This window comes from Rhodococcus sp. NPDC055024 (assembly GCF_053608585.1).
The window spans coordinates 1-55,631 of record NZ_JBSGVT010000013.1 but is presented as its reverse complement, the minus strand read 5'-3'; the positions used below and the strand labels follow the sequence as shown (position 1 = coordinate 55,631).

Annotated in this window: 61 protein-coding genes and 1 tRNA gene (1 of these 62 running past the window's edge); 27 read left to right on the top strand and 35 right to left on the bottom strand. The window is 62.3% G+C overall.

Annotated elements, in window-relative coordinates; translation table 11 throughout:
* A protein-coding gene (locus ACWF6P_RS24425; RefSeq protein ID WP_452622810.1) for an isochorismate synthase crosses the window boundary here: on the bottom strand, positions 1-197 show its 5' portion. It extends 961 nt beyond the left edge of the window; the window shows 197 of its 1,158 coding nt (coding positions 1-197); its start codon is at positions 195-197; the stop codon falls past the left edge of the window.
* Positions 198-282: 85 nt separating this feature from the next.
* On the opposite strand from ACWF6P_RS24425, the gene ACWF6P_RS24420 reads away from it, so the two are divergent.
* The 6 genes from ACWF6P_RS24420 (at position 283) to ACWF6P_RS24395 (ending at position 4,487) form a co-directional block, all read left to right on the top strand.
* On the top strand, positions 283-405 hold the full coding sequence (locus tag ACWF6P_RS24420) for a hypothetical protein (RefSeq protein WP_452622809.1): 123 nt from the start codon (positions 283-285) through the stop codon (positions 403-405).
* A gap of 10 nt (positions 406-415) precedes the next feature.
* Positions 416-868 carry a flavodoxin family protein gene (locus ACWF6P_RS24415; protein ID WP_452622808.1) on the top strand — a complete coding sequence of 151 codons (453 nt, stop codon included), beginning with the start codon at positions 416-418 and terminating at the stop codon, positions 866-868.
* 163 nt (positions 869-1,031) lie between these two features.
* Entirely contained in the window at positions 1,032-2,090 is a 1,059-nt protein-coding gene (locus tag ACWF6P_RS24410) for a Fe2+-enterobactin ABC transporter substrate-binding protein (RefSeq protein WP_452622807.1), read from the top strand.
* Positions 2,087-3,388 (top strand): enterobactin transporter EntS, encoded by a 1,302-nt coding sequence (gene entS, locus ACWF6P_RS24405; protein ID WP_452622806.1) that lies wholly within the window; start codon positions 2,087-2,089, stop codon positions 3,386-3,388. The genes ACWF6P_RS24410 and entS overlap by 4 nt, the downstream gene beginning before the upstream one ends.
* Entirely contained in the window at positions 3,385-4,227 is an 843-nt protein-coding gene (locus ACWF6P_RS24400; RefSeq protein WP_452622805.1) for a siderophore-interacting protein, read from the top strand. The genes entS and ACWF6P_RS24400 overlap by 4 nt, the downstream gene beginning before the upstream one ends.
* Before the next feature lie 113 nt (positions 4,228-4,340).
* Complete coding sequence (locus ACWF6P_RS24395; RefSeq protein WP_452622804.1) at positions 4,341-4,487, top strand: hypothetical protein; 147 nt, start codon at positions 4,341-4,343, stop codon at positions 4,485-4,487.
* A gap of 393 nt (positions 4,488-4,880) precedes the next feature.
* Here the strand turns inward: ACWF6P_RS24395 and ACWF6P_RS24390 are convergent, their stop codons facing one another.
* The 25 genes from ACWF6P_RS24390 to ACWF6P_RS24270 form a co-directional block, all read right to left on the bottom strand.
* Complete coding sequence (locus ACWF6P_RS24390; RefSeq protein WP_452622803.1) at positions 4,881-5,096, bottom strand: hypothetical protein; 216 nt, start codon at positions 5,094-5,096, stop codon at positions 4,881-4,883.
* Between the two features lie 228 nt (positions 5,097-5,324).
* Positions 5,325-6,881 carry an ABC transporter permease gene (locus ACWF6P_RS24385; RefSeq protein ID WP_452622802.1) on the bottom strand — a complete coding sequence of 519 codons (1,557 nt, stop codon included), beginning with the start codon at positions 6,879-6,881 and terminating at the stop codon, positions 5,325-5,327.
* 65 nt (positions 6,882-6,946) lie between these two features.
* Positions 6,947-7,738, bottom strand: coding sequence for an ABC transporter ATP-binding protein (locus ACWF6P_RS24380; protein WP_452622801.1), 792 nt, complete (start codon positions 7,736-7,738; stop codon positions 6,947-6,949).
* Between the two features lie 121 nt (positions 7,739-7,859).
* Positions 7,860-7,930 (bottom strand) — tRNA-Cys (locus ACWF6P_RS24375).
* 103 nt (positions 7,931-8,033) lie between these two features.
* On the bottom strand, positions 8,034-8,660 hold the full coding sequence (locus tag ACWF6P_RS24370) for a class I SAM-dependent methyltransferase (protein WP_452622800.1): 627 nt from the start codon (positions 8,658-8,660) through the stop codon (positions 8,034-8,036).
* A gap of 20 nt (positions 8,661-8,680) precedes the next feature.
* Entirely contained in the window at positions 8,681-9,403 is a 723-nt protein-coding gene (locus ACWF6P_RS24365) for a hypothetical protein (RefSeq protein WP_452622799.1), read from the bottom strand.
* Positions 9,400-9,984 (bottom strand): RNA polymerase sigma factor, encoded by a 585-nt coding sequence (locus ACWF6P_RS24360; protein ID WP_452622798.1) that lies wholly within the window; start codon positions 9,982-9,984, stop codon positions 9,400-9,402. The genes ACWF6P_RS24365 and ACWF6P_RS24360 overlap by 4 nt, the downstream gene beginning before the upstream one ends.
* Before the next feature lie 30 nt (positions 9,985-10,014).
* Positions 10,015-10,698, bottom strand: coding sequence for a lysoplasmalogenase family protein (locus tag ACWF6P_RS24355; protein WP_452622797.1), 684 nt, complete (start codon positions 10,696-10,698; stop codon positions 10,015-10,017).
* Positions 10,699-10,702: 4 nt separating this feature from the next.
* Complete coding sequence (gene nuoN, locus ACWF6P_RS24350; protein WP_452622796.1) at positions 10,703-12,298, bottom strand: NADH-quinone oxidoreductase subunit NuoN; 1,596 nt, start codon at positions 12,296-12,298, stop codon at positions 10,703-10,705.
* Positions 12,295-13,899 (bottom strand): NADH-quinone oxidoreductase subunit M, encoded by a 1,605-nt coding sequence (locus ACWF6P_RS24345; protein ID WP_378545561.1) that lies wholly within the window; start codon positions 13,897-13,899, stop codon positions 12,295-12,297. Before ACWF6P_RS24345 ends, nuoN begins: the two co-directional genes overlap by 4 nt.
* Positions 13,893-15,785, bottom strand: coding sequence for an NADH-quinone oxidoreductase subunit L (nuoL, locus tag ACWF6P_RS24340; protein WP_452622795.1), 1,893 nt, complete (start codon positions 15,783-15,785; stop codon positions 13,893-13,895). Before nuoL ends, ACWF6P_RS24345 begins: the two co-directional genes overlap by 7 nt.
* Before the next feature lies 1 nt (position 15,786).
* Complete coding sequence (gene nuoK / locus ACWF6P_RS24335; protein ID WP_452622794.1) at positions 15,787-16,086, bottom strand: NADH-quinone oxidoreductase subunit NuoK; 300 nt, start codon at positions 16,084-16,086, stop codon at positions 15,787-15,789.
* Positions 16,083-16,880, bottom strand: coding sequence for an NADH-quinone oxidoreductase subunit J (locus ACWF6P_RS24330; protein ID WP_378449820.1), 798 nt, complete (start codon positions 16,878-16,880; stop codon positions 16,083-16,085). Before ACWF6P_RS24330 ends, nuoK begins: the two co-directional genes overlap by 4 nt.
* Positions 16,877-17,449 carry an NADH-quinone oxidoreductase subunit NuoI gene (gene nuoI, locus ACWF6P_RS24325; RefSeq protein WP_378449819.1) on the bottom strand — a complete coding sequence of 191 codons (573 nt, stop codon included), beginning with the start codon at positions 17,447-17,449 and terminating at the stop codon, positions 16,877-16,879. The genes ACWF6P_RS24330 and nuoI overlap by 4 nt, the downstream gene beginning before the upstream one ends.
* Positions 17,442-18,809 carry an NADH-quinone oxidoreductase subunit NuoH gene (nuoH, locus tag ACWF6P_RS24320; RefSeq protein ID WP_452622793.1) on the bottom strand — a complete coding sequence of 456 codons (1,368 nt, stop codon included), beginning with the start codon at positions 18,807-18,809 and terminating at the stop codon, positions 17,442-17,444. The genes nuoI and nuoH overlap by 8 nt, the downstream gene beginning before the upstream one ends.
* Complete coding sequence (locus tag ACWF6P_RS24315; RefSeq protein WP_452622792.1) at positions 18,806-21,220, bottom strand: NADH-quinone oxidoreductase subunit G; 2,415 nt, start codon at positions 21,218-21,220, stop codon at positions 18,806-18,808. Before ACWF6P_RS24315 ends, nuoH begins: the two co-directional genes overlap by 4 nt.
* Positions 21,217-22,536: an NADH-quinone oxidoreductase subunit NuoF gene (gene nuoF / locus ACWF6P_RS24310; protein WP_378449816.1), complete on the bottom strand. Its 1,320-nt coding sequence runs from the start codon at positions 22,534-22,536 to the stop codon at positions 21,217-21,219. The genes ACWF6P_RS24315 and nuoF overlap by 4 nt, the downstream gene beginning before the upstream one ends.
* A gap of 1 nt (position 22,537) precedes the next feature.
* Positions 22,538-23,362: an NADH-quinone oxidoreductase subunit NuoE gene (gene nuoE / locus ACWF6P_RS24305; RefSeq protein ID WP_452622791.1), complete on the bottom strand. Its 825-nt coding sequence runs from the start codon at positions 23,360-23,362 to the stop codon at positions 22,538-22,540.
* Positions 23,359-24,690 carry an NADH dehydrogenase (quinone) subunit D gene (nuoD, locus tag ACWF6P_RS24300; RefSeq protein WP_378533479.1) on the bottom strand — a complete coding sequence of 444 codons (1,332 nt, stop codon included), beginning with the start codon at positions 24,688-24,690 and terminating at the stop codon, positions 23,359-23,361. The genes nuoE and nuoD overlap by 4 nt, the downstream gene beginning before the upstream one ends.
* Positions 24,690-25,352 (bottom strand): NADH-quinone oxidoreductase subunit C, encoded by a 663-nt coding sequence (locus ACWF6P_RS24295; RefSeq protein WP_378449813.1) that lies wholly within the window; start codon positions 25,350-25,352, stop codon positions 24,690-24,692. The genes nuoD and ACWF6P_RS24295 overlap by 1 nt, the downstream gene beginning before the upstream one ends.
* Positions 25,349-25,903: a NuoB/complex I 20 kDa subunit family protein gene (locus ACWF6P_RS24290; protein ID WP_095970587.1), complete on the bottom strand. Its 555-nt coding sequence runs from the start codon at positions 25,901-25,903 to the stop codon at positions 25,349-25,351. The genes ACWF6P_RS24295 and ACWF6P_RS24290 overlap by 4 nt, the downstream gene beginning before the upstream one ends.
* 80 nt (positions 25,904-25,983) lie before the next feature.
* Positions 25,984-26,343 carry an NADH-quinone oxidoreductase subunit A gene (locus tag ACWF6P_RS24285; protein WP_452622790.1) on the bottom strand — a complete coding sequence of 120 codons (360 nt, stop codon included), beginning with the start codon at positions 26,341-26,343 and terminating at the stop codon, positions 25,984-25,986.
* Positions 26,344-26,571: 228 nt separating this feature from the next.
* Positions 26,572-26,964, bottom strand: coding sequence for an Rv3143 family two-component system response regulator (locus ACWF6P_RS24280; protein ID WP_230817164.1), 393 nt, complete (start codon positions 26,962-26,964; stop codon positions 26,572-26,574).
* Positions 26,965-27,144: 180 nt separating this feature from the next.
* The gene (locus ACWF6P_RS24275) at positions 27,145-27,579 is read right to left on the bottom strand and encodes an SRPBCC family protein (protein ID WP_378449811.1); all 435 of its coding nucleotides are present in this window, start codon (positions 27,577-27,579) and stop codon (positions 27,145-27,147) included.
* Between the two features lie 87 nt (positions 27,580-27,666).
* Positions 27,667-28,149: a toxin-antitoxin system HicB family antitoxin gene (locus ACWF6P_RS24270; RefSeq protein ID WP_452622789.1), complete on the bottom strand. Its 483-nt coding sequence runs from the start codon at positions 28,147-28,149 to the stop codon at positions 27,667-27,669.
* A gap of 155 nt (positions 28,150-28,304) precedes the next feature.
* Between ACWF6P_RS24270 and thyX the strand changes: the two genes are divergently transcribed.
* The 6 genes from thyX (at position 28,305) to ACWF6P_RS24240 (ending at position 36,635) form a co-directional block, all read left to right on the top strand.
* Positions 28,305-29,057, top strand: a complete 753-nt coding sequence (gene thyX, locus ACWF6P_RS24265; protein WP_452622788.1) for an FAD-dependent thymidylate synthase — start codon at positions 28,305-28,307, stop codon at positions 29,055-29,057.
* A 43-nt stretch (positions 29,058-29,100) separates the two neighbouring features.
* Positions 29,101-30,006, top strand: coding sequence for a 4-hydroxy-tetrahydrodipicolinate synthase (dapA, locus tag ACWF6P_RS24260; RefSeq protein WP_003942142.1), 906 nt, complete (start codon positions 29,101-29,103; stop codon positions 30,004-30,006).
* Positions 30,007-32,031 carry a ribonuclease J gene (locus ACWF6P_RS24255; RefSeq protein WP_452622787.1) on the top strand — a complete coding sequence of 675 codons (2,025 nt, stop codon included), beginning with the start codon at positions 30,007-30,009 and terminating at the stop codon, positions 32,029-32,031.
* A 58-nt stretch (positions 32,032-32,089) separates the two neighbouring features.
* Positions 32,090-32,713 carry a TIGR03085 family metal-binding protein gene (locus ACWF6P_RS24250; RefSeq protein WP_283303926.1) on the top strand — a complete coding sequence of 208 codons (624 nt, stop codon included), beginning with the start codon at positions 32,090-32,092 and terminating at the stop codon, positions 32,711-32,713.
* 124 nt (positions 32,714-32,837) lie between these two features.
* The gene (locus ACWF6P_RS24245) at positions 32,838-35,609 is read left to right on the top strand and encodes a DNA translocase FtsK (RefSeq protein WP_452622786.1); all 2,772 of its coding nucleotides are present in this window, start codon (positions 32,838-32,840) and stop codon (positions 35,607-35,609) included.
* 45 nt (positions 35,610-35,654) lie between these two features.
* Positions 35,655-36,635 (top strand): TerC family protein, encoded by a 981-nt coding sequence (locus tag ACWF6P_RS24240; RefSeq protein WP_019748181.1) that lies wholly within the window; start codon positions 35,655-35,657, stop codon positions 36,633-36,635.
* An 18-nt stretch (positions 36,636-36,653) separates the two neighbouring features.
* On the opposite strand, the gene ACWF6P_RS24235 is transcribed toward ACWF6P_RS24240, so the two are convergent.
* Both ACWF6P_RS24235 and ACWF6P_RS24230 read right to left on the bottom strand, forming a co-directional pair.
* Complete coding sequence (locus tag ACWF6P_RS24235; RefSeq protein WP_230817127.1) at positions 36,654-36,938, bottom strand: YciI family protein; 285 nt, start codon at positions 36,936-36,938, stop codon at positions 36,654-36,656.
* A 57-nt stretch (positions 36,939-36,995) separates the two neighbouring features.
* The gene (locus ACWF6P_RS24230; RefSeq protein WP_019748183.1) at positions 36,996-37,520 is read right to left on the bottom strand and encodes an amino-acid N-acetyltransferase; all 525 of its coding nucleotides are present in this window, start codon (positions 37,518-37,520) and stop codon (positions 36,996-36,998) included.
* 120 nt (positions 37,521-37,640) lie between these two features.
* Between ACWF6P_RS24230 and pgsA the strand changes: the two genes are divergently transcribed.
* From pgsA to pspM, 5 genes are all read left to right on the top strand, one after another.
* Positions 37,641-38,282 carry a CDP-diacylglycerol--glycerol-3-phosphate 3-phosphatidyltransferase gene (gene pgsA / locus ACWF6P_RS24225; protein WP_003942125.1) on the top strand — a complete coding sequence of 214 codons (642 nt, stop codon included), beginning with the start codon at positions 37,641-37,643 and terminating at the stop codon, positions 38,280-38,282.
* Complete coding sequence (locus ACWF6P_RS24220; protein WP_452622785.1) at positions 38,279-38,776, top strand: CinA family protein; 498 nt, start codon at positions 38,279-38,281, stop codon at positions 38,774-38,776. Before pgsA ends, ACWF6P_RS24220 begins: the two co-directional genes overlap by 4 nt.
* Positions 38,777-38,866: 90 nt before the next feature.
* Complete coding sequence (locus tag ACWF6P_RS24215) at positions 38,867-39,247, top strand: helix-turn-helix domain-containing protein (RefSeq protein WP_230817130.1); 381 nt, start codon at positions 38,867-38,869, stop codon at positions 39,245-39,247.
* A gap of 156 nt (positions 39,248-39,403) precedes the next feature.
* A complete protein-coding gene (gene pspA / locus ACWF6P_RS24210; RefSeq protein WP_003942098.1) occupies positions 39,404-40,216 on the top strand; it encodes a phage shock protein PspA in 813 nt (270 codons plus the stop codon).
* Positions 40,217-40,247: 31 nt separating this feature from the next.
* Positions 40,248-41,093: a phage shock envelope stress response protein PspM gene (pspM, locus tag ACWF6P_RS24205; protein WP_452622784.1), complete on the top strand. Its 846-nt coding sequence runs from the start codon at positions 40,248-40,250 to the stop codon at positions 41,091-41,093.
* A 21-nt stretch (positions 41,094-41,114) separates the two neighbouring features.
* Here pspM and ACWF6P_RS24200 read toward each other — a convergent pair whose 3' ends face one another.
* The 3 genes from ACWF6P_RS24200 to ACWF6P_RS24190 are packed head-to-tail and all read right to left on the bottom strand — an operon-like array spanning position 41,115 to position 43,000.
* Complete coding sequence (locus ACWF6P_RS24200; RefSeq protein WP_452622783.1) at positions 41,115-41,720, bottom strand: energy-coupling factor transporter transmembrane component T family protein; 606 nt, start codon at positions 41,718-41,720, stop codon at positions 41,115-41,117.
* Positions 41,717-42,397 (bottom strand): energy-coupling factor ABC transporter ATP-binding protein, encoded by a 681-nt coding sequence (locus tag ACWF6P_RS24195; protein WP_452622782.1) that lies wholly within the window; start codon positions 42,395-42,397, stop codon positions 41,717-41,719. The genes ACWF6P_RS24200 and ACWF6P_RS24195 overlap by 4 nt, the downstream gene beginning before the upstream one ends.
* 6 nt (positions 42,398-42,403) lie before the next feature.
* Entirely contained in the window at positions 42,404-43,000 is a 597-nt protein-coding gene (locus ACWF6P_RS24190) for a biotin transporter BioY (protein ID WP_378533464.1), read from the bottom strand.
* A 225-nt stretch (positions 43,001-43,225) separates the two neighbouring features.
* Between ACWF6P_RS24190 and ACWF6P_RS24185 the strand changes: the two genes are divergently transcribed.
* The 8 genes from ACWF6P_RS24185 to recX all read left to right on the top strand — a co-directional run bounded on the left by ACWF6P_RS24185 (position 43,226) and on the right by recX (position 49,743).
* The gene (locus ACWF6P_RS24185; RefSeq protein ID WP_019748190.1) at positions 43,226-43,414 is read left to right on the top strand and encodes a hypothetical protein; all 189 of its coding nucleotides are present in this window, start codon (positions 43,226-43,228) and stop codon (positions 43,412-43,414) included.
* Positions 43,415-43,431: 17 nt separating this feature from the next.
* Positions 43,432-44,145 carry a PIG-L deacetylase family protein gene (locus tag ACWF6P_RS24180; protein ID WP_452622781.1) on the top strand — a complete coding sequence of 238 codons (714 nt, stop codon included), beginning with the start codon at positions 43,432-43,434 and terminating at the stop codon, positions 44,143-44,145.
* Positions 44,146-44,218: 73 nt separating this feature from the next.
* Entirely contained in the window at positions 44,219-44,857 is a 639-nt protein-coding gene (locus ACWF6P_RS24175) for a TetR/AcrR family transcriptional regulator (RefSeq protein ID WP_378450060.1), read from the top strand.
* 2 nt (positions 44,858-44,859) lie between these two features.
* Positions 44,860-46,410 (top strand): glycerol-3-phosphate dehydrogenase/oxidase, encoded by a 1,551-nt coding sequence (locus tag ACWF6P_RS24170; RefSeq protein WP_452622780.1) that lies wholly within the window; start codon positions 44,860-44,862, stop codon positions 46,408-46,410.
* A gap of 12 nt (positions 46,411-46,422) precedes the next feature.
* Entirely contained in the window at positions 46,423-47,586 is a 1,164-nt protein-coding gene (locus tag ACWF6P_RS24165) for a glycosyltransferase (protein ID WP_452622779.1), read from the top strand.
* Between the two features lie 52 nt (positions 47,587-47,638).
* Complete coding sequence (locus tag ACWF6P_RS24160; RefSeq protein ID WP_003942185.1) at positions 47,639-47,833, top strand: DUF3046 domain-containing protein; 195 nt, start codon at positions 47,639-47,641, stop codon at positions 47,831-47,833.
* Between the two features lie 288 nt (positions 47,834-48,121).
* Positions 48,122-49,159, top strand: coding sequence for a recombinase RecA (gene recA / locus ACWF6P_RS24155; protein WP_007735170.1), 1,038 nt, complete (start codon positions 48,122-48,124; stop codon positions 49,157-49,159).
* An 8-nt stretch (positions 49,160-49,167) separates the two neighbouring features.
* A complete protein-coding gene (gene recX / locus ACWF6P_RS24150; protein WP_230817141.1) occupies positions 49,168-49,743 on the top strand; it encodes a recombination regulator RecX in 576 nt (191 codons plus the stop codon).
* A 101-nt stretch (positions 49,744-49,844) separates the two neighbouring features.
* On the opposite strand, the gene ACWF6P_RS24145 is transcribed toward recX, so the two are convergent.
* From ACWF6P_RS24145 to gluA, 4 genes are all read right to left on the bottom strand, one after another.
* Positions 49,845-50,741, bottom strand: coding sequence for an amino acid ABC transporter permease (locus ACWF6P_RS24145; protein ID WP_452622778.1), 897 nt, complete (start codon positions 50,739-50,741; stop codon positions 49,845-49,847).
* Positions 50,738-51,418 carry an amino acid ABC transporter permease gene (locus ACWF6P_RS24140; RefSeq protein ID WP_030535554.1) on the bottom strand — a complete coding sequence of 227 codons (681 nt, stop codon included), beginning with the start codon at positions 51,416-51,418 and terminating at the stop codon, positions 50,738-50,740. Before ACWF6P_RS24140 ends, ACWF6P_RS24145 begins: the two co-directional genes overlap by 4 nt.
* Positions 51,419-51,518: 100 nt before the next feature.
* A complete protein-coding gene (locus ACWF6P_RS24135) occupies positions 51,519-52,355 on the bottom strand; it encodes a glutamate ABC transporter substrate-binding protein (RefSeq protein ID WP_452622777.1) in 837 nt (278 codons plus the stop codon).
* 126 nt (positions 52,356-52,481) lie between these two features.
* Positions 52,482-53,210, bottom strand: coding sequence for a glutamate ABC transporter ATP-binding protein GluA (gluA, locus tag ACWF6P_RS24130; RefSeq protein WP_452622911.1), 729 nt, complete (start codon positions 53,208-53,210; stop codon positions 52,482-52,484).
* Between the two features lie 231 nt (positions 53,211-53,441).
* Here gluA and miaB point away from each other — a divergent pair, with 231 nt between their 5' ends.
* Entirely contained in the window at positions 53,442-54,989 is a 1,548-nt protein-coding gene (miaB, locus tag ACWF6P_RS24125) for a tRNA (N6-isopentenyl adenosine(37)-C2)-methylthiotransferase MiaB (protein ID WP_452622910.1), read from the top strand.
* Entirely contained in the window at positions 54,986-55,576 is a 591-nt protein-coding gene (locus ACWF6P_RS24120) for an Rv2732c family membrane protein (RefSeq protein ID WP_020907525.1), read from the top strand. Before miaB ends, ACWF6P_RS24120 begins: the two co-directional genes overlap by 4 nt.
* Positions 55,577-55,631: the final 55 nt, after the last annotated feature.

Sequence of the window (55,631 nt, the reverse complement as noted above, 5' to 3'; positions counted from 1 at the left end):
GGAAGGGCGCCGACGACCGAGTCGATACGCCCCGTTTTGAGAGCTTCAGCGGCGTCGAAAGCCGAGTCGAATTCTTCGATTACTCCCGAAGTGCGGATCGACGTTTGCCTACGTGAGAGCAGGAAAACGGAGTCCGATTCATCGTCAGTCCGGTTGTTGCGCAACGGGAATTCGGATACTTCGGCGAGTGCTGACATGGACACCCTTCCAGTTCGATCGGAACATCTGCTATGTTGAGGCTAGCCTAAGTTGGCACGGTGTACGTCGCCACGATTTCTGTCGATGAGGGCAGAAATCGCGGGTGGCGGACGCGTGCGTGTGCTCGAGTTTGTCCGCGACTTCGAGGCAACGGTCGTCGCTACCTACGGTGCGGTTTTGCGGCACGTTCGCATCGAATCGTCGTAGTGTCGGACTGGTGAAGACGCTCTTGGTGGTTCACCACTCACCCTCGCCTGGAACGCATGAACTTCTCGATGCTGTTGTGGCCGGTGCCCGCGATCCTGATATCGAAGATGTCGAAGTCAAGGTGATTCCGGCATTGGCTGCAACCGTGCCCGACGTATTAGGTGCAGACGGCTATATCTTTGGGACATCTGCGAACTTCGGATACATGTCCGGCGCCTTGAAGTATTTTTTCGACACCACCTACTATCAATGCCTTGGTGCGGTAGACGGCAGGCCGTACGGGTTGTGGGTTCACGGCAACAACGACACCGCTGGTGCGGTCGCTTCCGTGGACAAGATCGTGAAAGGACTCGGTTTGAATCGCGTAGCCGACATTCTCGAAAGTGCTGGCAGTGTCGACAGATCGGTCCGAGAGCGATGCTATGAATTGGGGGCAACGGTCGCTGCTGTCATGACTATCTGATCGATTGTGTGATTCTTCGCCGGTGGATTTCGCAAGAGAAATTTCCGGTCGTCGAGCTTCTTAGTTTAGGCTACCCATATTCAGTGAGTGCTGCTCCCAGCAGCCTCTAGTGGAACGCGCCGGTATTCGTGTGCCGGGTCACGTCACAAACTGAAGAATCCACATGGGAGACGGCTCAGTGCGAAAGAAGAGTGTAGGAGAAAGTAGGACAACCTCCACGCCACCGTTGGCGATACGGAGTTGGCGACGATTCGTGGCCATCGCAGGGTTGCTGATTGTCGCTCTCGTGGCGATGATCGGTTGCAGTAGCGATTCAAACGACGAACCGACCAAGGCTGCAGAGCCCACGACCCGCGTGATCGAAACCGAGAAGGGTTCGGTCACCGTGCCCGCGTCGGCGGAGCGCATCGTGGTTCTGAGCGGCGGACTCGCCGGATACCTGTACGCCCTGGACGCACCGGTAGTGGCCACCGATACTCGCGTCCTCGGTGTCACCAACTTCGAGGGCGGATTCCCGCCGGCATGGTCGGATGCCGCAAAGGCGCAGGGCACCAAGGAATTGCCTGCCGGCGAGCAGCTCAACATCGAAGCCGTCGCGGCAGCTGAACCCGACCTGATCATCGGCGGTGGACAGGGCATCACCTCGGTTCAGGCCGAGGAACTCTACGATCAGCTCACTGCCATCGCACCCACCGTCTTGGTCCCCAAGACGGTCGCCGCGTGGGACAAGCAGCTCGAAATCGTCGCCGACGCGGCGGGCCGTTCCGACCAGGTTCCGGCACTGATGAGCGCATACGAGGACAAGGTCAAAGAGGTCAAGGGCAAGATCAAGGTTCCCGAGGGCAACGTCGTCTACTTCCTCTCGGTCTCGAGTAACAAGCCGTACCTCGTTCCGCCGACGGCCGCGCTGCCCGCGATGCTCGCCGAGCTCGGCTTCAAGGCCGACGACGTCATGGCCAAGGCCGGCAACCCGCAGCTCTTCGGCTCAGGTGACTCGTTCGAGGTCAGCCCGGAACTGCTCTCGCAGGTCGCCGATGCGCCTGTCGCCTTTGTCATTCCGGTGTCCGGTCGCCCGATGGCCGAGCTTGCCACGGATCCGCTCTACTCGCAGTTGCCGTCCTTCAAGGCAGGCACGACGTTCGAGCTCCCCGCCAGCAGCTACCGTCCTGACTACGACGGCGCAATGGCTACTCTCGACCTGATCGGCCAGACCTTCGCATGACCCGATTCGGTGGGCTGGTGATCGATGTTTCACCCTTGCGGACCAGCCGTCCCTTCAGGTACGCCTTTTCCGCGCGATTGATCTCGCTGCTCGGGATCGGACTGCTTGTCGTAGCCGTTCCCGCGCAGACGTACCAGCTCACCGGGTCGACTTTGCAGGTTGCCGGAGTGTCCACGGCGATGGCCATCGCCATGTTCTTCGGCAGCCTGTTCGGCGGCGTGCTCGCTGATCGTTACGACCGGCGACGCACAATCCAATTGGCCCGCAGTGCTGCGGGTCTCGGCTTTGTCATTCTCGGGTGTAACGCGCTCTTGCCGCACCCGTCGATGTGGGTCATCTACGTCGCGGCCGCTGTCGACGGCTTGGCGGGCGGTGTCAGCAGCTCGGCCCTGATGGCTTTGATGCCGACGCTGTTGCCGCGCAACAAGATGGCAGCGGCCGGCGCGTTGGTTGCGCTGACCACGGACATCGGGACGATGATCTCGCCGGCAATCGCCGGTGTGATCATCGCCTCCGGCGGCATCCCCGCGACATATTTTGTTGCCGCCGTGGCCACCGCGGCAACCGTCACGTTGTTCCAAGCCATAGGCCCGTCGCCTGCACCGGGTACGAATCACGAAAGCCCGATGCGCGCGCTCGTGACCGGCGTGAAATTCGCCGGCACGCACACCGTCATTCGCGGCATCCTGATCAGCGGTCTGTTGGTCATGTTCGTCAGCGGGCCGATGGTGTTGCTGCCTGCCTTCGTCGACCAGGTCCTCGGCGGCGGACCCACCATGCTCGGTCTGCTCTACGGCGCACCGGCCGTCGGCGCCGTGATCGGTTCGCTCACCAGCGGCTGGACCGGACGAGTACGCCGCAACGGTGCCGCGATGCTGATCTCGGTAGCGTTGATGCCGCTCGGCCTCGTGGTTCTGGGTGCGTCGGGAGCAGCTATCGTCGCGTTCCTCGGTCTCGCCGGATTCGGCCTCGGACGCGCCCTCAACGACATTTTGAGATTTGCCGTCCTTCAACAGAACACGCCGGACGAATTGCGCGGACGCGTATCGAGTCTGTGGATGGTGCAGGCGGTGACGGGCACGGCGATCGGTTCGATGGCAGCCGGGTTCCTCGGGCAGTGGCTCGAGCCTGGCGCCGCGCTGCTGGCCTTGGGTCTCGCCGGTCTGACACTGGGCCTGGTGCTCCTGGCAACCTTGGGTTCGGTGCGCCGGGTAACTTCGGAGATCACCGAAGTAGATCACTCCGACATCACTGTGCCGGTGGGGAATGCTCCGCCGGAAAAGGAAGGTAGTTCATGAACCGAGGAGACCACCTCGCGACCATCGCCGAAGTGCTGGCGGGCAACACCGGTGCAAAAGTGCCGTACCCCATCGGTATTCGCGAACTCGAAGTTGTTCGCAGCGAAATGGTCGGATCAGGACTGCTGCGTCTGACCTTGGGTGGACCCGAGTTGCCGGGCTTCGAATCGCACGCACCCGACGAGCATGTCCGCCTCGTCTACCCGGATGCCGACGGCACTTTGCGACTGCCCGAACGAGACGGATTCAGCCTGAAGTGGCCTCGTCCGCTGCCGATCTCGCGTGAGTACACCGTCCGTCGCTACGACGCCGAAGCAGGAGAGTTGGACCTCGACTTCGCGCTCCACGAAGGTGGGTACGCCTCTGACTGGGCTCAGGCCGCAACGATCGGCACTCGGGTGCACGTGGCCGGGCCGCCCGGCGGCGTCGTGGTTCCGTGGACGTACGACCGCTATCTGCTCGCCGGCGACATCACCGCCCTTCCTGCCATTGCTCGTTGGCTCGAGATGATGCCCGCTGCTGCAGCAGGATGGGTGTTCGTCGAGATCACCGACCCTTCGCAGGAAATCGAACTCACCGTTCCGGAAGGCGTCGAGGTGCGATGGCTGCACCGCGGCGACGTCCCAGCCGGTCACTCGGATCTGCTCGAGCAGGCAGTGCGGACGGTCACCGTCCCCGAGGGCGAACGCGTCTACGCCTGGATCTCCGGTGAGGCCACCAGCCTCAAGCCGATTCGCAGATTCGTGCGCGACGAACTCGGATTGAGCTCGGGCGATCACCTGATCACCGGTTACTGGAAGCGCGGAGTCGCGGACTTCGACGAGGACGACGACAACTGAAAATCGGTAGCGTCAGCCTCAGCCCCAGCGCCAGTCCCAGCCTTCGACATCGTCACCGCGACAACGAGTCCGACAATCGCAGGCGATTGCCGCTACACCGAAAGTCATGGCGAATGCCGAGCGCCGGGGACGATCTGGCGATAGTGATGATTGCCGTGGTGACACCCACCCGGTCTGCCGCCGCGCGGGAGCGTGATCGCGAGCAACGTGGGACCGGCGCCGTACACGTCGCCACTCACCCCGACGTCTCGCTGCACTAGGGGGGTCCGGAAGAGTTGCGGCACTGCGTATATCGGATGGTTCAGTACCTCGAGAGGAGGGCTGGCAGTTACCGTCGGTCCGTACTAGGTGATGTGACGGTCGGGCCTATTTCTCGTCGATCATGACGCTGGTCACCAAAGAGTCTCTGCGAGCTGGGAGTTCATCTGCCGGACACATCCACGGTCCCCGTTTGAATGCCGGGTTTGTTAGCTTTCTGCCTGTGACGCGACGTCACGGAAAGTTCACGAATTACGGAGGATCACCATGGGTTCCATTTCGACGATCATCGGCATCTTCGAGCTCTACAAGCTTCTCGAGCCGCTGCTGAGCTCGCTGAGCTGATTCAGGTGTGAGATCCGCTGTCGAGCCGGGGCGCCGAGGGACTCGGCTCGTCAGCGGACCTCGACGATTCGGCCGCGATCAGGATCCGTGGAACGGATGTCGGCACCGGCAGAATTCCATCGCTCCGGTGTAGTGGTCCATTGCCAGTAATTCTGCGCACCGAGCGGGCTGCGGTGCGAACCTGAGGCAGCGCTCGATCCACCCGCGCTCCAGCGACGGTGCGGGATGTGTGCAGTTCGTGCATCGACCGGGACGTTCTGCGACACGAACGGAACCATGGTGCTCCGGGGGCATGCAAGCATCTTGGTGGTGTGAGGTCTCAACGACAATGGTTCCGCTCGAGCGGAAGCGATGTCACGAAAGCGCCGGCGGCGACGTGCGAGGACCGAGAATGGCTTGCCTGCGCTCCTGGCTACCTGACGATCCGAATGCACACTGCGTTCTTCGGTGTCAGCTGGGAATACTGCGCCGACACTCGGTCTTTCAAGCGTCGATCATGTGGTGGTAACCGCGAACAGAATCCGATCCGGCTCGCGTTGCATGCGGGTGATCGCGACGCGGCCGCCGACCCATGCACCAAGGGCGCCAATCGCAATAGCAACAGGGACGGCGCAATAGTTCACCGGGGTCGGCAGCAGCGCTCCGAGTAGCACCCCGGGCGCCGTTGTCGCGGCGAAGATGACGACGGCGAGGATGATCAGTCCAAAGGACGAGCCGTTGAAGGACCCGCGGGTATTGAGGGAGAACGTCTTCTTCATGTCCGGAACCGGGTACGGGGCCTTGGCGGATATCGCTACTGCCAGTCCTGCGCCGACTCCGATCATCGAAATGCCGACGGCGATCGGCACGGCCAGTCGGTCTGTCCCGAGGTCTCCGAAGACGCGCACGGCGGTCGTCGCGACGACCGCGAAGGGTGTCATCACGATTGCCCAGGCGATTTGTCGGCCCCGGACGTCGGCGGCAGCGGCTTCGGGGATCATCACCAGGTGCCACATCGATGCGCCGTCGAATCCGTACAGATTCGATCCCGCCGCCATCGCCAGGTAGATCACGAACCACGCACCCCATGCGGCGGAGAACGGAATCGACGACGAGACCAGCGGCCCGAAGCCGGAAAGCAGCGTCATGATGGCGACGGACAGCAGTTGCGTTCGTCGGCGCATATCTCCGCGCCAGAGCGAAAGCTCGCGGGAGATCACGGTGCCCAGTCGGGATGCGCGCCAACCGGTTCGAATGTCACGCCCCTCGTTCTTCAATTGCACGGAGGTGGCGCCCGCTGATTCTGCGACCTTCCCGTTGAAGTAGCGAACGACCAGGCGTTGCCATGACCACAGCAGTGCGAGATCGACCAGCACCAGGGCGAGTACCGCTCCGGTGGCGAGGAGCCAGGCACCACCCGCTGCTGCGTCGACACTAGTGATTCCCCACGCGAACGGTATCGAATGCGCGACCGTGAGCGGCCACGTGACATCGCCGTCCACGACCGTGGCGAGTCGACTCTGCAGCGGAAACTGCAGCAGATACAGTCCGCCGAAGAACGCACTGAAGGCCAACAGTGCCAGTTCGCGACTGCGCCGACTCCGTAAGAGCTGCGACATCGTCAGCGTCGCGACACGTGAGGTTCCGACCATGAGCAGGACCGTTGCGGGCCACGCCACAATGGCCAAGGGCAGTGCGGCAGAGTGGTGCGTCGCTGCATAGATCGGTATCGCTGCGGCAGCCAACGCGGTAATCGGCACTGGTATACCGATCAGCGAAGTTGCGAACAGTGCTCGGGCGAGTCGGGCAGGTTCCAGGGGGAGTAGTTGGAAATGGCGTGGGTGCAGATTGTCGTCCGAGAGACCGGACATGATCGGCATCAAGATCCACATCACGCCGATAGCTGACAGTGCGAGACTGGTTGTGCCACCAACGAGTTCGGGAGCATCGCCGCTCGTTCCCGAGGCTCGCAGGCACAGTAGCGTTGCCCCCAGAACCCCGAACAGCGCTGCAATGACCTTGAGTACAGCTCTTCCGCCGGTGAATTGGCGTTTGTAGAGGGTCATGCGCATTCGTAGGACTGTGCGCCACACAGAGGGCGACGTGTTCCGGTGTGTCGGTGAAAAGCTGGTGGTGGTCATGCGCGCATCCAGGACAGTCCGTCCGGATTGGGACTGCGGCTACCGACAAGACGAACGAATGCCTCGTCGAGTGTGTTGTCGCCCCGCACCTCGTCGACCGTTCCTGAGGCTACTACGCGACCGTCTGCGATGACTCCGATGTGAGTACACAGTTGTTCGACAAGGGCCATAACGTGACTGGAAAGAATGACGGAGCCACCTGAGTGGACGAAGGAGAGCAGAATGCTCCGAATTCCGGCCGAAGAAATGGGGTCGACAGCTTCGAACGGCTCATCCAGTACCAGTAGGCGAGGACCGTGCAACAACGCCGAGGCCAACCCGATCTTCTTCGTCATGCCCGCTGAATAGTCGGCGATGACCGTTCCACCTGCATCGGCAAGATCGAGAGCGGCCAACAATTCATCTCGGCGCGACGCGATGACGTCCTCGGGCATGCCGCGCAGGCGTCCGAAATAGGTGAGCAGTTCATTACCGGTGAACTGGGCGGGCAGCGCCAAACCGTCGGGCAGAACCCCAAGCAGACTTTTCGCTGCCACGGGGTCGTTCCACACGTCGTAGCCGTACACCAGGCTGCGACCGTAGTGCGGGCGGAGCAATCCGACAGCCATCGACAGGGTGGTCGTCTTTCCCGCACCATTCGGCCCCACCAGACCGAACAACGAACCCGAGGGCACCGCGAGCGAAAGGTCGTTTACAGCAACTTTCGCGCCGAACGCCATGCAGAGGTGTTCCACCTGCAAAGCCATCGGTCCGGGAGGTAACTGTCCTGTCTCGGGGAGAGGGTGCATCGATCGAGGGTAACTGTCCGGATTTCTGTCCACGGAGACGGAGCGGAGCGATGCAGGCTGCGTGCACCGAATGTCATTCGTAGGTGGCCGGTTGCGTCGTGAGGCGCTGGTTCGCAAGGGGAGCGGATGGCAGGACTCGAACCTGCGTGGACGGTTTTGCAGACCGCTGCCTTGCCGCTCGGCCACACCCGCACTGATCCAATTGTGTTCGTAGTGAACAACAATCGCCATGATTGTGATCAGGGTGAGTTGATCGCAGTGTGACGGGTTGCAGGGGCGGAAGGCAATTGCCGGGCTAGGGGCGCGAGAACACCGCGACGAGAAATTCGGAATTGTCCTTGAACGGGCGCAGATCCCACGTGGAGAGCAGCAGATCGGCCTCGAGGCCACTCGCGGTCGCGTCGGCGAGGAACTCGAGGAACTCGTAGCCGCGACCGGCGCCGAACCCGATGACCACTCGGCCGGTCGGAGCAAGATGACGAGCGAATCCGGCCAGTACTGCTTGCCTGGTGGACGGGGCAAGAAATGCCATCACGTTGCCTGCCGACGCGATGACGTCGAAATCTGCCTCGACACCGCGGGCCGGCAGATCGAGTTCGGCGAGATCGCCGACAAGCCACGTCGGGCCGGGATGGTCCTCCTCCGCGGCAGCGATGAGAACCGGGTCGACATCGACTCCGACAACCACGTGACCGACGTCGTGCAGGTAACCGCCGAGTCGGCCCGGCCCGCACCCTGCATCGAGAACCCGGCCACCGCGTCCGAGCATCGCGTCGATCAAACGTGCTTCCCCGACGATGTCCTTGCCGTCCGCCCTCATGGAACGGAAACGCTCGACATATCGTGTGGAATGCGTCGAGTCGGCTGCAGTGATCTCTTCCCACTGGCTGGGGATGCGCTCGTTCGGGGCGTGTGCAGTCATGTTTCGAGGGTACCGACAGCTCACCTGGTGCCGACGACCGTCCCGTCTGCGGCATATCCGACGAGGGTTGGTCGCGGGAAGGTGAGCGTCAATGGAATCCAACCGTAGAAGCGGTCTTCGGCAAGAACAGTCGGATAGATCTTGCCGTCAGCGGTGTGGAGTTCGGCTCGGACAGCACCTCCCGCCCCTGCGTCGTAGGTTGCCTCGTGCGGACCGGCAACCATGATGCCGGCTCCGCCTCCGAATGAATCTGCGCCGTAAAAGTCATCGCTAGATCTGCAGCCGTGTCCGAGGCTGATGAATTTCGACGGTCCAACCTTGTCGACGTCGGCTGACGCCTCGAAAACCGGGGCGACGCACCTCCATCCGTCCGCGCCGTGGGCAACGAAGACGCTGAACAGAGATCCGTCAGGTCCGGGAATGGACCCGACCCGCTCGGCGGTGGACGGATCGATTCCGCCGTTGGTTCCCGGCATGGTCTGCCAACCCGAGTACATGTCGGTGAACGGTTTCGGCATCATCACCGTGGCAGCAGTGCAGCCCGCCACTCCCGCAGCGCAGATCGCTGCGACGAGAACGATGACACTGACTCGGCGGCGCGGAGCTGTGGTTGCCCCAATGTTGTTTTCGGTAGCCATGATTCGGGTGCGGGCGGCATTTTGGACGTTCGCGGGCCAGAGTTCGACGGATACCGAATCGCTCGGCCGCAGCTTCTCGAGCGTGGTCAGCAGATCTTTGCTCATGGGGTACTCCCGTGTTCGGCGGCAGCGCAAGGTCGGGCGGTGTTCATCGGGATTACGGTGACGGATTCTGATGTCAACCCGGCGCGCAATCGACGCCGAGCGCGAAAGAGACGAACATGCATGGCCGGAACCGAACACCCGGAGACCCGCGCGGCTTCGGTGGCGGTCAACCCGTCCCAGGCAGTTAGGAGCAGGGCTTCACGTTCGGTGACGGTGAGTGTTGCCAGTGCTTCGAGCAGTTCCGTGCGTTCGGTGACAGTGACGTCGGCGCCCGGCGTCGATGCCGCAATCTGCTCGATGCGTCCCATCTTCTCGGTGAGCGCGTCAAGGCGCCGAACGCTGCGACGGTTGTTGTTCACGGTGTTTCGAGCCACCACCAACAGCCAGGGCAGTGCCTGGTCGGGAACTTCGTCCAAGCGTCGCCAGGCTACGAGGAAAGTCTCGGCGACAACTTCCTGCGCGCTGTGATGATCGACGTGGCGGTAGGTGTACGCGAACACACGGTCGGCATAGGCGTCCCACAGGGCGGTGAACCGCTCTTCGTCTCTCGGCGGCGGCTGTTCCTCGGATTTCGGGGTCATATGAAGAGATGTCCAGCTGGTTGCTGATCCTTACAGTCTTTGAGCTAATGGACGGTTTGTCGTATTACTCCGGCCGAGAACTCCGACTGTCAGAAGCAACAGAGCGAGGATGTACAGCGTCATGATCCAGATGCCCGCAGCGGCGGGCTGCCACTTGTTCGCCTGACCGAGCAGGATCAAGGCGTCGGAGACGAGGAAGAGAGCGCTGCCGATACCGGTGATCGTGTTGTACGCCAGTGCGGTTGATGCAGTTCCCACCAGGATTGCGGCGTACACGGGGACGGCAATTCGAAGTTCAGGTTCGAGACCGGTCCAGGTGTACGACACAAGAGCGATTCCAGCGACGGTGTAAGCGCACAGAAACCATGGCCGCCTTCGTATCTCCCGAAGAGCGCCGTGTGAGAGAAAGAATCGGATGAAGCAGAGGTGACCGATCGCGAAGGCTGCCATCCCGATGACAAACGTGGTCTCCCAGATCAGGAACAAATCTCCGAAAGCACAGGCAATCAGTGCCGCAGCCACAATTCGAGGTCCGCGTCGGGCGACAACCCAGGCAGCCAGAATCGGAGCGAGCATGACCTTGGTGATCCCGTCCCAGGGCGCAGCATCAGCGGCATTGAGGATCAGATGGACAATCGCTACCGCTGAAAACCCCACGAACCATGGCGACCGGATGGTGCTCGGCAGTCCGGCGTCGCAATCAGATTCACGCATCGGCTCAGTGTAGGAAGTCCGCTGCACGCTCGGCGAGGTCGAGCGCCGGCTGGGGGAGTATGCCGAGGATGAGCGTGACACCGGCGCCGAGGCCGATCACACTGCTGGTCAGTGCACTCGGCACCACGACGGTCGGAGCGTCTGCGGCCGATTCGGTGAAGAACATCAACACGATCACTCGCACGTAGAAGTACGCGGCGATCGCGCTGCACAGGACGCCGACGATCACGAGAGGTGCGGCGCCACCCTCGGCGGCCGCGCTGAACACGGCGAACTTTCCGATGAACCCACTGGTCAACGGGATCCCGGCGAAAGCCAACAGGAACAGTGCAAACACAACCCCGACCAGTGGTGAGCGCCGGCCCAATCCGGCCCAGCGCGAGAGCGTCGCGACCTCACCGTCTGCGTCCCGAACCAGGCTCACGACGGCGAACGCGCCCACGGTGCTGAATCCGTAAGCCAGAAGGTAGAACATCGCCGAGGCCAGGCCGGCGTCCGAATCCGCAACCACAGCGGTCAGAATGAATCCGGTGTGCGCGATGGCCGAATACGCGAGCATCCGCTTCATGTCGGTTTGCGTCACAGCGACGATCGATCCGACAACCATCGTGAGTATCGCGACCGCCCACATCAGTGGACGCCAGTTCACGTATTCGTTGGGCAGAGCCACATAGAAGACACGAAGGATGGCACCGAAGGCGGCGATCTTGGTCGCAGTCGCCATGAAACTGGTGATCGGCGTCGGTGCCCCTTGATAGACGTCGGGAATCCACGAATGGAACGGCACCGCACCGACTTTGAACAGTAGTCCCACGGCCACGAGTGCTGTCCCGAGCCACAGGAAGGCGTCGGTACCCGACCCGATGCGTGCTGCGTCGGCGATACCGGAGAGTGTGACCGTCCCGGCATAGCCGTACAGCAACGCGATTCCGAAAACGAAGAACGCCGACGAAAATGCCCCGAGGAGAAAGTACTTGAGCGCGGCTTCTTGGGAGAGCAGACGACGTCGACGTGCCAGACCGCACAGGAGATACAGAGGCAGTGAGAAAACCTCGAGCGCAACGAACATCGTCAGTAGATCGTTTGAAGCGGGAAAGAGGAGCATGCCGCCGACCGCGAAGAGCGTGAGCGGAAAGACCTCGGTCTGGGCGATACCGACCTTGACCGCTTCTTGTTCCGCAACACTTCCCGGGACGCTCGACGCTTGAGGGGTGAAACTGCCGAGCGCGTCGTGTTGCGCGATCACCTCGGCGGTGTTGCCCGAGCCTCGCTCGGCGATCAGCAGTACTGCGGGGATCGACACGAGAAGGATCGTGGCCTGCAGGAAAAGGGTCGGACCGTCGACCGCTACAGAACCCATCATCGCCGTCGACCGCGTGCCGGCGAGCAGAAGCACTGCCACGAATGCGGCCGCCAAGCCTGCGACACCGAGGACGAGTTGCACGGGGTATCGAAAACGCTGGGGTGCAAATGCCTCGATGAGTACGCCCACAATCGCAACACCGAACACGATCAACATCGGCGAGAGCAGGCTGTATTCGACACTGGGTGACGCCGTGCCGGCTGAGCCGAGGATGGTCACGTCGTTGAAGGAACTCATTTGTGGGCACCTCCTTCGTGGTCGGCGACGAGCGGGGTCGGCGCCTCGTCGACCGCTGTGTGACTCACTGCAGGAGTGATGACGTCCAAGGCAGGCTTGGGGTAGATGCCCAGTAGCAGCAGGAGAGCGATCAGAGGGGCGACCACCACGAGTTCGCGTCGAGCGAGGTCGCGGATCGTTCCCTGCCCTTCCTTCACGGGTCCGCCCATCATGCGCTGATAGAGCCAGAGGATGTAGATCGCGGACAGCACGAGCGCGGCGGTGGCTGCGATAGCGGCCACGTGGTAGCGCGAGTACGTTCCGATCAGCACCAGGAACTCACTGATGAACGGAGCCAGACCCGGCAGCGACAGCGTTGCCAACCCCGCAACGAGGAATGTGCCTGCCAGGACGGGTGCGACTTTCTGGACGCCGCCGTACGCTGCGATCGATCGAGTACCTCGCTGTGAGACGAGGAATCCCGCGATCAAGAACAGTGCCGCAGTGGAGACTCCGTGATTGACCATGTACAGCGCGGAACCCGCCTGGCTCTGGCTGGTCATCGCGAAGATTCCGAGAATGATGAAGCCGAAGTGTGAGATCGACGTGTAGGCGATCAGTCTCATCACGTCTGTTTGCGCGATCGCCAGTATCGCCCCGTAGACGATCCCGATCACGGCGAGCGTGATGATCCACGGTGCAAAAGTCGACGACGATTCCGGGAACAGTTGAAGGCAGTACCGAATCATCGCGAAGGTGCCCACCTTGTCCACGACCGCCATCATCAACACCGCTGTCGACGGAGTCGACTCCACCGCAGAGTCGGGCAACCAACTGTGCAACGGCCAGAGAGGTGCTTTCACCGCGAACGCGAACATGAATCCGAGGAACAAGGCGTTGAGCACCCCGGGGCCCACGCCGAGTTCACCGCTGCTTGCCGCTGAGGCGATCGCCCGGAAGTCGAAAGTACCGCTGGTGAAGGGACTCTCGTCGCGAGTGGTGACCACGTACAGACCGATGACGGCAGCGAGCATGACCAGGCCACCGAGGAGGTTGTAGAGCAGAAACTTCACGGCGGCGCGCGATCTACCAACTCCACCGAACCCGCCGATGAGGAAATACATCGGTATCAGCATCGCCTCGAAGAAAATGTAGAACAAGAGAATGTCCAAGGCGCTGAACGAAATCATCACCATGGACTCGACAACAAGGATCAGGGCGAAGTAGGTGTGCGGCATTCTCTTGGGTGATGCCGGGTCTGCCGGGACGTCATTCCAGCCCGCGATCAGAAGTAATGGAACCAGCACGGCGGTGAGAAGAACCAGAACGAGAGCGATCCCGTCGAGTCCAAGTGTGTAGCTGGTACCGAAAGCCGGTATCCAGCTGTGGCTTTCGACAAACTGAAATTGTTCGCCGCCGCGGTCGAACGCAACTCCGAGAACGGCGGCGACCACCAGGACCGCCACGGACACAGTCAACGCGAGAGACTTGGCAAATTGGTACGACCGTGCCGGTAAGGCGAGGACTACACCCGCTCCGATGAGCGGAAGCAGCCAGAGCACCGTCAGCGCAGGGAAGCCGGCATTTGTCACAGAGTCGCTCACCGCCGCTTCGATCACCACAGTGTCACCGCCATCATTGTCGCGACCACGAGTGTTGCTCCGACAAACATCACCAGCGCGTACGAGCGAACAAACCCGGTCTGCAGCTTCCGCGTGAGCGCAGATAACCCGGTGACTACCACCGCAAAGCTGCCCACCACGCCGCCTATTCCCTTGGTGTCGATCACTTCCAACGACTTGGTGAGTTGTCGACCGGGCTTCATGAACACCGCCTCGTTGAAGGCATCGCCGTAGAGATCGTGGCGAGCCGCAACGGTCAACGGGGAGGCCGGAGTCGGCGGCGCCAGTGGAATCTCACGGGTGGCGTACTCGTGGTAAGCAATCGCGACGCCCGCGGCAACTGCGAGCAGCGCCAGCGCGGTGATGGACCATGCTGGTATGGGCGGTTCGACGTGATGGGAGCCGACTACTGGTTCGAGCCAGTTCTGCAAGCTGGACCCGATGGTCAGGAGCATGCCGGCCCCGACGGACCCCACCGCCAAGATGATCATCGGAGATGTCATCACCGCGGGAGATTCGTGAGGTTTCTGGTCTTCCCAGCGGGCCTTCCCGAAGAAGGTCATCAGCATCACACGGCTCATGTAGAAGGCAGTGAGCGCTGCGCCCAACAGGGTGACAAGGCCCAGCACGACACCCTTCACGCCGCCCTCGCCGATCGCAACTTCGATGATCTTGTCCTTGGAGAAGAACCCTGCGAACGGCGGAACACCGATGATGGCAAGGTAACCGAGTCCGAAGGTGACAAAAGTCAGTGGCATGAACGCTCGGAGTCCGCCGTAACGCCGCATGTCGGTCTCGTCGTTCATCGCGTGCATCACCGAACCTGCGCCGAGGAACAGACCCGCCTTGAAGAATCCGTGGGTGATGAGGTGCAAAATCGCGAAGGCATACCCGGCCGGACCGAGACCCGCGGCCAGGACCATGTATCCGATCTGGCTCATGGTCGATGCGGCGAGGGCTTTCTTGATGTCGTCTTTCGCGCAGCCGATGATCGCACCGAACAAGAGCGTCACTGCACCGACGATGACAACCACGAGCTGAGCGTCGGGTGCGAGATCGAAGATCGGATTCGAGCGCACGATCAGGTACACACCGGCAGTGACCATCGTGGCGGCGTGGATCAGTGCCGATACAGGGGTGGGGCCCTCCATCGCGTCGCCGAGCCACGACTGCAGCGGCACCTGCGCCGACTTCGCGCACGCAGCGAGGAGGAGCATCAGACCGATCGCCGTCAGGACACCTTCGCTTGCGCCGGACGCGTCGCCGAAGACGTTGCTGAACGAGAGCGATCCGAATGTGCTGAACATCAACATCATTGCGATCATCAAGCCGATGTCGCCGACACGATTGACGACAAATGCTTTCTTCGCCGCGGTCGCCGCCGATGGCTTGTGCTGCCAGAATCCGATGAGCAGGTACGACGCCAGACCGACGCCTTCCCAGCCGACGTAGAGTCCGAGGAAATTGTCGGCGAGCACCAGGAGCAGCATCGCTGCCAGGAATAGATTGAGGTACGCGAAGAACTTACGACGCTCGGGGTCGTGCGCCATGTAGCCGACGGAGTAGATGTGGATCAGCGAACCCACACCCGTGATGAGCAGGACGAAACACATCGACAGTTGGTCCAGCTGTAGTCCGAACTCGACTTGAAGACTGTCGACCGGGACCCAACTGAACAGGTGCTCGGTAACGGTGCGGTCGGCGGTGTCGCGGCCGAGCATCGCGATGAAAAATACTACTGCCACGACGAACGACGCGAGAGCCATGACGCAGGCGAGCAGGTGACCCCACACGTTCGTGCGGCGACCGGCCAGCAAAAGAACAGCGGCGCCGCACAGCGGCAGGGCGGGGAGCAACCAGATGGCGGACGTGATTCCTCCTGACATGTCAGTACTTCAGCAGGTCTGCGTCGTCGACGGATACAGAACGCCGAGATCGGAAGATGATCATGATGATTGCCAGGCCGACGACAACTTCGGCTGCAGCGACCACCATCGTGAAGAAGGCGAAAATCTGGCCGTCGAGATTGCCGTGCATACGCGCGAAAGTCACGAACGCCAGATTGGCGGCGTTGAGCATCAACTCGATGCACATGAACACCACGATGGCGTTGCGTCGCAGGAGGACTCCCGCAGCCCCGATGGTGAACATCAGGACCGACAGATACAGGTAGTTCTCTGGATTCATCGCGCAGACTCCTCACCGGTACTCGGATCCGGGGATCGCGGAGTGAGCGCGCTGCTGACGGAGAGTGTCGAGTACGATCCGTCCGGCAACAAAGCCGGCATGTCCACCGCGTTGTGTCGTGCGTACACACCGGGGCTCGGGAGTGGAGTGGCCGAGCCTTTTTCGGGATTGTTCTCATCGCTACCCAGGTACGCGAACCGCTGCTGAGAGAGTTCGCGTTGGCTGAGTGTGGCTCCGATCTTCTCCCGATGCGCGAGCATCATGGCGCCGAGTGTCGCCGTGATCAGTAGTGCGCCCGTCAGTTCGAAGGCCCAGACGTAGCGGATGAAAATGAGATCGGCGAGTTCGTCGATGTTGCCCTGCTCGAGTCCGGTGAAGCCGGTGAAGCCCGAGATCGACGCATTACCGAGGCCACCGATGAGCAGCAGCCCGAATCCGACGCCGATCACGATCGCGCTGACCCGTTGTCCCCGTAGAGTTTCGATCAAGGAATCCGAAGAATCCACGCCCACCAGCATCAAGACGAACAAGAACAACATCATCACTGCGCCGGTGTAGACGACGATCTGGACGACGCCCAGGAACAGTGCGCCCTGCACGATGTAGAACACGGCCAGGATGATCATCGTCATTGCAAGGAAGAGTGCAGAATAGACGGCTTTGGGAGCGGCGACGACACCCAAAGCGCTGATCACCGCCAAGGTTCCGAGGATCCAGAACTGAACCGCTTCGCCGGTGGAGGTCGAAGTCATCGTTCCCTCCGCCAGGATCGTGGTCGTGACCGCCGCGATCATTTCTCGGTCTCCTGGCTCGGCTCCGGTTCGGGTGCTGCTTGCTCGGGTGCTGCTTGCTCGGCAGCTGCTGCGATGTCGCCGCGGTAGTAGTCGTCTTGAGTTGTGCCGGGACGCAGCGCGTGTGGTGGTGCTGTCATGTCGGGCTTCAATGGTGCGAGGAGGCGGTCCTTCTCGTAGATCAACCCGGCTCGGTTGTCGTCGGTCATCTCGTACTCGTTGGTCATCGTGAGGGCCCGAGTGGGGCAAGCCTCGACGCAGAGGCCACAGCCGATGCACCGCAGGTAGTTGATCTGATACACCCGCCCGTAACGCTCACCTGGGGAGAACCGTTCTTCTTCGGTGTTGTCAGCACCTTCGACGTAGATTGCGTCGGCGGGGCAGGCCCACGCGCACAGTTCGCACCCGATGCACTTCTCGAGTCCGTCCGCATACCGGTTGAGTTGGTGGCGACCGTGATATCCGGGCGCGGTGGGGCGCTTCTCCTCCGGATAGAACTCTGTCTCGGGCTTCTTGAACATTGTCGAGAGCGTCACTCCGAAACCCGCGATAGGTCCGAGGAAATCAGGCATGGGAGTCCTCCGATGTGTCGGAAACATCTGTCCGCCGCGGCGGTGGCACGTTCTGACCCGGTAGTTTTCGGTCCGGCACCGTTTGATTAGACAGCGTTTGACCAGGTAGGGGTGGAACCGGGAAGCCGCCCGACATCGCATCGAAAGGCCGGGTCCCCGAATCGGGCACCAACGCCGCGGTTCGGCGACGGCCCCGGTAGGTTCCGGCCAACACCATGAGCAGCGCAGCTCCGAGAACCAGTGCGACGCAGAGCAGTACGAGCCACGTGTTGTAACCCTCGTTGCGGAAGGCGCGAACAGTCGCGATCACCATCACCCACACCAAGGCTGCGGGGATGAGAATCTTCCAGCCGAGATTCATGAACTGGTCGTAGCGCAACCTCGGAAGGGTGCTGCGCAACCAGATGAATACGAAGAGGAAGCCCCACACCTTGGCGACAAACCACAGCACGGGCCACCAACCGGAATTGGCTCCGTCCCACAGGTTGAATGGGAACGGTGCATGCCACCCGCCCAGAAACAGCGTCGTGGCCAGAGCGGACACCGTCACCATGTTCACGTACTCGGCGAGCATGAACATCGCGAACTTGAGTGAGGAGTACTCGGTGTGGAACCCACCTACCAGTTCGCCCTCGGCCTCCGGAAGGTCGAAGGGCGCTCTGTTGGTTTCGCCGACCATCGCTGTCACGTAGATCAGGAAAGACGGCAGGAGGAGAAAGACGTACCAGGCACCTTGTTGGGCACTGACGATTCCGGACGTGGACATCGTTCCGGCGTAGAGGAAGACTGCGGCGAAGGACAGTCCCATCGCTACCTCGTAGGAGATGACCTGCGCGGTCGATCGAAGTGCTCCCAGTAGTGGATATGTCGATCCCGAGGACCAGCCGGCAAGCACGATGCCGTACACACCGATCGAGGTCACTGCGAGGATGTAGAGAACTCCGACCGGCAGATCGGTCAGTTGCAGGGGTGAAAGGGTTCCGAAGATCGACACCTGCGGACCGAACGGAATGACGGCAAAAGCCATGAACGCGGGCACGACTGCGATGACGGGCGCGAGGAGGTAAATCGGTTTGTCGGCTCCGGTAGGAGTGATGCCTTCCTTGAGGGCGAGTTTGATTCCGTCGGCGAGACTCTGGAGCATTCCGCGGGGGCCGACGCGGTTCGGTCCGACACGCATCTGCATACGCGCCATGACTTTTCGTTCCGCGTAGATCGCCACCAGCGGAGTGAGTACGAGGAACACGAAGATGGCGAGAGCCTTGCCGATCACCAACCACCACGGGTCGTGCCCGAACGCCGACAGGTCGACCGGAGCGGCGACGGTATCGGCGTTCGCGAAGTACTCGTAGCCAGTCATTGCGCCGTCACCTTCGCGATCCTCACCACGGACCCCACGGAGGCGCAGAGCGTTTCGTAGACGGTGCTACCCGGTGAATTGAGCGGCAACCAGACTGTTCGAGGCGGTAGCTCGGTGATCTCCAACGGCAATGTGACGACGCCGGATTCAGTCGATACGGCAACCTGATCGCCGCTCACGGCGTCGATCTCGGCCGCGGTTTCGGCCGACAAACGCACGAGCGGGGACCGTGCAGTACCGGCCAGGTTGGGCTCGCCGTCCTGCAAACGGCCGTTGTCGAGCAACATCCGCCAACTCGACAACACCGCCTCGCCTGGCGCCGGTGTGGGCACGGTGGCTGCGGGTACCTGAGGTGAAGTGGGGCGCAATCCGGACCATGGTCCGAGGCGGCGTATCTCTGCGCGCGCGGAAGCTGCGTCGGGCAAGCCCAGGTCGGTACCCATCTCGGCTGCGATCGCGTGAAGGACGCGCTGATCTGGCATTACTCCTGTCGTTCTCAATGCGGTGTCGAACACGCGCTCGCGGCCTTCCCAGTCGAGGAAGGTTCCGGGCTTCTCGGCGACCGGCGCCACGGGGAAGACGACGTCGGCGAGTTCGGTGATTTCGCTGTGACGGATCTCCAAACTCACCACGAACCCTGCGGCTTCGATCGCGGCTCGTGCCTTTACCGGGTTCGGGAGATCACCCAACTCCACGCCGCCGACAAGTAGCGCCGCGGTCGACCGTCCTGAACCCAGGAGGCTCGCGACATCGCGACCGTCGGAGGCCGGGACGGAGGCGTCCCACACCGATTCCACCTCTTGACGTGCCACCGGGTCGGCAATGGGGCGTCCACCGGGAAGCAATCCCGGCAACGCGCCGGCTTCGACGGCGCCGCGATCACCAGCGCGGCGTGGGACCCAAGCCAGGGAAGCTCCCGTCGCTTCGGCGAGACGTACCGCCGCCGAGAAGCCGCCCGCCACCTCACTGAGTCGTTCGCCCAGCAGGATCACTGCGCCGGGTTGTCGGAGGAGCTGACCCTCCACACTTCCAGGGCCTGCCAACGAATCCATCAGAGCTGCTTCACTTCCGGGTACGGTCCGAAGCAGACCGCCGCCCATCTTCTGCAGGCCTCGCGTAGCGAACGGCGCGCTGGCGAGCACTGTTGTCTTGCCGAAACGAGCGGCTTTGCGTAGCCGCAGGAAAATGATCGGTGACTCCTCCTCCGGCTCGAGAGCGACCAGCAACGCGGCCGGAGCTGATTCGAGATCTTGGTACGTCACCGACTCTTCGAGTGTGCGCCCCGCGACGTGAGCTGAGAGAAAGCTGGTCTCCTCGGCTGAGTGAGCGCGGATCCGGAAGTCGATGTTGTTGGTAGCGAGAGCAACTCGCGCGAACTTGCTGTAGGCGTACGCGTCCTCCCAGGTCGAGCGTCCACCGACGAGTACGCCCGCGTCGCCGTGGGCCTGTGCGAAGGTTCGCGCAACGAGGTCGAGTGCCATGGGCCACGACGCCGGAATCAATTCGCCGTCAGCGTTGCGGATGAGGGGGGTGGTGATCCGATCGCCTTGGGTCGTGTACGTGAAAGCGAAACGTCCCTTGTCGCAATTCCACTCCTCGTTGACGTCGGGGTCGTCCCCGGCGAGACGACGAAGAACCTTGCCGCGACGGTGGTCCGTGCGCTGGGCACATCCGTCCGCGCAGTGCTCGCACACGCTGGGGCTGGAGACCAGATCGAACGGTCGCGCCCGGAATCGGTATGCCGTGCTGGTGAGTGCACCGACCGGACAAACCTGAATGGTGTTGCCCGAGAAGTAGGACTCGAAAGGCTCGTTGGCGTAGATCCCGACCTGTTGAAGTGCACCGCGCTCGAGGAGATCGATGAACGGGTCGCCGGCAATCTGGCCCGAAAACCTTGTGCACCTGGCACAGAGGACACAACGCTCGCGGTCGAGGAGGATCTCGGACGAGAGTGGGATGGGTTTGGGGTAGGTCCGTTTCTCCTCACCGAACCGCGATTCCGTGCGACCGGTCGACATCGCCTGGTTCTGGAGCGGGCACTCGCCGCCCTTGTCGCACACGGGGCAGTCCAACGGGTGGTTGATGAGCAGGAGTTCCATCACCCCCCGCTGCGCCTTCTCGGCCACCGGCGACGTGAGTTGCGTGGTGACGACCATGCCGTCCGCAACCGGTGTCGTGCAGGACGCCACCGGTTTGCGTTGACCTTCGACCTCCACGATGCATTGGCGGCACGCCCCGACCGGATCCAGAAGGGGATGATCGCAGAACCGCGGAATCTGGGTGCCGATCATCTCTGCAGCGCGAATGATCAACGTGCCCTTGGGAACCTGAAGTTCTCGGCCGTCGATAGTGAGGGTGACCAGATCAGTAGGCGGTGCCGTGTCGGCCTTGGTAGCGTCGGCTGCAGTCATGAGACGAACGCTCCTGTCGCGAGAACGGACCGGCGAGGATCGAACGGGCATCCGTTGCCGTCGAAATGCGCGACGTATTCCTCGCGGAAGTACTTCAGTGAGGACATGATCGGGCTGGTCGCTCCATCACCTAACGCGCAGAAGGACTTTCCGAGGATCGTGTCGGAGATGTCGAGAAGTTTGGTGAGATCGGCTTCGGTTCCTGTTCCGCCTTCGAGTCGCCGCAGGATCTGCACCAGCCAGTACGTGCCTTCCCGGCACGGCGTGCACTTACCGCAGGATTCGTGGGCGTAGAACTCGGTCCATCGCAACACCGCGCGCACGATGCAGGTTGTGTCGTCGAATATCTGCAGTGCCTTGGTGCCCAGCATCGATCCCGCGGCGCCGACGCCCTCGTAGTCGAGTGGGACATCGAGGTGTTCCTCGGTGAAGATCGGTGTCGAGGATCCGCCGGGAGTCCAGAACTTGAGGGTGTGGCCGGCCCGAACGCCACCTGCGTAGTCGAGAAGCTCTCGCAAGGTGATGCCGAGCGGCGCCTCGTACTGGCCGGGCGTGGTGACATGACCCGAGAGCGAGTACAGCGTGAATCCCGGTGACTTCTCACTTCCCATCGACCGGAACCACTCCGGGCCGCCGAGGACGATCGACGGAACACTCGCGATGGACTCGACATTGTTGACGACGGTCGGGCAGGCGTAGAGGCCGGCGACAGCGGGGAACGGCGGCCGCAAGCGAGGCTGACCGCGCCGCCCCTCCAGGGAATCGAGAAGGGCTGTCTCCTCCCCACAGATATACGCGCCTGCTCCGGCGTGAACGACGAGATCCAGATCGAATCCCGAACCGAGGATGTTTCGGCCCAGATATCCGGCCGCGTAGGCCTCGGCCACAGCAGTCTGTAGGCGTCGCAGGACAGGGACTACCTCGCCCCTGACGTAGATGAACGCCTTGGCTGCTCGAATTGCGTACGCCGCGATGATCACTCCCTCCACCAACGTGTGGGGAGTCGCCATCATCAACGGCATGTCCTTGCATGTGCCAGGCTCGGACTCGTCGGCATTGACGACGAGGTAATGAGGTTTGCCGTCTCCGGGCGTGTCTTCGGAGACCTGCGGGATGAAGCTCCACTTGAGGCCCGTCGGGAAGCCGGCGCCACCGCGCCCGCGAAGGCCCGCGTCCTTGACCGTCTCGATCACGGCATCGGGGGAGCCGTCGAGTGCTGTGCGTAGGGCCTGGTAGCCGTCGTGACGAAGGTAGCTGTCGAGGGTCCACGAGTTCGGTTGATCCCAGTGACGACTCAGAACGGGGGCGAGTGTCATGTCACTTCCCTTCGCCGGGAGCGTCGACCGCGGAAGCCGGGCCTGATCGGTTGTCGTCGAGAGATCGGCTGACACGCAGTCCGGCAAGAGTTGCCCCGCCGACGGTCTGCGCTTCGGCCGCTTCGATTCGCGTATCCGGGAAGCCGGCCAGGGTGCGCGCGGTCTGTCGGAACGAACACAGCGTCGCACCGCGACTGGGCGTCACGCGCTCTCCGGCGCGTAACGCATCGACAAGTGAGCGCGCCGATTCCGGAGTCTGATTGTCGAAGAACTCCCAGTTGATCATCACGACGGGCGCGTAGTCGCACGCCGCATTGCACTCGATGTGTTCGAGGGTGATCTTGCCGTCGGACGTCGAGATGGTGTGTCCGCCTTCGTCCCTGGAGCCTGCCGAGCCCAGATGCTCTTCGAGCGCTGCGAGGATGTCGTCACCGCCCATGATCGCGCACAGCGTGTTGGTGCAGACTCCGACCAGATACTCTCCCGTCGGACCACGGCGATACATGGAGTAGAAAGTGGAAACGGCGGCGACCTCAGCGCCCGTCAAACCTAGCTTGGCACTGCAGAAATCGATCCCGGCCGGCGTGATGTACCCGTCCTCCGATTGCACGAGATGAAGGAGCGGCAGGAGGGCCGATCGACTGGTTATCGCAGCGGCGTCAGGCTCGCGATAACGAGCGATGACGGTGTCGGCATCGGCGTCGAGTCGGGCGAGTACGTCGGGGGGATAGCTCGACCGTGCGCCTGGGCGTACCAATTGAGTGGGTTCCTCCGGTCGCGGTCCGAGTTCGACGAACACCCGTGACGAACCGTTCGGGCCGGTCATCGGTCCACTCCGCCCATGACGGGATCGATACTGGCGACCGAAGCGATCACGTCGGACACCATGCCTCCCTCACACATCGCCGCTACCGCTTGAAGGTTTGTGAACGACGGATCCCGGAAATGGACGCGGTAGGGCCGGGTTCCCCCGTCGCTGACCATGTGCACCCCCAGTTCGCCACGCGGAGATTCCACGGCGACGTACACCTGACCGGGCGGCACGCGGATGCCTTCGGTGACCAGTTTGAAATGGTGAATCAGACCCTCCATGGACGACTCCATGATCTTGGCGATGTGCTTCTGCGAGTTGCCGAGGCCATCAGGTCCGACGGCGAGATCGGCAGGCCAGGCGATCTTCTTGTCGTCCACCATGACCGGCCCCGGTTGCAGCTTGTCGAGACACTGCTCGACGATCTTGAGGGACTCCTTCATCTCCTCGACGCGGATGACGTACCTTCCGTAGCAATCGGATCCGTCGTGCGTGACGACATCGAACTCGTAATTCTCGTAGCCGCAGTAGGGCTGCGCTCGACGCTGATCGTGGGGGAGACCTGTGGCGCGCAGGACCGGTCCCGTCACTCCGAGCGCCATGCAACCGGTGAGATCGAGATATCCGATTCCCTGGGTGCGGGCCTTCCAGATGGAGTTGTCGCTGAGCATCAGTTCGACGTCGCGCAACCGCTTCGGAAGGACTTTCAACAGTTGTCGGACCTTCGCCACCGAGCCGTCGGGTAGATCTTGCGCGAGACCGCCGGGCCTGATGTACGCGTGATTCATCCGCAGTCCGGTGATCGTCTCGAACACGTCCAGAATCAGTTCGCGTTCGCGGAATCCGAACAGCATCGCCGTCACGGCGCCCAGTTCCATTCCGCCGGTCGCCAGGGCGACAAGATGTGAAGAGATCCGATTGAGCTCCATCATCATCACGCGAATGACGGTGGCTCGCTCGGGAATGTCGTCGGTGATGTCGAGAAGTTTCTCGACCCCGAGGCAGTAGGCGGTCTCGTTGAAGAACGGTGACAGGTAGTCCATCCGAGTAACGAAAGTGACGCCCTGCGTCCAGTTCCGGTATTCGAGATTCTTTTCGATTCCGGTGTGCAGGTAGCCGATTCCACACCGTGCTTCCACGACGGTCTCACCCTCGATTTCGAGAATGAGGCGCAAGACGCCGTGCGTGGACGGATGCTGCGGGCCCATGTTGACCACGATCCGTTCAGCCTCGCCGGTTCGCTGCCGGGCGGCCGCGGTGACGATGTCGTCCCAGTCCTGACCGGACGCCGTCACGATGGTTTCCGTCGTAGCGCCGGCGCTGCTTCCTGTCGTGTTGTTCATCAGTTGTACGACCTACGCTCGTCGGGTGGCGGAGTCTGGGCGCCCTTGTACTCGACCGGGATACCGCCGAGCGGATAGTCCTTCCGCTGCGGGTGGCCTTTCCAGTCGTCGGGCATCTCGATGCGGGTCAGTGCCGGGTGACCGTCGAAGACGATTCCGAAGAAGTCGTAGGTCTCACGTTCGTGCCAGTCGTTGGTCGGGTAGATCCCGACGATCGACGGGATGTGCGGATCGGAATCCGGCACAGACACTTCCAGCCTGATCCGGCGATTGTGCGTAATGGAGGCGAGTGGATACACGGCGTGGAGTTCGCGACCGGTGTCCTGCGGGTAGTGCACTCCGTCGACACCCAGGCAGAGTTCGAAGCGAAGATCCGGTTCGTCGCGCAGTCTGCGCGCGACCTGCGGGAGGTGAGACCGTTCGACGTGCAGCGTCATCTCGTCTCGAAAAACTGTTACTCGCTCGATTGCGTCAGTGAAAGTGTCACCCGCGCTGCGCAATGTGGCGTCCAAGGAGTCTGCAACCTCGTCGAAGTATCCGCCGAACGGTCGAGAAGCCTTGTCTTCTACAGAGATCGGAGGGGCAAGACGGCTGTAGCCCGAGGTGTCGCCACTGCCGCGGACCCCGAACATCCCTCTCGCGCCGGTGTTGCCCGAGGTCATCGCAGCAACCCCTTCATGTCGATGGTGGGGGTGGATGCCAGTGCGGCGCGCTCGGCTGCCGCGCGAGCCTCTTCGCGGTTGACGCCGAGGGGCATCTCCTGAATCTTCCGGTGCAGCTCGATGATCGCGTTGAGGAGCATCTCCGGCCGCGGCGGACAGCCGGGCAAGTAGATGTCGACCGGAACGATGTGGTCGACGCCCTGTACCACTGCGTAGTTGTTGAACATTCCGCCGGAAGACGCGCACACACCCATGGCCAGAACCCATTTCGGCTCGGCCATCTGGTCGTAGACCTGACGAAGCACCGGGCCCATCTTTTGACTGACCCTCCCGGCCACGATCAGAAGGTCTGCCTGGCGCGGCGACGCACGGAAGGCCTCCATGCCGAACCGTGCCAGGTCGAAGCGGCCGGAGGTGGTTGCCATCATCTCGATGGCGCAGCACGCGAGCCCGAAGGTGGCAGGCCACAGTGATCCTTTGCGGACGTACCCGGCAAGGCCTTCGACCGTTGTCAGTAGAAATCCGCTGGGGAGCTTTTCTTCGAGACCCATATCCGACTCTTTTCAGTCGTAACAGCTTCGGTATGACCGGTTTTGTCTGATTTCTTTGTGTTGATCGTGTCTTCGTCCAGCTAGTCCCAACCGAGACCGCCTCGTCGCCATTCGTATACGTATGCCACCGAGACGTTGACTATGAAAAGGCCCATGGCCGCGAGACCGAACAAGCCGAGCGAATCGAAGTGCACGGCCCACGGATAGAGGAAGACGATCTCGATGTCGAAGATGATGAACAGCATCGCCGTCAGATAGAACTTGACGGGAAACCGGCCGCCACCAGAGGCGCGGGGTGCCGGTTCGATTCCGCATTCGTAGGCTTCGAGCTTTGCCCTGTTGTACCGTTTCGGGCCGACCACGGACGCGAGAACAACCGACACCACGGCGAAGGCCATCGCGATGACCCCGAGAACGAGAATGGGGATGTAAGCGTTCATGTCACCCGAACTCCTCTCTGCTGTGCGGATGTCCGCCTAGCCCGAAGGTGCCGTTAACCCGAAGGTGCCGTTCGATTTCGATACTGCCAGCAATTCGATACTTATGTGACCTGCGACACCCACACTAGGGGAGGCCTCCGACATTGGGTTGATTTTCGGGGTGCCGAGTTTCGCTCTCGAAAGTCCGAAGTAGTCGGCGCCGCAACGAATCACCGCTGCAACGGGTGCTCACCGGCTCAGTTGCCGACGGAGAAGCGCGATGACGGTGGAAGCGAGTTCGATCGGATCTATCGGCTGCGGCACTGAGGCTTCCGCTCTCGACCACGACGCCAGCCATGCATCGTCGGGTCGACCGGTCAGTACGAGGATCGGTGGACAGTCGGCGATCTCGTCCTTGAGTTGTTTCGCCACGCCCATGCCGCCGGCCGGACTGGCCTCGCCGTCGAGGATGGCGAGATCGATTCCGCCGGCATCGAGCTTGTCGACGACGATCGGCGCCGTCGCGACCTCGACGTAATCGATGGTGGGCATCGAGGGATGTGGACGCTCACCGAGAGCGAGCCGGACTTGCTCGCGCGTGTGCGCGTCGTCGCTGTAGACGAGGATGCGCACGGGTGCCATGGAGTTGGGCTCTGCGGTCTCGGCGGACACGCGGCCGACGTTACTCCGGGCAGTCCCCGGCTACCGGCGAATCTTCAACATCGGCAAGAACTTCCGCGAAATCGCAGCTCGGCTTCACAGCAAACGGCCCCTACCCGGCGATGAACGCCGAAGTAAGGGCCGCCTGAATTGCGTGTGCGCTCAGAAGTTTTCGACGAACTTCGTCAGGCCCTTGCTTGCCGTTTCCAGGGCCGTCTTCTGTGCCTTCTTCACCAGGAAACCCGGCAGCGGGATCTTGGGATCGATGGTCAATTCGAAGGTGACTTTGGTTCCACCGTCGGTGGGCGTCAAGATGTACGAGCCGTCCTGCTGGTTCTGCTGGCCGCTCTCGACGAGGGTCCAGGTCACCTTCTCGTCGCCCTCGAAGGTGTAGTCGACTACCTGCTCGTCGTTGATTCCGAGAATGGACACGGCCATGCGAACGCGATGGGGGCGACCGTCGTCGTGGGTGCTCTCGATGGTGATCTTCTTGTGCGCAGACGACCACTCCGGCAGTCGATCGACCGCGGCGACGGCCTGCATCACCGTTGCCGGATCAGCCTTGATCTCGAATTCCTTGACGCCCGAAACGGCCATGAACGTGCTCCTTCTCGCCTTGCGGCAACGGTTCGTGATTACTGCAGTTGCGCAATTAGATCATTCGGCGATCGGGGTGGCGTCGAACTAGTCCATGCCGTTCTTGCGCATCTGGTCCCGTAGTGCGCCCTGTACGGCCTGTGAAACCCACGAGTTGAGGGAGACTCCGTTCTGATTGGCTGCCTCCTCGGCGCGGGCCTTGATCTGCTCCATCATCCTCAACGTCACTCGGCTGATATCCCCGCTGACGTCGTCGAACGAGTAGGTGGAGTCCATCTTCTCGTCGTCTGCCTTCTCGTTGTCTGCAGCCTCGCCGCCAGTCGAACCGGGCGGGCGAACGACATCGACCAGCAACTCGCTGCCGTCGAGATTGACCTTGACCTCTCGATCGCCGAGCTTCGCCCCGATCTCCTTGGCCAGCTCAGTCGCCGCGGCCAGCAAGACCAGGCGGACCGAGGGTTCGATGGCGGCGGACAGCGACGCCGCGATCCGGCGCGTGTGATCGTCGCCGAGTTCGGCTGCGGTGACGAGGTCGTTCTGCAGCTTTGCGGTGTACTCCGAAATGTCCATGACACCAGAGTGGCGTCAAAAGTGACGTCAGTCAAGGATGCTTGTGACGTCACTCGATCTGGAGGGCGGTCGACCGCTATAGAGTTGCCCCGCACCTGAGGCGAACAGCGTCCGGGTTTCGTGCTGGTTGTTTCGTGCTTGTCGAGGAGTGGGTTGTGCCGAACACGGTGTCGCTGAAAGTGCAGTTGGTGGCGAAGTCCGAGTTCTTCCCGCCCGAGGACATTCCGTGGGAGACGGACGCCGACGGCGGCGAAGCACTTGTCGAGTTCTCCGGTCGAGCCTGCTATCAGAGTTGGTCCAAGCCGAACCCGCGCACGGCAACCAACGCCGGCTACCTGAGGCATCTGCTCGAGGTCGGACACGTTTCAGTGCTCGAGCATGCAACCGTGAGCTTCTACATCACCGGTATCTCGCGCTCGTGCACTCATGAATTGATTCGTCACCGGCACTTCTCGTACTCGCAACTCTCGCAGCGATTCGTCCGCGAGAACGATGCGAACGTCGTCGTACCTCCGGCTGTCGAAGGCGATCCCGAACTCGAAGCACTGTTTCTGTCGGCCACCGACGAAACCCGTCGCGCTTACGGTGAACTGCTCACCGCCCTCGAAGGGAAACTGCAATCAGTGCCCGGCGCCCCGATGCGAGGGAAGCAAGCCAGGCAAGCTGCGCGCTCGGTGCTGCCCAACGCCACCGAGACTCGCTTGGTCGTGACCGGGAACTATCGGGCCTGGCGGCACTTCGTCGAGATGCGTGCCACCGAACATGCGGATGTCGAGATCCGGCGAGTCGCGGTCGAGTGCCTGCGTCAGCTTCGCGACGTCGCGCCAAATGTGTTCGGGGACTACGAGATTCTCCGCGGAAGCGACGGATCGGAAATCGCCGTCAGTGCATTTGCGGCCGAGTCGTGACTCGTGTGCAGAAGTAAGAGCTGAACCGGGTAACCTTCTGACCATGACCTACGGTGATTCCGCTTCTCTTGTCGAGCGTCCGTTCGGCACCATTTCCGTTGCGATGGTGACCCCGTTCACTGCCGACGGGAAGTTGGACGTCGACGCGGGAGTGCGCCTCGCAGCCCATCTCGTCGACAACGGCTGCGACGGCCTTGTCCTTGCCGGTACCACCGGTGAATCTCCCACCACCACCGAGTCCGAGAAGCTCGACCTGCTCCGCGCGGTGATCGACGCCGTCGGCAACCGCGCGAAGATCGTCGCAGGCGCCGGCAGCAACGACACCGCCCACAGTGTCGAACTCGCCCGTGACGCGGCTCGCGCCGGAGCGCACGGTCTGCTCGTCGTCACCCCGTACTACTCGCGTCCGCCCCAGGCCGGACTTTTTGCACACTTCACCGCCGTCGCCAACGCGACCGACCTGCCCGTCATGTTGTACGACATTCCGCCCCGCTCCGTCGTCCCCATCGAGACCGAGACGATCCGCCGACTCGCCGAGCACCCGCGGATCAAGGCTGTCAAGGACGCCAAGGGCGACCTCAACGCCGGCGCAGAGTTGATCGGCACCACCGAACTTCAGTTCTTCTCCGGTGACGACCCGCTGAACCTGCCGTGGCTCGCTGTCGGTGCTACCGGCTTCGTCAGCGTCATCGGCCATCTTGTTCCGGGTCGCCTCCGCGACCTTCACACCGCGTTCGTGTCCGGCGACATCGCCCGCGCCCGCGAGATAAACCTCAGTTTGATCCCTGTGATTCGTTCCGTTGCCCGCCTCGGCGGTGTCAGCGCTTCGAAGGCGGGTCTGCGACTCATCGGAATCGATGTCGGAGAACCACGCCTTCCGCAGGTTGCACCCACTAAAGAGCAGATCGACGGTCTTGCCGCCGATCTGCATGCGGCAGGAGTTTTGTAAATGACCCGTCCCCCCCGACGTCGTAGTGCCAGTCGTCAAGCCGGTCCGCCTTCGCCTCCGGCTCCCGAAACGGTCGCGAAGGCCGCACCGGTAGAGGCACCAGCTGCGCCGGCGGCAGAAGCGGCCCCCGCCGCAGCCGCCCCGCCCAAGAAGGCCGCAGCAACCAAATCCGCAGCGACGAAGTCTGCAGCGACCAAGTCCGCTGCCACCAAATCTGCTGCACCCAAGAAGTCGACCGAAGACAGGTCGCCGCGCAAATCTTCCGGCGGCAACCGTCCGGCAGCGTCGAAGGCGGGCAACGGGCGCGGAAACAAGCGCCCCGAGAACCGTCCGGCCGTCGATCCCACGGGCCGACTCGGAACACCCCCGAAGGCGCCGGCATCAGGTCTGCGCATCGTCGCTCTCGGCGGCATCGGTGAAATCGGTCGCAACATGACGGTGTTCGAGCACCGCGGCAAGCTGCTGATCGTCGACTGCGGTGTGCTGTTTCCCGAGGACCAGCAGCCTGGCGTCGACCTGATCCTCCCGGACTTCCGCTACATCGAAGACCGTATGGACGACGTCGAAGCCGTCATCTTGACTCACGGACACGAGGACCACATCGGTGCTCTGCCGTTCTTGCTGCGCCTGCGCGCGGACATTCCGGTCATCGGCGCCAGGTTCACTCTCGCCCTCGTTGCCGCCAAGTGCCGCGAGCATCGCCTGCGACCGAACCTCGTCGAGGTCGTCGAAGGAAACACCACCACCCACGGCCCGTTCGACTGCGAGTACTTCGCCGTCAACCACTCGATTCCCGACGCGCTCGCGATCGCGATTCGCACCGACGCCGGCGTCGTACTGCACACCGGTGACATCAAGCTCGATCAGCTGCCTCTCGACGGCCGCCTGACCGACCTCGCCGGTTTCTCCCGCCTGGGCGACGAGGGTGTCGACTTGTTCCTCGTGGACTCGACCAACGCCGAGGTCCCGGGATTCGTCACGCCCGAGCGTGAAATCGGGGGAGTGCTCGACAACGTCATCGGCAAGGCGAAGCAGCGCGTCATCGTCGCATCGTTCGCCAGTCACGTGCACCGCATCCAGCAAGTCGTCGACGTTGCCGCTCGGTATAACCGCCGCATCGTCTTCGTCGGCCGCTCGATGGTCCGCAACATGCAGATCGCACAGGATCTCGGCTACCTCACGGTGCCCGACGGCCTGGTCGTCGACATCGACACTGCCGCGACGCTTCCCGACGATCGTCTGGTTCTGATCTCCACGGGTTCGCAGGGTGAGCCGTTGGCAGCGCTCTCGCGGATGGCACGAGGCGAACACCGCCAGATCAACATTCGCGCCAACGACCTGGTCGTTCTCGCGTCCTCGCTGATCCCGGGCAACGAGAACTCCGTTTTCGCCGTGGTCAACGGTTTGGCCAAGCGCGGTGCCACCGTCGTGACGCAGCAGAGCGCCAAGGTTCACGTCTCGGGCCACGCGTCCGCCGGTGAGTTGCTCTACCTCTACAACGCGGTTCGGCCCACCAATGCCATGCCTGTTCACGGTGAATGGCGCCATCTGCGTGCCAACGCTGCACTTGCCAAGGCCACCGGCGTTCCGGAAGAGCGCATCGTACTGGCCGAGGACGGCGTCGTGGTCGACATGGTCGACGGACTCGCCGAGATCGTCGGACGTGTACCGGTCGGACACGTCTACGTCGACGGTCTGTCCGTCGGTGACGTCGGTGAGCCGACGCTTTCCGATCGCCTGGTGCTCGGTGAGGGCGGCTTCATCGCCATCACCATCGTCATCAACGAGTCGACGGGTCGCGCGGTCAGCACTCCCGAGGTGTCCGGTCGCGGTTTCTCCGACGATCCGACAGCCCTCAAGGCCGCCGCGGATCTCGTGGAATCGGACCTGGCACGGTTGGCGAGCGAAGGCGTCATCGACGCTCATCGCATCGCGCAGTCCGTGCGCCGCGTCGTCGGACGCTGGGTCGCGGACAAGTACCGCCGCCGTCCGATGATCATTCCGACGGTCATCGCGGTTCCGTAGATCGGCACAGCAGGTCGCTTGCGCTCGAACCCGGTCCGGTTCGAGTACTTTGGCGAAGGTGACCTTCGCTCATGACGAACGACTCGCCCTGGTGGACAGCATGGTCGAATTCGGCCCCGATGCTCCGACGCTGTGTGGGGAGTGGACCAATCGTGACCTGGCAGCACATCTGATCGTCCGGGAGCGGCGTCTCGACGCCGCTCCCGGAATCATGTTCAGCCCTCTGGCCGGTCACACCGAGAGCGTGCGAAAGGCCGCAGCGGCGCGTCCGTGGGAGGACATCCTCGACGACGTTCGCAGCGGGCCGCCTCGGTGGTCGCCGATGTACTGGCTCGACGCGCAGGTCAACACCACGGAAATGTTCGTCCACCACGAAGATGTACGACGCGCACACCTGAATTGGGCGCCGCGTCCGTTGTCGGAGGGACGGCAGGCTCAACTGTGGAAGTACGCGCGGCAGATCGGCAAGATGGGCTACCGCAAAGCCGCTGTCGAGGTGATTTTCGAACTTCCGTCCGGAGAGAGCGCGGTCGTCCACAAATCCGGCTCTCGAAGTGTTGTCTTGCAGGGTGAACCTGCCGAGTTGCTTCTTCACGCTTTCGGTCGCAACGAAGTACAGATCGAAGCTAAAGGCGAACTTGGCGACGTTCAATCGGTGATGGCGCTCGATCGCAGTTTCTGATGGCCTCCTTCCACCGGAGTAGAACTCGACAGACGGGTTGTGAAGATCACGTTTCGCACTCGCGACCGGTGTTGCTGGTGTTGCGGATGGTCCAGATGGGGTCGCACAGACTAGCCTGAACTCCATGGCAGGTAAGTCGAGCGCCCGGGGATCCAGTACAAGCACGTCCACGTCCAGGGCATCGACCAGGTCGTCAGCGTCTGCGCCGAGCGCGCGGGCGACCGCAAAACCCCGCACATCGCGCACCACGCGGACCGTCTCGACTCCTCGAAATGTCACGACGTCGGCCAAAGCCGGTGGCCGCCCCGCTTCGGGGAAAGGCTCCAAGCCGGCGCCGAAGAAGTCGTCCGGTACGTCTTCGGCTTCGCGCCGACCCGTATCGAAAACGTCTCAGCGGGCCAGCCCGTTGGCGGCGGTCGGCAAGGGGATCGGCGCCGGGTGGTCCCTGGCTGCCCGCGGTGTCGGCGCCACCACGCGCACGGTCAGCAAGGTCGGCGAGATCGAAGCCGGCCATCGCCGCGACGGAATAGCGCTCGGCCTGATCGCATTCAGCGTCGTCATCGCCGGGGGAGTCTGGTTCAAGGCCGGAGGTCCGATCGGCGGTGGCATCGACACTCTCGTGCGGGCGATCTTCGGCGCGGCTTCGGCTGTGCTCCCCATCGTCGGCGTCGGCCTCGCGATCCTGTTGATGCGCACCGAACCCAAACCTGAGATCCGACCTCGACTGATCATGGGATCGCTGCTGGTCGGTCTGCCTGCGCTCGGCCTGTGGCACATCATCTCCGGATCGCCGACAGACGCCACCGGCCGCTCCAACGGCGCAGGGTTCGTCGGATACGTCGTGGGAGGCCCGCTGACCAACGGACTCACCGTCTGGCTGTCGGCGCCGCTGTTGGTCATCGCCGCCGGATTCGGAATCCTGCTTCTGACCGGAACGACTCTGCGTGAGGTCCCGAGCAAGTTCCAGTCCTTCTTCGGTGCCTCGTATCCCTCGGATGAATACGGCGACTACGGATCCGAATTCGAAGAAGACGGCGAGCACCACTACGGCGAATCTGCTTACGATCCTTCGCTGTTCGACGCCGACGGCTACCCGGTCGACACCTATGCCGAGCCGCCGCTCAAGCCCGCCAAGCGGACCAGCCGACGCGCACCGATCGACAACTACCCGACGGACGAGTTCGAATCCGGCGACAAGAAAACCGAAGTACTCGGTCTGTGGAACGCTGACGAAACCGCAGAGCCCGACGAGCCCGTCGTGGCTGCGGCAGCGCCCGTCGTGGAGACGCCGGCGCCGCGGCCCAAGGTGCCGGCACGTTCGGTCCCCATCGCCAAGCCCGTGCCGAAACCCGAACCCGAGCCGGAGGAGAAGGAACACTTCGTCACCGATCGGGTCACCGACGGCGACTACAACCTCCCGCCGACGACGTTGCTGATCGAGGGCGATCCGCCCAAGCTCCGCAGTTCTGCGAACGACGCGATGATCGAAGCGATCAGCGAGGTCCTCGAACAGTTCAAGATCGACGCCGCCGTTACGGGATTCACCCGCGGACCGACAGTGACGCGCTACGAGGTCGAACTCGGCCCCGGCGTGAAGGTCGAGAAGATCACTGCGCTCGCCCGCAACATCGCCTACGCGGTGGCAACCGACAACGTCCGCCTCCTCGCCCCCATTCCGGGTAAGTCCGCGGTGGGTATCGAGGTACCGAACTCCGACCGTGAAATGGTTCGCCTCGCCGACGTGCTGAACGCGCCGAGCACCCGACGCGATCACCATCCACTGGTGATCGGTCTGGGTAAGGACATCGAAGGTGACTTCGTCAGTGCGAACCTCGCGAAGATGCCCCACCTGCTGGTGGCAGGTTCGACCGGCTCGGGTAAGTCGAGCTTCGTGAACTCGATGCTCGTCTCGCTGCTGACCCGCGCGACGCCGGAAGAAGTACGGATGATCCTCATCGACCCCAAGATGGTCGAGCTCACGCCGTACGAAGGTATCCCGCACCTGATCACGCCGATCATTACTCAGCCCAAGAAGGCAGCGGCAGCGCTGGCCTGGTTGGTCGAGGAGATGGAACAGCGCTACCAGGACATGCAGGCTAACCGAGTGCGTCACATCGACGACTTCAACTCCAAGGTCAAGTCCGGGGAAATCACCGCGCCGCTGGGCAGCGAGCGCGTCTACCGCCCGTACCCGTACATCCTGGCGATCGTGGACGAGTTGGCCGACCTCATGATGACCGCTCCGCGCGACGTCGAAGAAGCAATCGTCCGCATCACCCAGAAGGCCCGTGCGGCCGGTATCCACTTGGTGCTGGCAACGCAGCGCCCGTCCGTCGACGTCGTCACCGGCCTGATCAAGACCAACGTGCCTTCGCGTCTGGCGTTCGCGACGTCCTCGCTCACGGACTCGCGAGTCATCCTCGATCAGCCCGGCGCCGAGAAGCTCATCGGTATGGGTGACGGCTTGTTCCTGCCCATGGGCGCCGGCAAGCCGACCCGTATGCAAGGCGCGTTCATCACCGACGAGGAAATCTCTGCGGTTGTCGACTTCGCGAAGAACCAGGCCGAGCCCGAGTACACCGAAGGTGTCACCGCACAGAAGGCCGGGGAGAAGAAGGACGTCGACCCCGACATCGGCGACGACATGGACGTCCTCTTGCAGGCCGTGGAATTGGTTATCACGAGTCAATTCGGTTCGACGTCGATGCTGCAGCGCAAGCTGCGCGTCGGGTTCGCCAAGGCCGGCCGACTCATGGATCTCATGGAAAATCGTGGCGTCGTCGGCCCCAGCGAGGGCTCCAAGGCACGCGAGGTTTTGATGAAGCCTGAGGAACTCGACGGTCTGCTGTGGTCGATTCGCGGTGGCGACCCGGACGAGGCACCCGCAGACGAGTAGCGACACGTCGGCGGACAAGCCGTCGACAGACGACCGGAGGAACCCGTGCATGTGACGCCGTTGGCTTGGGGAATCACGATCGTGGTGATCCTCGGCCTGTTCGTCTTCGACTTCTTCGCCCACGTCCGCACTCCACATGCGCCGACGTTCCGGGAGTCGGCATTCTGGTCGACGGTCTACATTTCGATAGCCATCGTTTTCGGCCTGGTGGTGATGTGGATCTGGGGTACGACGTACGGCGGTGAGTACTTCGCCGGCTACGTCACGGAAAAGGCGCTCTCGGTAGACAATCTGTTCGTCTTCGTGATCATCATGTCGACGTTCGCCGTCCCGCGAGAGTTCCAGCAGAAAGTGCTGCTGATCGGCATCGTCCTCGCGCTGGTGATGCGCGGAATCTTCATCGGCGTCGGCGCGGCCGCCATCAATGCGTACAGCTGGGTGTTCTACCTTTTCGGTGCATTTCTGATCTACACCGCGTACACCCTGATCCGCGATCACGGCCACGAGAAGGAAGCGGAGGAGAAGCGCGACAGTCGCATCATCTCGCTCGTGAAGCGGGTGCTGCCCACCACCGAGGAATACGACGGGGACAAACTGATCACCCGTATCGACGGCAAGCGCGTCGTGACACCGTTGTTGTTGGCGCTCATCGCGATCGGGTTTGCCGACGTGCTCTTCGCGCTCGATTCGATTCCGGCGATCTACGGTCTGACGCAGGAACCGTACCTGGTGTTCACCGCCAACGCCTTCGCGCTGATGGGCCTACGGCAGCTGTACTTCCTGATCGGCGGGTTGCTCGAACGACTCGTCTACCTCTCGTACGGGCTCTCGATAATTCTGGCGTTCATCGGCGTGAAACTGGTACTGCACGCGTTGCACGAGAACACGCTCTCGTTCGTCAACGGCGGTGAACACGTCTCGGTGCCGGAAATCTCGACGGCACTCTCACTCGGAGTGATCATCGGAGTGCTGGCGGTGACAACGGTCGCGAGCCTGTTGAAGACTCGCGACCGGGCCGGGGAGTAAAGCCGGGGCCTGTGTCCGTCAGGCGCTGAACTGGCCTAGAACCGGCACCCACTCGGTGATCCGGACGTTTTCGATCAGGTCGGCGATCGCGAAGGGATCGTGGGTGAAGAGAAGCGAAACGGTATCGGTGTCAGCGGCGTCGACGATGATCAGCGCGCCGTTTCCATCTGCAAACGGACCTGACGACAACACGATCGAGCGGGAAACCAGATCGGCGAGCCACGCGCGGTGATCGCTGCGGAGTTCGTCGCGCTGAGGATTCTTCTCGGGCGCATAGGTGTATTCGACGAGGAACAACGACATCGTGAACCGCTTTCGGGACGGGGATCGAGACAGGGATGTGTGAAGAGTCTGAACGGTTCAGAGAGTCAGGAGCATGCGAGTATTGCCGAGTGTGTTGGGTTTCACATAGCTCAGATCGAGGAACTCGGCGACGCCGGCGTCGTAGGAACGACACATTTCGGCATAGACCTCGGCGGTGACGGGAGTGCCGTCGATCTCCGCGAATCCGTGACGGTGGAAGAATTCGGTCTCGAACGTCAAAACGAACAGTCGTTCCAACTCCAATTCCTTGGCGACCTCGATGAGTTTGTCGACGACGTGGAAACCCGCACCCTGCCCCTTGGCCGTCGGATCGACTGCGACGGTGCGGATCTCACCCAGGTCTGCCCACAGCACATGCAGTGCGCCGCAAGCGATTACCTGGTCACCCCGCTCAGCGACCCAGAACTCCTGGACAGCCTCGTACAGCGTCACGAGATTCTTCTCGAGCAGGATCTTGCCGGCGTAGATGTCGATCAGGCGCTTGATTTCGGGGATGTCCGACGTTCGCGCGCGACGCACGATCAACTGGCTCTCGGTATAGGTCGGCGCGGTCGAAGTCATGTGGTGCACATTAGTCAATGGCCCTACCGATATTCTAAGTCGCGTGCCTGTCCGCCCCACGCAATTCCCGCGCCGCTCGGCTGTATCCCGGGTTCGGCTCACCGCCCGTGCGGTGATCCGATGAGTACCCCGCGCGATCAGACCGACGCCCATCGCGCCGCCGTCGGTCCGTCCGACGGCACACCTGTCGCGGACAACCCGGTTCCGTTGCTGAACATCGCGAACATTCTCACGATGGTGCGAATGGTTCTCGTTCCGGTGTTTCTCGTTGTTCTGTTCGTCGACGGCGGACACTCGACGTGGTGGCGTCTCGGAGCGATGGGCGTGTTCATCGTCGCCGCGATCACGGATCGGATCGACGGCCAATTGGCTCGGAAGTACGGTCTGGTCACCGATTTCGGGAAACTCATGGACCCGATCGCGGACAAGGCCTTGATCGGAGCCGCGCTCATCGGGCTCTCGGTTCTCGGCGATCTGTCGTGGTGGGTGACCGGAGTGATCATCGCCCGAGAACTCGGAATCACGCTGTTGCGGTTCGCGGTCTTGCGGCACGCGGTCATCCCGGCAGGCAAGGGCGGCAAGCTCAAGACACTCGTCCAGGCCGTCGCGATCGGCTTCTACCTCTGCCCGCTGCCGAGCAGTTGGGACATCGTCAGCGGACTGCTGATGGCTGCTGCCGTCGTACTGACGGTGGCGACGGGAATCGAATACATCGTGCAGGCGATCAGGCTTCGCGCCGGAGTCCGCGCAGTCGAGTCATGACCGACCCGCTGCTCGGACTCGGAGTGGTCGAACTCGTCGACGCTCTCGCCGCCGCGAGGCAGACGGTCGCCGCCGCTGAATCTTTGACGGCCGGATTGTTCACGGCTGCGGTCGCGTCCGTGCCGGGGTCGAGCGCGGTGCTGCGTGGGGGCCTGGTCGTGTATGCGACCGACCTGAAAGCAACGCTGGCGGGCGTGGATCCCGAGCGCCTGGCGTCAGACGGTCCCGTGTCCGAGAGCACCGCCGTGGCCTTGGCGCTCGGCGCCCGGACGAGGTGCGGTGCCGACTGGGGTATCGGACTGACCGGAGTTGCCGGTCCGAGCGAGCAGGACGGACACCCGGTCGGAACGGTGTTTCTCGGTATCGCCGGCCCGGACGGAACCGAATGCGTACCGCTCGCGCTCGGCGGCGAACGGTGGGAGATTCGGACAACGGCAGTCGCGACGGCCGTGTCGCGGTTGCGTGATCGTGTCGTAGAGCGTGCGGCACGATAGGCTCGGGAACCAATCGGATGTGTTCGGACGTTGACGATTGTGAAGACGTACGACCATGCACGATGAGGTCACGGATGAAGGAGGAGCGAGATGGCGCTGCTATTGCGTGAGGCAATCGGTGACAGTCTCCGGCGTACGCGCGTTTCGCAAAGCCGCACGCTACGTGAGGTGTCGAACAGCGCGCGTGTGAGCTTGGGCTATCTGTCCGAAGTGGAACGTGGACGTAAGGAAGCATCGAGCGAACTGTTGGCAGCGATCTGTGATGCGCTCGCAGTCCCACTGTCCGACGTGCTGGTCGATGTGAGCGAGACCTTGGCCACCAAGAAGAGCTCTCCGGTAGCTGGTCGACAGGTCACCGAACCTGCCGTGTCGGCATCCGGCACTGTCTCGGCTTCCGGTTCGCCGACTATCGCACGCGACACACGTGTCGTGATTCCGGCACCGAACGCTCGAAGGTTGGCGGCGGCGTAGCCACTACCGGCAGTAACCGATAGATTTTGTACGTAACCGCCGGTTTCCAGCAGGTGGGGTCAGAGCAGATAGGGCGCAGCCCTTGTTTCGGTGCGCGACGGTCGCGCTCCGGGTCGCGTTCGGCGCGGCGCATCAGATGGAGGCAGGATCAAACCAATGGCTAATCCTTTCGTCAAGGGCTGGAAGTACCTGATGGCGCTCTTCAATTCGAAGATCGATGAGAAGGCAGATCCAAAGGTTCAGATTCAGCAGGCGATCGAGGACGCACAGCGCCAGCATCAGGCGTTGTCCCAGCAGGCTGCGTCGGTGATCGGTAATCAGCGTCAACTCGAGATGAAGCTCAGTCGTCAGCTCGACGAGGTCGAGAAGCTCAACGCCAACGCGCGCCAAGCCGTCAATCTTGCCGATCAGGCTGCTGCTGCCGGCGACAACGACAAGGCGATCCAGTACACCAATGCCGCCGAGGCTTTTGCGGCTCAGTTGGTGACGGCCGAGCAGGGCGTCGAGGATCTGAAGGCACTGCACGACCAGTCCTTGCAGGCAGCCGCTCAGGCCAAGAAGGCCGTTGAGCAGAACGCGATGACCCTGCAGGCAAAGGTTGCCGAGCGCACCAAGCTGCTCAGCCAGCTCGAGCAGGCCAAGATGCAGGAGCGCGTGAGCGAGTCGCTTCGATCCATGGACAGCACGCTGTCGGCTCCCGGCAACACACCCAGCCTCGATGCTGTGCGCGACAAGATCGAGCGCCGCTATGCTGACGCACTCGGCTCGGCCGAGCTCGCCCAGAACTCCGTCCAGGGCCGCATGATGGAGGTCCAGCAGGCCTCGGTCCAGATGGCAGGGCACAGCCGCCTCGAGCAGATTCGAGCATCCATGAAGGGCGAGGCACTGCCTTCCGGCGGTGCAGCAGCCACTCCCGCGACTCCGTCCGTCGAGAAGCAGCCCCCGGCTGCCGGTCAGACCGGGCAGTAGCCGAATTCTCGATGTCGGCAGTGATGCTCTGATGTTTTCTTCGCGAGACGGTCGATCTGGGCGCGAGCCCCGGTCGGCCGTTCCCGTTTCCGTATCCGGCGCTTTCGGATCGTTGGGACGCACCGCGGATACATTGCGCGAGGTCGGTCTGTCTGCGGCGGATGCCGCTCGGCGGTGGCAGGATCCGCGCGCCAAGTTCGAGCGCAAGCGTGCCCGTGCGCGTCGGCGGGCGCAGCGATGGGGATTCATGTCCGGCGGTTCAGTGGTCGGCACCGCCGGCCTCGCGGTTGCGGCGGCTCCCGAGTGGTCGGTGGTCGTGGCGGGCGGGGGAGCGGCACTGTTCGCGGTTCCCGCCGTCATCGCGGTCGGCCGTTACCGTTCGATGAGCTCCGGTCCTCCGCCGTCGGCGCCGATTCGCAGACGATTGCCACCGTCGTCGTCTCGCGCGTTCATTCCGATGTCGCGCCTCATCGGTGCCGAGACGTCGCTGTTCGAGATATTGAGTGTTCTCAGACGCGCCGACACCATCGACCCCGGTGAGCTGGACGAAATCACCGCTACCGCCGATTCGGCACTCAGAGCGATGTTCGCGGTGTCTTCGGACGTGGTGGCGATGGAACGTGCGGTGGCCGCAACGCCCAAAGTGACTGAGCCTCTGGATCCCACAATCGACAGCGCAGTTCGTGAGTTGCAGTCGGGGTTGGACCAATACGAGGATCTGGTGACCTCAGCCGCCGCGCTGACTGCGCCTCACAGCCCTTCGGCGCTCGTGGGATTCAACCGGGAACTCTCGGCGCTGCACGCGGCCGCCGAGCGACTTTCGGCGCTTGCCGACGCCATCGGCGAGGTGGACGACATCACCCGCAAATACAACTGACAGTCCTGGTCTGATCGGCGCTCAGTCGTCGGCGCCGCGGGCTGCCAATGCTTCACCCATCGCATCTGCGGTCATCAGGGTGCCGACGATGACCGGCACTGCGAAGGAACGCAGCGAGAAGCCGAGCCCTCGTGCCTTGCGTGCTTCGGACACCTGTGTGATGACCTCGAACATCAGCGGAATGCATCGGATAGTCATTGCCAGGAGCAAGGCGATCCGTTCGGGATTGACGCCGAAGCGTCGCAGGGGTGTCAGGAATCTGGTGATCGCGTCGAGCATCTCCGAGATCCGCGTGGTCAGACCCATGATCGCCGCGAATGCGATCGAGATGATCAAGACGCCGCACACGACGGCGGCTCGCTGCCACCCCGCGACCACCAGCTGAAACGCGCCGATGAACAGCAACATCCACAGTGCGGGTTGCAGCTGCCGAATCGCCGTCATCGGCGGGATGCGCGCAATGACGTACAGGGCGACGACGACGATCGTGGGAGCTGCGAGTTGCCACGGCTCACGTACGAAGATCGAGACGGCCAGGATCGCCACGATCAATGCGAGGAGCTTGATCCCCGTCGGCATCCGGTGCAGGAGCGATGTGCCCGGCCGGTAGACGCCGAGAGTGGTCACGAGACCAACGACCGGTAATGGCCGATCGAGTCGGCGGGGGAGCCGTCGGCGACGACACGGCCTTGGTCGACAACCAACACCCGTTCGAATGATTCGAGGAGGTCGAGTTGGTGGGTCACGACGATCAGTTGTTGATCGAGTGACTCGAACAGCGAGCTGATTAGTCGCGAGTTGCGAAGATCGAGGAGCGTGGTGGGCTCGTCGGCGACGAGTACGTTCGGCTCTGTCACCATGATGGCCGCGAGCGCGAGTAGCTGCTTCTGCCCACCGGAAAGCTGGTGAGTGGGATGGTCGGCGTGCCCGGCGAGACCGTAGCGCTGCAGGACCGAGCTGACCTTGGCGGCGCGCTCGGTTTTACCCAAATCGCTACGGCGCAGCGAGAATTCGATGTCCTCGGCCACCGTTGGCATCACGATCTGATGGTTGGGATCGGTGAAGACGAACCCGACCTGCTTGCGTACGTCGCGGCCCTTCTTCGCGGTATCCAGGCCGTTCACCTGGACGCGCCCTTCGGTAGGAACGACCAGGCCGTTGATCATGCGAGCGAGGGTCGACTTGCCGCTTCCGTTCGCTCCCACGATCCCGATTCGCTGCTCGCTCAGTCGCAGATCTATCTGCTGCAGGACTGTTCGTTCACCGAAGCTGTGGCCGACGTTCTCGAAGACGATCTCACTCATCGGAGATTAATTCGCCACCACGGTCTTGGTGGACGAGATCACCGAATCACGCAGGAGTGCCGGATATGCGCGATGGACCTGGGACGCGACGAGCGCGGTGACCACGGCCTTTGCCGCGTCGAGAGGAATGAAGGCAGCGTTGGCCGACCAGGCGGCCACGAAGCTCATGTGTCCGCGGACCATCATTCCGACGATGCCGAAGGCGTAGAGGATGACAACCCCGCCGAGGAGGTTGATGCCGATGCCCGCGATGATCCGGTACTTGGGCAGCATCTTTGCAGTCAGCCACCCGATGACGAATGCCGTCGGGATCCAACCGATGAGGAATCCGGCCGTCGGGCTCGAAAGAGACACGAGTGCGGTGCGACCGCCGGCAAGGACCGGTAGCCCCACCAGTCCCAGGGCGATGACCGTCAGGACGGCGAGAACACCCTTGCGCGGTCCGAGCAGAGCGCCGGCCATCATGACGCCCATGGACTGAAGTGTGATCGGTACGCCGGAAATGCCGATGTTGATCGACCCGGGTAGGCCCAGCGCGATGATGAGTGCGGCGAAGACGGCTACATGCGCGAGATCGCGAGCGGGGAAACGGGTCGTAGACACTGCGGACGTGCTCCTTCGGCGTACGGGATGGAACTTCGCGAGTTTACGCCAGTCGCACGCTGCAGTGGGTTGGACACCTGACCTGCGTGAGGGGCGGTCTCGGGGTGAACCCTGATCTTTACCTGAACTTGCCGCTGAGCTGCTGCTTTGTCGCGCCAGACCTGTCAGGCTGGTTCTACGGACGACGCAGCACCTGTCCGATTCGACTGATTGTTCAATGGCCCATTGGAGGCAAGCATGTTTTGGAAGATCGTTTTGGCCGTCGTACTGGTGTGGGTTGCACTCGCGGTGGTCGGCGCCCTGATCAAAGGGCTTTTCTGGGTTCTGGTGGTCGGCGCGGTCGGCTTCGGAATCTACTTCCTGGTGAAGGCGATGTCGGGAAGTGACGACAATTCGCCCGCTTCGCGGTTCTGACAGGCAAGATCGGCCCTATGGAAAACTTCCCCGAGGACTGGCAGCGCGCGATTGTCATCGTTGCGCATCCCGACGACATCGAATACGGCGCAGCCGCGGCGGTGGCGCAGTGGACCGATCGCGGCAAGGACGTCCGATACGTGCTGGCCACGCGAGGTGAGGCCGGAATCGCTGGTCTGTCGCCCGAGGAGTCCGGCCCGGTCCGTGAGGAAGAAGAGCGCCGCTCGGCCGCGATCGTCGGTGTCAGTGAGGTGGAGTTCCTCGGACTACCCGACGGTCGTCTCGTGGAAGGCCTGGAGTTGCGCTCGACTCTTGCCGCTGCAATTCGTCGCCACCGTCCGGATTTGGTGGTCACGATGAATTTCTCGCACACCTGGGGGCCCGGCTACCTCAACAGTGCGGATCACCGCGCGCTCGGGATCAGCGTCCTGGACGCAACTGCCGACGCAGCAAACGAATGGATCTTTCCGTCATTGACGGCTCAGGGGTTGGCGCCGTGGTCCGGCGTTCGGTGGGTCGCGGTGAACACGACGACTCCCACACACTGCGTCGACGTGACGTCGACGGTCGATCGCGCCGTGGATTCGCTCGCGGAGCACGCACGCTATCTGGCGGCATTGAGTTCCGTGTCGATCCGGGAACAGGCCCGCGCACAGATAGATATGGTCAGCGGACCGAAGCCTGGTTTTGATGCCGAGCGCGCAGTTGGTTTCGAGTTGTACTATTTCTGATGAGCTCTGAGCGAGAAAAGTCGCAAGTCCCGACGGGATTACCGGTGACTTGTCCGGTATTGTGTTACACACGATGGTAATCCGTAACGCAGATGACCCAATTGCCCCTCGCAAGGCCGACGGTCAGCGCATCCCCAGCCGCGAGATCGACGACGTGATTCTCGACGCCGCACGATCGTGTGTCCTCGATTTCGGAATGCAGCGAACCACACTTGCCGAGATCTCCCGTCGAGCCGGCGTCAGCCGACCCACGGTCTACCGGCGGTGGCCGGACACGCGGGCCGTGGTCGCGGACCTGCTCACCCGCGAGATCCGATCGGTGCTGCCCGAGGTGACCTTCACCGGGTCTGCGGGCACGTTGCTCGTGGAGGCGATCGGTGACGTCGTCGGACAGATCCGCGACCATCCGCTCTTCGTGAAAATTCGGCAAGCCGATCAAGAGTTGCTGACCACGTACATCGTGGACCGACTCGGCGCGAGCCAGAAGTCGATTCTCGAGCTGATCACCTCCGTCGTCGCGGCCGGTCAACAGGACGGTTCGATTCGCGAGGGAAGCGTCACCGAGATCGCGGCGATGGTTCTGTTGATGGCTCAGTCCGTTGTCATCTCCGCACCGACACTCGAGCCGGAGCTTTCCTCCGATGCGTCGGTCGAGCAACTTCGATATGCGGTTGCTGCGTATCTGGCACCTGTCAAGAATTCGGGAGAATAGCTGTGAGCCCCCTAGGTCCAGCAGGCAGTGATTCAGCAAGCTGCAATTCAGCGCTCAATGCACAGCGGCGTACTCGTGAGCTCGAGCAGTTGGCGAACGGCGATTCGGTCGACGTCCTGGTTATCGGTGGCGGAATCACGGGCGTCGGTGTTGCTCTCGATGCCGTGACTCGTGGGCTGAGTGTTGCGCTGGTCGAAAAGCACGACCTCGCGTTCGGCACCAGCCGCTGGAGTTCGAAACTGGCGCACGGTGGCCTTCGGTACCTTGCTTCCGGCAATGTCGGCATCGCCCGTGAAAGTGCGGTCGAGCGCGGAATTCTCATGACGCGCACCGCGCCGCACCTGGTTCGCGCCATGCCTCAACTCGTACCGCTGTTGCCGGAGACGTCGTTTTTCGGAAAGGCCCTGGTGCGTACCGGTTTCCTGGCCGGTGACGCTCTGCGCATGTCGGCCCGAACCCCGGCGTCGGTACTTCCCAGATCACGGACGGTCAGTGCTGCTCGCGCTCGCGAATTGGCCCCTGCGGTCAAGCAAGAGAATCTACGCGGCGCCTTGACGGCGTTCGACGGGCAGCTCATCGACGACGCCCGCCTTGTCGTCGGCATCGCGCGAACAGCGGCGTCCCACGGCGCGCGAATCCTGACCCGGGTCGGTGCGTACGACGTATCCGGAACATCGGCCACCCTGCGCGACGAGTTGACCGGGTCCGAGTTCTTGATGCGTGCCCGCGTCGTGATCAATGCGACCGGGGTGTGGGCTGATCAGGTCGACTCCAGCATCACTCTTCGCCCCAGCCGCGGAACACACCTGGTGCTCGACGCGGCGCGATTGGGGAACCCCACTGCAGCACTGACGGTGCCGATTCCCGGCGAGACCAACCGTTTCGTCTTCGCCCTACCCGCACAGCTCGGCCGGATCTACCTAGGGTTGACCGACGAAGCAGCGCCGGGGCCGGTGCCCGACGTGCCGACGGCGTCCGAGGACGAGATCGACTTCCTGCTCAGCACCGTGAACACGGCGTTGGAAGTTCCGCTGACACGTCAGGACGTTCTGGGGACTTTTGCGGGTCTGCGCCCCTTGCTGGACACCGGTGAAGGCTCGACTGCCGATCTCTCCCGCAATCACGCTGTTGTTCGTTCGGCTTCGGGCTTGGTCACGGTGGTGGGCGGCAAGCTCACGACGTACCGCAAGATGGCCGAAGACGCTGTCGACGCTGCGATCGAGGTCGGCTCGCTGAATGCCGGTGCGTGTCGGACACGCGCGTTGCCGGTGGTAGGTGCTGCATCGGCGGCGGATTTGAAAAAGATCAAGGCTCCCGCCTCCCTCGTGGCGCGATACGGCACCGAAGCGGAGTTCGTTGCCTCCGCGAGCAGTGATCGTCTTCGGCCGGTTGCGGACTTGGAGATCTGCGGCGCCGAGTTCGATTTCGCCGTATCGCACGAAGGTGCCCTCGATGTCGACGACGTCCTTGATCGCAGGACCAGAATCGGATTGGTGGCTTCGGATCGCGAACGCGCACTGGGTGCGGCAGAACAGGCGTTTCACTCGGTGTGACACTCTGATCCGGTGCGTGTAGCCGTCGTTGCCGGGCCGGACCCGGGTCATGCTTTTCCCGCAATAGCGTTGTCGCTGGCGTTGATCCAGGCCGGCGACGACCCCATCCTCTACACCGGGACCCGGTGGGTGGAGGCAGCGCGAGCAGCGGGTGTGGAAGCGGAGCCTCTCAAGGGCTTGGCTCCGAGGCCGGGAGACGACGATCTCGATGCAGGCGCTCGGATTCATTCGCGCGCCGCCTATATTTCCACCGAACTGCTTCCCGACCTGAAATCCGTCTCCCCAGATCTTGTCGTCTCCGACATCCTTACTGCCGGAGGCGGATTGGCCGCGGAACGGCTGGGCATCCCGTGGGTGGAGCTCTCGCCTCACCCGTTGTACTCACCCTCGCGCGGTCTGCCGCCGATCGGCAGTGGGCTCGCGCCTGGCGTCGGAATTCGCGGTCGACTCCGCGACACCCTGATGCGCGCAGCGACGGGACGTTCGATCAAGCAAGGGTTGGCCCAGCGCTCGCAAGCCCGTGTCGGTGTCGGACTGCCCGCTCTCGATCCCGGTCCTCATGCGCGGCTGATCGCAACACTTCCGGCACTGGAAGTGCCTCGCCCCGACTGGCCGGAGCACGCACACGTCGTCGGACCGCTTCTCTGGGAGCCGACCGAGGTCATTCTGGATCCACCGCCAGGTGACGAACCGCTGGTCATGGTGGCGCCGTCCACGGCACACACCGGCGCAGTGGGAATGTTCGAGGGAACGGTCGAAGGCCTCGACGGAGCCGGTGTCAGGCTGATCGCGTCGATGCTCGACGGAGCTGAAGGCGAGCATCCTGATTGGGTTCGTGCAGGTCTCGGACGCCAGGACGCGATGCTGCGTGACGCGTCGGTATTGGTGTGCGGCGGCGGGCACGGCATGTTGGCAAAGGCGCTGTTGGCCGGAGTGCCGACCGTCGTCGTTCCTGGGGGAGGGGACCAGTGGGAGCTGGCCAATCGCGCTGCGCGGGCAGGCACGTCGGTGATCGTGCGGCCTGCGGATGCGCAGTCGATTCGCGATGCAGTACTACAGGTCCTTTCCGATGAGCGATTCACGGAAGCGGCGAGGGCGGCTGCCGCTACTGCGTCGCAGGTCGTCGATCCGGTCGTGGTGTGCCGACAGGTGGTCAATGGCGGTGTGTCGGCGTGAGCCGACTGTGCCTGGGTGCAGATACATCACCCTGTGGACTACGGTGGCGGCTGTGCGGTTGACCGAATTTCATGAAATGGTGCGCGAAGAGTTCGGGCAGGTACGAGGCGACTCGATGCTGATCGACCATGTACTCCAGAGTCTCGACGGAATGACTGCCGCGGAGGCCGTCGAAGCAGGCTGGGAGCCCCGTGAGGTGTGGCGCGCGCTCTGCGTGGAGTTCGACGTACCACCGGCCCGCCGCTGAATTTTCGGCGTGTCGAACGTCTCTCGTCTTCTGTTCGAACACGTGTTCGTCTATGCTGGAGCTGTTCGGTGGTGACGCTCCTTTCGTAACTGCGAACTTTCGGTTATCGACAAGCACCGTGTTCGACAAGCGCAGTGTCCGACGGGCACGAAACCAAGATCGAAAAGTCTGTCGGTGGCCGGATCTACTCTGATCGCAACACACCAACAGGGTCGGCTCAGGCAGGCACTGAAGAGACGGAGTCTGCTCAGGCAGGCACTGAAGACTGATACAAGGATGGGGATCACGATGGCACCACAGGCACCTGATCGGGACAAGGCACTCGACCTCGCGTTGGCGCAGATCGACAAGAACTTCGGCAAGGGTTCGGTGATGCGCCTGGGTGAGGGTGTCCGCCAGCCCATCGCCGTCATTCCCACCGGTTCCATCGCGCTCGACGTCGCGCTGGGTATCGGCGGACTGCCGCGTGGCCGCGTCATCGAGATCTACGGCCCGGAATCCTCGGGTAAGACCACCGTGGCACTGCACGCAGTTGCCAACGCTCAGGCCAACGGCGGCATCGCGGCCTTCATCGACGCGGAGCACGCGCTTGATCCTGACTATGCAGCCAAGTTGGGTGTCGACACCGACGCGCTTCTGGTCTCGCAGCCCGATACGGGTGAGCAGGCTCTCGAGATCACCGACATGCTGATTCGTTCGGGCGCCCTCGACATCGTCGTGATCGACTCCGTGGCCGCTCTTGTTCCTCGCGCCGAGATCGAAGGCGAGATGGGTGACAGCCACGTCGGCCTGCAGGCTCGACTGATGAGCCAGGCGCTGCGCAAGATCACCGGTGCCATGAACAACTCGGGCACCACCGTCATCTTCATCAACCAGCTTCGCGAGAAGATCGGCGTGATGTTCGGTTCTCCCGAAACCACCACCGGTGGTAAGGCACTGAAGTTCTACGCCTCGGTTCGCCTCGACATCCGTCGTATCGAGACTCTCAAGGATGGTACCGACGCAGTCGGTAACCGCACTCGTGTCAAGGTCGTCAAGAACAAGGTCGCTCCGCCGTTCAAGCAGGCCGAGTTCGACATTCTCTACGGTCAGGGCATCAGTAAGGAAGGCTCGCTCATCGATATGGGTGTCGAGCACGGGTTCATCCGCAAGTCCGGCTCCTGGTACACCTACGAAGGTGACCAGTTGGGTCAGGGCAAGGAAAATGCTCGTAAGTTCTTGCTGGAGAACACCGATATCCGCGACGAGATCGAGAAGAAGATCAAGGAAAAGCTCGGTATCGGTGCTGACGTCACTGCAACCGACGAAGCTCCCGCCGACTTCTGAGTTCAGTCATGAGCTTCGACGACGGTGACAACGGCGAGAATGCTCGTGAAGAGTACGGCGCACCTCGGCGTCGATCCCGTCAACGATCCGAGAAGCCGTCGCAACGCGCAGAAGGTGGGACGGAGGCGCAGGCCAAAGATGCTTGCCTACGCCTCCTGACCGACCGGGCGCGCAGCCGTTCCGAACTGGAAACAAAGCTGAGCGGGCGTGGTTTCGAACCCGAGATCATCACGAGCGTTCTCGATCGGCTCCAGGAAATCGGCTTGATCGACGACGCAGACTTCGCGAATCAGTGGGTTCATTCGCGGCACACGTATTCGGGCAAGGGAAAGCGCGCCCTGGCAGTCGAATTGCGGCTCAAAGGCATCGACCAGGATGTGGCTTCCGAAGCGCTCTCACAGATCGATCCGGAAGACGAGCGCGAGCGAGCAGCGGAGCTGGTTCGGCGGAAGCTGAAGAACAAGCCCGTCGATGATCGTGACAAGGTCACGCGCCGACTGGTGTCGATGCTCGCACGCAAGGGATATTCAGCGGGGATGTCGTACGAGGTGGTCAAAGCCGAGATGGCTGCCGCTGAATCGTAGGCAACCAACGCCGTAGCCAACTAATACCAGGAGCGGGGTGTGTCACCGAATTCGGTGACGCACCCCGCTCCTCGTGTCAGTGGAACAGCTGGTCGATCAGCTCACGGCTTGGTCAAGTCCATGCCCGGAACCGAAACGGCTGCGTCGGCAGTCGGAGCCGCGATGGGGCCCTTGCCCTTTCGCTTTCCGGAACGCAGGCGCTTCTCCACCTTGGTTGCCAGGTAAGTGAGCGAGGAGTTCAGGATGATCATGATGACCGCAGCCACCATGAGCGCCGGAAGGTAGTTCTGGAATGCAGCGCCCAACTGTGTGGACTGCCGAACAAGTTCGGTGTAGCCGATGATGTAACCCAGCGCTGAATCCTTGAGTGCAACAACCATCTGGGAGATCAGTGCGGGGAGCATGGTTGTGACCGCCTGAGGTAGCAAGATCGTCACCATAATTTGAGATTTGCGCATGCCGAGAGCTTTCGCGGCTTCGCTTTGTCCACGGGGGAGTGAGTTGATTCCCGAGCGAACAATTTCCGCGATCACCGATCCGTTGTAGAGCGTCAAGCTCACCACGACGGCGGAGAGTGCCAAGTAGTCGAGCTTGACGATCTTGTACTCAGCAAAAACCGCGTACATGAAGATGATCAGCAGAAGTACGGGAATTGCACGGAACAACTCCACGATGACACCACTGACAAAGCGCACCGCGCGGTGATCGGACAATCTGCCGATGCCGAGAATTGCGCCCAGGATCAGTGCAAGCACGATGGACAGCGCCGCCGCGATCAAGGTGCCTTTGATGCCGGGGAGCAGATAAGTCGTCCAGACGTCTGCTTGTAGGAAGGGATCCCATTTGGCCGAGGTCAGTTGCCCCTTGTCGTCGAGCGCGCGATACACGACAAACGCAATCGCGAGGGCGAGGACGGCTACGACTACCGACGCGAGTCGGTACAGTGCTCGGGCCTTCGGGCCTGGTGCGTCGTAGAGAACCGTTGCTTGTTTGGTCATCGTGCGACCTCGAATTTCTTGGCGAGTTTGCCGAAGAGCAATCCTGTCGGCAGCGTCAAGATGACAAAGCCGACTGCGAAGATTCCTGCGGTCAAGAAGAGTGCGGCTTCGTTTTCGAGAATCTCCTTCATCAACTTCGATGCCTCGGACACGCCGATGACGGCGGCGACGGTGGAGTTCTTGGTCAGAGCGATCAGGACGCTACCGAGCGGTGCGATCACGGCACGGAATGCCTGTGGAAGGACGATGAGGCGGAGGTTCTGCAAGAAGGTCAGCCCCAGGGATCGTCCTGCTTCTGCCTGTCCCGCATGGACGGTGTTGATTCCGGCACGGATCGACTCACACACGAACGACGCGGTGTAGACGCTCAGTCCGAGGATGGCCAAGCGGAAGTTGTTGTCGATCACGAAGGTTGACGAACTGGTTGATGCCAGACTGATGTCGAGAGTTTGGTACAGACCGAACACACAGAAGAGCAGAATCAGGGTGAGCGGCGTATTGCGGAAGACAGTGACGTAGGCGGCGCCGAGGAATCGGGCCACAGGTACGGGTGACACCCGCATGGCGGCAATAATCACTCCGAGGATCAATGCGCCGATCGCCGAGAAGATCGTGAGCTGGATAGTGGTCCAGAACGCTTCGAGTATCTGGCTTCCGTAATCGTCGATTATTTTCACTTACGGTCTCCCCAGTTCATGGGTCGTTGTTGAAAGTGCTTGCCCAGGTGGGATTTTCGAACATGAAAATCCCACCTGGAATGGCTACTGCTCAGTTGGATCAGTACCGGTCGACGGTCGGCGGAGCAGGCATCGTGTAACCGGACGGTCCGACCGTCTCAGTGAATGCTTCGGCCCACGCTCCGGAAGAGATCATCTTCTCGATGGCATCGTTGATCTTGCCGCGACCTTCGGAATCGTCCTTCGCCAGGCCGATGCCGTAATTCTCGGTGGTGAACGGCTCTCCGGCGATACGGAATGCGCCGGGGGACTGTGCAGCGTAGCCGGCGAGAATGATGTCGTCGGTGGTGACTGCGTCAACCTTGCCGTTGCGTAGAGCCTCGACGCACGCCGAGTAGGTATCGAACTCCTGAAGCTGGACGTCCTTGGCGTAGGTGTCCTTGACCTTCTGCGCCGGAGTGGAACCAGCCACCGAGCAGAGAATCTTGCCACCGTTCAGAGATTCGGGGCCGGTGATGTCGGTATTGTCCGCGTTGACGAGGAGCGACTGGCCGGCGACGAAGTACGGTCCGGCGAATCCGACCTTCTCCTTGCGGGCGTCCGTGATGGAGTACGTGGCGACGATGTAATCGACCTCACCGTTCTGGATCAACGTCTCGCGCTGGGCGGAAGGTGACTCCTTGAACGTGATGTTCTCAGGCTTTACGCCCAACTCGTTTGCAACGTACTTCGCGACCTCGACGTCGAAACCTGTGTATGTGCCGTCCGCATTGCGCAAGCCGAGTCCTGGCTGGTCGAACTTGATGCCGACGGTGAGCTTGCCGTCAGCAGCGTTCTCACTGATCGACTTGCTCTCCTCGCCGCCACCACAGGCGGTGGCAGCGAACGCGATAGCCATGATTCCGATTCCGAAACGGACGGAGCGATTGATCTTCATGAAGATCCTCTCAGTTGTCGACATGCAAACGGTGCAGTCGAGATGAACAGTGCAGTCGAGCGAGTTGTCTTGTGGACGAGAGCAGGACTGTGTCGGAGGGGGGACTGTGTCGGAGCAGGACTGTGATCAGTGAGTGAGGATCTTGCCGAGGAAGTCCTTGGCCCGATCCGACTTGGGATGCGTGAAGAACTCTTCGGGTGTCGTGTCTTCGACGACCTGACCGTCAGCCATGAACAGCACACGATCGCCGGCCTTGCGCGCGAAGCCCATCTCGTGCGTGACCACGAGCATGGTCATGCCTTCCTTGGCGAGGGAGGTCATGACATCGAGGACCTCGTTGACCATCTCGGGGTCGAGAGCGGAGGTGGGCTCGTCGAAAAGCATCACCTTGGGCTGCATCGCAAGAGCGCGAGCGATCGCGACACGCTGCTGCTGGCCACCGGAAAGCTGCGCCGGGTACTTGTCAGCCTGATTGGCGATACCGACACGCTCGAGCAACGCCTGCGCCGTCTTCTTCGCGTCGTCCTTCTTTGTCTTGCGGACCTTCATCGGTGCGAGCATGACGTTCTCGAGGATCGTCTTGTGCGCGAACAGGTTGAAGGACTGGAAGACCATTCCGACGTCGGCACGAAGTGCGGCAAGTGCTTTGCCCTCCTCGGGGAGCGTCTTGCCGTCGACGGCGATGGTGCCCGAGTCGATGGGTTCGAGGCGATTGATGGTGCGGCACAGAGTCGACTTACCGGAGCCCGACGGACCAAGGACGATCACCACTTGGCCCTTGGGTACCTCGAGATTGACCTCTTGCAGGACGTGAAGTTCCCCGAAGTGTTTGTTCACCGAGGTCATCGAAATCATGGATGTGGAATCGCCGGAGGTGGTCGGCGTCGTCGCATCGTCGGCTTGGGTCATAAACGAGAACCTTAGGCGTAGTTTGCGTCGACGCCCGTGATTTCGCCATGGTTCTTGCCATATGTAATGGAAATTTTACTGTGACGACGTTTATGTCGCGTTTCGGCTGTTTATCAGGGCGTTATTACACGTCGTAGTGGACGTGAGCTAGGCTGAAGCGTGTCACTGATCGACGAAATATCCCCTGCACTTCCGGAGCCGACTGCAGTTCCGGAGCCGACTGCGAAGTCTGTTCGCACCTACGAGGTGCGGACGTACGGCTGTCAGATGAACGTCCACGATTCCGAGCGACTGTCCGGTCTGCTCGAGGACGCCGGGTACTCGAAGGCGGAGACCGGAACCGATCCTGACCTTGTCGTCTTCAATACGTGTGCGGTTCGTGAGAACGCGGACAACAAGTTGTACGGCAACCTCAGCCAGCTCGCCCCGAACAAGGAGGCGAACCCCGACATGCAGATCGCCGTCGGTGGGTGCCTGGCTCAGAAGGATCGTGACACCGTCGTCAAGAAGGCACCGTTCGTCGATGTCGTCTTCGGCACCCACAACATCGGCTCGCTGCCCGCGCTGCTCGATCGTGCGCGTCACAACCAGCGTGCCGAAGTCGAAATCCTCGACGCACTGGAGGCCTTTCCGTCGACATTGCCGGCCAAGCGTGAATCTGCCTATGCGGGATGGGTTTCCATCTCGGTGGGTTGTAACAACACGTGCACGTTCTGCATCGTTCCGGCCCTGCGTGGCAAGGAAGTGGATCGGCGTCCCGGAGACATTCTGGCCGAGGTTCAGGCGCTCGTCGACGAGGGTGTCTCCGAAGTGACTCTGCTCGGGCAGAACGTCAACGCCTACGGCGTGTCGTTCGCCGATCCGGAGCAACCGCGCGATCGCGGCGCCTTCGCCTCCCTCTTGAAGGCGTGCGGACACATCGACGGCCTCGAACGTGTGCGGTTCACGTCCCCGCACCCGGCGGAGTTCACCGACGACGTCATCGAAGCGATGGCAACCACCCCCAACGTCTGCCCGCAGCTGCATATGCCTCTTCAGTCCGGTTCGGACAAGGTTCTCAAGGCGATGAAGCGCTCGTATCGCAAGTCGAAGTACCTCGGGATCATCGAGAAGGTGCGCGCCGCAATGCCACACGCCGCCATCACCACGGACATCATCGTCGGGTTCCCGGGGGAGACGGAAGAGGATTTCGCGGAGACGCTGGACGTCGTACGCAAGGCGCGATTCTCGAACGCCTACACCTTCCAGTACTCCAAGCGCCCGGGTACGCCGGCGGCCGAGATGGCCGATCAACTTCCCAAAGAGGTTGTCCAGGAACGTTATATGCGATTGCTCGCGGTTCAGGAAGAAGTGAACATCGAGGAGAATCGCAAACTCGTCGGCACCGAGGTGGAACTCTTGGTGGCAGCAGGGGAGGGCCGCAAGAACGCAGCGACTCACCGCCTCAGCGGTCGTGCGCGAGACGGTCGCCTGGTGCATTTCCGACCTGAGGGAAACCTCGACCGCACAATCCGACCCGGCGACGTGGTGACGGTCGTCGTCACCCACGGAGCCCCCCATCACCTCGTGGCCGATGACGGGGTGCTCACGCACCGTCGAACGCGCGCCGGTGATTCGTTCGAAAAGGGCATCACACCCAAGACCCCGCCCATCGGCGTAGGTCTCGGACTACCGAAGATCGGTGCCCCAGCCCCACAACCCGTCCAGATGGGATGCAACGCATGACCTCGCAACACGAGAACAAGACACCTCAGCCGGGCGACGACGCCTTCGAGGGCTACCGCAAGGACCTCGACGACGCGGAACGCAAGGTCGCGGGAGAAATCGATCCGGGTGCGCGCGCCATGGTTGTCGCGGTTGCGGTGCTCGTGCTGGTTGGCACCCTTGCACTGCCCCATGCGGGAGTTGCGAACGGCTGGGATGTGCTCGCGTACAACCAGGACGCGGAAAGTGAACGGATTGCACTGTTCTCACGCTTGTTCGTGTGGTTCGTTGTCATCTTCGGCATCGGATTCTCGATGCTCGCACTCGTGACGCGGCGCTGGAGTCTGGCCTGGGTCGCGCTGGCCGGTAGTGCCGTGGCGAGTGCGCTGGGAATGATGGCCGTCTGGTCACGTCAGACCATTCCCGCCGGATTCAACGTGGCAGGACCGTCGATCGGGCTGGTCATCGGATGGTTTGCCGTCGTGTTCTTGACGTTCCATTGGCTCAAGGTGGTCTGGACGCGAACCAACATTCAGCTCGCCGCCGAGGAGCAACGCCGGATCGCTGCGGCTGAAGCCGAGAAGCATCAGGAATGGAACGTCGGCTGACGCAGCAGACTGACTGTCCAACGCGCACTACAACGCCGGCTGACTCCTTTCGGAG

Bases quoted from the DNA above. Each gene is read 5' to 3' on its own strand.
- ACWF6P_RS24420 (WP_452622809.1), top strand. From the start codon at position 283: ATGAGGGCAGAAATCGCGGGTGGCGGACGCGTGCGTGTGCTCGAGTTT.
- ACWF6P_RS24410 (WP_452622807.1), top strand. From the start codon at position 1,032: ATGGGAGACGGCTCAGTGCGAAAGAAGAGTGTAGGAGAAAGTAGGACA.
- entS (WP_452622806.1), top strand. From the start codon at position 2,087: ATGACCCGATTCGGTGGGCTGGTGATCGATGTTTCACCCTTGCGGACC.
- ACWF6P_RS24400 (WP_452622805.1), top strand. From the start codon at position 3,385: ATGAACCGAGGAGACCACCTCGCGACCATCGCCGAAGTGCTGGCGGGC.
- ACWF6P_RS24395 (WP_452622804.1), top strand. From the start codon at position 4,341: ATGCCGAGCGCCGGGGACGATCTGGCGATAGTGATGATTGCCGTGGTG.
- ACWF6P_RS24385 (WP_452622802.1), bottom strand. From the start codon at position 6,881: ATGCGCATGACCCTCTACAAACGCCAATTCACCGGCGGAAGAGCTGTA.
- ACWF6P_RS24380 (WP_452622801.1), bottom strand. From the start codon at position 7,738: ATGCACCCTCTCCCCGAGACAGGACAGTTACCTCCCGGACCGATGGCT.
- ACWF6P_RS24370 (WP_452622800.1), bottom strand. From the start codon at position 8,660: ATGACTGCACACGCCCCGAACGAGCGCATCCCCAGCCAGTGGGAAGAG.
- ACWF6P_RS24365 (WP_452622799.1), bottom strand. From the start codon at position 9,403: ATGAGCAAAGATCTGCTGACCACGCTCGAGAAGCTGCGGCCGAGCGAT.
- ACWF6P_RS24360 (WP_452622798.1), bottom strand. From the start codon at position 9,984: ATGACCCCGAAATCCGAGGAACAGCCGCCGCCGAGAGACGAAGAGCGG.
- ACWF6P_RS24355 (WP_452622797.1), bottom strand. From the start codon at position 10,698: ATGCGTGAATCTGATTGCGACGCCGGACTGCCGAGCACCATCCGGTCG.
- nuoN (WP_452622796.1), bottom strand. From the start codon at position 12,298: ATGAGTTCCTTCAACGACGTGACCATCCTCGGCTCAGCCGGCACGGCG.
- nuoL (WP_452622795.1), bottom strand. From the start codon at position 15,785: ATGTCAGGAGGAATCACGTCCGCCATCTGGTTGCTCCCCGCCCTGCCG.
- nuoK (WP_452622794.1), bottom strand. From the start codon at position 16,086: ATGAATCCAGAGAACTACCTGTATCTGTCGGTCCTGATGTTCACCATC.
- ACWF6P_RS24330 (WP_378449820.1), bottom strand. From the start codon at position 16,880: ATGATCGCGGCGGTCACGACCACGATCCTGGCGGAGGGAACGATGACT.
- nuoI (WP_378449819.1), bottom strand. From the start codon at position 17,449: ATGCCTGATTTCCTCGGACCTATCGCGGGTTTCGGAGTGACGCTCTCG.
- nuoH (WP_452622793.1), bottom strand. From the start codon at position 18,809: ATGACTGGCTACGAGTACTTCGCGAACGCCGATACCGTCGCCGCTCCG.
- ACWF6P_RS24315 (WP_452622792.1), bottom strand. From the start codon at position 21,220: ATGACTGCAGCCGACGCTACCAAGGCCGACACGGCACCGCCTACTGAT.
- nuoF (WP_378449816.1), bottom strand. From the start codon at position 22,536: ATGACACTCGCCCCCGTTCTGAGTCGTCACTGGGATCAACCGAACTCG.
- nuoE (WP_452622791.1), bottom strand. From the start codon at position 23,362: ATGACCGGCCCGAACGGTTCGTCACGGGTGTTCGTCGAACTCGGACCG.
- nuoD (WP_378533479.1), bottom strand. From the start codon at position 24,690: ATGAACAACACGACAGGAAGCAGCGCCGGCGCTACGACGGAAACCATC.
- ACWF6P_RS24295 (WP_378449813.1), bottom strand. From the start codon at position 25,352: ATGACCTCGGGCAACACCGGCGCGAGAGGGATGTTCGGGGTCCGCGGC.
- ACWF6P_RS24290 (WP_095970587.1), bottom strand. From the start codon at position 25,903: ATGGGTCTCGAAGAAAAGCTCCCCAGCGGATTTCTACTGACAACGGTC.
- ACWF6P_RS24285 (WP_452622790.1), bottom strand. From the start codon at position 26,343: ATGAACGCTTACATCCCCATTCTCGTTCTCGGGGTCATCGCGATGGCC.
- ACWF6P_RS24280 (WP_230817164.1), bottom strand. From the start codon at position 26,964: ATGGCACCCGTGCGCATCCTCGTCTACAGCGACGACGCGCACACGCGC.
- ACWF6P_RS24275 (WP_378449811.1), bottom strand. From the start codon at position 27,579: ATGGCCGTTTCGGGCGTCAAGGAATTCGAGATCAAGGCTGATCCGGCA.
- ACWF6P_RS24270 (WP_452622789.1), bottom strand. From the start codon at position 28,149: ATGGACATTTCGGAGTACACCGCAAAGCTGCAGAACGACCTCGTCACC.
- dapA (WP_003942142.1), top strand. From the start codon at position 29,101: ATGACCTACGGTGATTCCGCTTCTCTTGTCGAGCGTCCGTTCGGCACC.
- ACWF6P_RS24255 (WP_452622787.1), top strand. From the start codon at position 30,007: ATGACCCGTCCCCCCCGACGTCGTAGTGCCAGTCGTCAAGCCGGTCCG.
- ACWF6P_RS24245 (WP_452622786.1), top strand. From the start codon at position 32,838: ATGGCAGGTAAGTCGAGCGCCCGGGGATCCAGTACAAGCACGTCCACG.
- ACWF6P_RS24235 (WP_230817127.1), bottom strand. From the start codon at position 36,938: ATGTCGTTGTTCCTCGTCGAATACACCTATGCGCCCGAGAAGAATCCT.
- ACWF6P_RS24230 (WP_019748183.1), bottom strand. From the start codon at position 37,520: ATGACTTCGACCGCGCCGACCTATACCGAGAGCCAGTTGATCGTGCGT.
- pgsA (WP_003942125.1), top strand. From the start codon at position 37,641: ATGAGTACCCCGCGCGATCAGACCGACGCCCATCGCGCCGCCGTCGGT.
- ACWF6P_RS24220 (WP_452622785.1), top strand. From the start codon at position 38,279: ATGACCGACCCGCTGCTCGGACTCGGAGTGGTCGAACTCGTCGACGCT.
- ACWF6P_RS24215 (WP_230817130.1), top strand. From the start codon at position 38,867: ATGGCGCTGCTATTGCGTGAGGCAATCGGTGACAGTCTCCGGCGTACG.
- pspA (WP_003942098.1), top strand. From the start codon at position 39,404: ATGGCTAATCCTTTCGTCAAGGGCTGGAAGTACCTGATGGCGCTCTTC.
- pspM (WP_452622784.1), top strand. From the start codon at position 40,248: ATGTTTTCTTCGCGAGACGGTCGATCTGGGCGCGAGCCCCGGTCGGCC.
- ACWF6P_RS24195 (WP_452622782.1), bottom strand. From the start codon at position 42,397: ATGAGTGAGATCGTCTTCGAGAACGTCGGCCACAGCTTCGGTGAACGA.
- ACWF6P_RS24180 (WP_452622781.1), top strand. From the start codon at position 43,432: ATGGAAAACTTCCCCGAGGACTGGCAGCGCGCGATTGTCATCGTTGCG.
- ACWF6P_RS24175 (WP_378450060.1), top strand. From the start codon at position 44,219: ATGGTAATCCGTAACGCAGATGACCCAATTGCCCCTCGCAAGGCCGAC.
- recA (WP_007735170.1), top strand. From the start codon at position 48,122: ATGGCACCACAGGCACCTGATCGGGACAAGGCACTCGACCTCGCGTTG.
- recX (WP_230817141.1), top strand. From the start codon at position 49,168: ATGAGCTTCGACGACGGTGACAACGGCGAGAATGCTCGTGAAGAGTAC.
- ACWF6P_RS24145 (WP_452622778.1), bottom strand. From the start codon at position 50,741: ATGACCAAACAAGCAACGGTTCTCTACGACGCACCAGGCCCGAAGGCC.
- ACWF6P_RS24135 (WP_452622777.1), bottom strand. From the start codon at position 52,355: ATGAAGATCAATCGCTCCGTCCGTTTCGGAATCGGAATCATGGCTATC.
- gluA (WP_452622911.1), bottom strand. From the start codon at position 53,210: ATGATTTCGATGACCTCGGTGAACAAACACTTCGGGGAACTTCACGTC.
- ACWF6P_RS24120 (WP_020907525.1), top strand. From the start codon at position 54,986: ATGACCTCGCAACACGAGAACAAGACACCTCAGCCGGGCGACGACGCC.